General features: G+C 47.8%; 50 protein-coding genes and 5 pseudogenes (2 of these 55 only partly in view). 7 read left to right on the top strand and 48 right to left on the bottom strand.

Features of this window, described 5'->3' with window-relative positions:
- The 7 genes and pseudogenes from AC58P5_RS01510 to AC58P5_RS01540 all read right to left on the bottom strand — a co-directional run.
- Nucleotides 1-3375 carry the 5' portion of an amino acid adenylation domain-containing protein gene (locus AC58P5_RS01510; protein ID WP_497384153.1) on the bottom strand. It extends 8775 nt beyond the left edge of the window, so only the first 3375 of its 12150 coding nucleotides appear in the window; it begins with the start codon at nucleotides 3373-3375; the stop codon falls past the left edge of the window.
- 28 nt (nucleotides 3376-3403) lie between these two features.
- Nucleotides 3404-3787, bottom strand: a complete 384-nt coding sequence (panD, locus tag AC58P5_RS01515) for an aspartate 1-decarboxylase (RefSeq protein WP_103996753.1) — start codon at nucleotides 3785-3787, stop codon at nucleotides 3404-3406.
- A 662-nt stretch (nucleotides 3788-4449) separates the two neighbouring features.
- Nucleotides 4450-5511: a glycosyltransferase family 2 protein gene (locus AC58P5_RS01520; protein ID WP_497384155.1), complete on the bottom strand. Its 1062-nt coding sequence runs from the start codon at nucleotides 5509-5511 to the stop codon at nucleotides 4450-4452.
- 261 nt (nucleotides 5512-5772) lie between these two features.
- Nucleotides 5773-6132: pseudogene (locus tag AC58P5_RS01525) on the bottom strand (ATP-binding cassette domain-containing protein); the annotation flags it as partial.
- A gap of 361 nt (nucleotides 6133-6493) precedes the next feature.
- Nucleotides 6494-6958, bottom strand: a complete 465-nt coding sequence (locus AC58P5_RS01530) for a hypothetical protein (RefSeq protein WP_497384157.1) — start codon at nucleotides 6956-6958, stop codon at nucleotides 6494-6496.
- A gap of 651 nt (nucleotides 6959-7609) precedes the next feature.
- Nucleotides 7610-8116, bottom strand: a complete 507-nt coding sequence (locus AC58P5_RS01535) for a hypothetical protein (protein WP_497384158.1) — start codon at nucleotides 8114-8116, stop codon at nucleotides 7610-7612.
- Nucleotides 8117-8421: 305 nt separating this feature from the next.
- Nucleotides 8422-9102: a TetR/AcrR family transcriptional regulator gene (locus AC58P5_RS01540; RefSeq protein WP_497384160.1), complete on the bottom strand. Its 681-nt coding sequence runs from the start codon at nucleotides 9100-9102 to the stop codon at nucleotides 8422-8424.
- Nucleotides 9103-9243: 141 nt separating this feature from the next.
- On the opposite strand from AC58P5_RS01540, the gene AC58P5_RS01545 reads away from it, so the two are divergent.
- Complete coding sequence (locus tag AC58P5_RS01545) at nucleotides 9244-10596, top strand: MATE family efflux transporter (RefSeq protein ID WP_497384161.1); 1353 nt, start codon at nucleotides 9244-9246, stop codon at nucleotides 10594-10596.
- Between the two features lie 78 nt (nucleotides 10597-10674).
- Here the strand turns inward: AC58P5_RS01545 and AC58P5_RS01550 are convergent, their stop codons facing one another.
- On the bottom strand, nucleotides 10675-11250 hold the full coding sequence (locus AC58P5_RS01550; RefSeq protein WP_497386003.1) for a TetR/AcrR family transcriptional regulator: 576 nt from the start codon (nucleotides 11248-11250) through the stop codon (nucleotides 10675-10677).
- Between the two features lie 206 nt (nucleotides 11251-11456).
- Here AC58P5_RS01550 and AC58P5_RS01555 point away from each other — a divergent pair, with 206 nt between their 5' ends.
- Together AC58P5_RS01555 and AC58P5_RS01560 are read left to right on the top strand one after the other, a co-directional pair.
- A complete protein-coding gene (locus AC58P5_RS01555) occupies nucleotides 11457-11585 on the top strand; it encodes a diadenylate cyclase (RefSeq protein ID WP_497386004.1) in 129 nt (42 codons plus the stop codon).
- Nucleotides 11586-11846: 261 nt separating this feature from the next.
- Nucleotides 11847-12797, top strand: a complete 951-nt coding sequence (locus AC58P5_RS01560) for an ABC transporter substrate-binding protein (protein ID WP_497386005.1) — start codon at nucleotides 11847-11849, stop codon at nucleotides 12795-12797.
- A gap of 195 nt (nucleotides 12798-12992) precedes the next feature.
- On the opposite strand, the gene AC58P5_RS01565 is transcribed toward AC58P5_RS01560, so the two are convergent.
- From AC58P5_RS01565 to AC58P5_RS01625, 13 genes and pseudogenes are all read right to left on the bottom strand, one after another.
- Nucleotides 12993-14036: an NAD(P)/FAD-dependent oxidoreductase gene (locus AC58P5_RS01565; protein WP_497384162.1), complete on the bottom strand. Its 1044-nt coding sequence runs from the start codon at nucleotides 14034-14036 to the stop codon at nucleotides 12993-12995.
- Nucleotides 14037-14446: 410 nt separating this feature from the next.
- Entirely contained in the window at nucleotides 14447-15109 is a 663-nt protein-coding gene (locus AC58P5_RS01570; RefSeq protein ID WP_497384163.1) for a nitroreductase family protein, read from the bottom strand.
- Between the two features lie 363 nt (nucleotides 15110-15472).
- Nucleotides 15473-16150, bottom strand: coding sequence for a GNAT family N-acetyltransferase (locus AC58P5_RS01575; protein ID WP_497384164.1), 678 nt, complete (start codon nucleotides 16148-16150; stop codon nucleotides 15473-15475).
- 460 nt (nucleotides 16151-16610) lie between these two features.
- Nucleotides 16611-16970: pseudogene (locus AC58P5_RS01580) on the bottom strand (IS66 family transposase); the annotation flags it as partial.
- A gap of 105 nt (nucleotides 16971-17075) precedes the next feature.
- Nucleotides 17076-17423, bottom strand: a complete 348-nt coding sequence (locus AC58P5_RS01585; protein WP_497384165.1) for a VOC family protein — start codon at nucleotides 17421-17423, stop codon at nucleotides 17076-17078.
- Nucleotides 17424-17697: 274 nt separating this feature from the next.
- A pseudogene (locus AC58P5_RS01590) lies at nucleotides 17698-17844 on the bottom strand (IS4 family transposase); the annotation flags it as partial.
- 245 nt (nucleotides 17845-18089) lie between these two features.
- Nucleotides 18090-19307: an MFS transporter gene (locus tag AC58P5_RS01595; RefSeq protein ID WP_497384166.1), complete on the bottom strand. Its 1218-nt coding sequence runs from the start codon at nucleotides 19305-19307 to the stop codon at nucleotides 18090-18092.
- A gap of 42 nt (nucleotides 19308-19349) precedes the next feature.
- Nucleotides 19350-20810 (bottom strand): Msr family ABC-F type ribosomal protection protein, encoded by a 1461-nt coding sequence (locus AC58P5_RS01600; protein WP_497384168.1) that lies wholly within the window; start codon nucleotides 20808-20810, stop codon nucleotides 19350-19352.
- Nucleotides 20811-21309: 499 nt separating this feature from the next.
- A pseudogene (locus tag AC58P5_RS01605) lies at nucleotides 21310-22452 on the bottom strand (IS4 family transposase); the annotation flags it as partial.
- A gap of 393 nt (nucleotides 22453-22845) precedes the next feature.
- Nucleotides 22846-23364: a P-loop nucleotide/nucleoside kinase family protein gene (locus AC58P5_RS01610; RefSeq protein ID WP_497384169.1), complete on the bottom strand. Its 519-nt coding sequence runs from the start codon at nucleotides 23362-23364 to the stop codon at nucleotides 22846-22848.
- Between the two features lie 979 nt (nucleotides 23365-24343).
- Nucleotides 24344-25582, bottom strand: a complete 1239-nt coding sequence (locus AC58P5_RS01615; protein ID WP_497384170.1) for a 2,3-bisphosphoglycerate-independent phosphoglycerate mutase — start codon at nucleotides 25580-25582, stop codon at nucleotides 24344-24346.
- 17 nt (nucleotides 25583-25599) lie between these two features.
- Nucleotides 25600-27087, bottom strand: a complete 1488-nt coding sequence (locus AC58P5_RS01620) for an SLC13 family permease (RefSeq protein WP_497384171.1) — start codon at nucleotides 27085-27087, stop codon at nucleotides 25600-25602.
- Nucleotides 27088-27282: 195 nt separating this feature from the next.
- A pseudogene (locus AC58P5_RS01625) lies at nucleotides 27283-27542 on the bottom strand (glyceraldehyde 3-phosphate dehydrogenase NAD-binding domain-containing protein); the annotation flags it as partial.
- A gap of 225 nt (nucleotides 27543-27767) precedes the next feature.
- Between AC58P5_RS01625 and AC58P5_RS01630 the strand changes: the two are divergent.
- Nucleotides 27768-28676 (top strand): LysR family transcriptional regulator, encoded by a 909-nt coding sequence (locus AC58P5_RS01630; RefSeq protein WP_497384172.1) that lies wholly within the window; start codon nucleotides 27768-27770, stop codon nucleotides 28674-28676.
- A gap of 194 nt (nucleotides 28677-28870) precedes the next feature.
- Here the strand turns inward: AC58P5_RS01630 and AC58P5_RS01635 are convergent, their stop codons facing one another.
- The 9 genes from AC58P5_RS01635 to AC58P5_RS01675 all read right to left on the bottom strand — a co-directional run bounded on the left by AC58P5_RS01635 (nucleotide 28871) and on the right by AC58P5_RS01675 (nucleotide 39839).
- Complete coding sequence (locus tag AC58P5_RS01635) at nucleotides 28871-30079, bottom strand: hypothetical protein (RefSeq protein WP_497384173.1); 1209 nt, start codon at nucleotides 30077-30079, stop codon at nucleotides 28871-28873.
- A gap of 94 nt (nucleotides 30080-30173) precedes the next feature.
- Nucleotides 30174-31556 (bottom strand): SMI1/KNR4 family protein, encoded by a 1383-nt coding sequence (locus tag AC58P5_RS01640; protein ID WP_497384174.1) that lies wholly within the window; start codon nucleotides 31554-31556, stop codon nucleotides 30174-30176.
- A gap of 281 nt (nucleotides 31557-31837) precedes the next feature.
- Complete coding sequence (locus tag AC58P5_RS01645) at nucleotides 31838-32101, bottom strand: cupin domain-containing protein (RefSeq protein WP_497386006.1); 264 nt, start codon at nucleotides 32099-32101, stop codon at nucleotides 31838-31840.
- Nucleotides 32102-32222: 121 nt separating this feature from the next.
- The gene (locus AC58P5_RS01650) at nucleotides 32223-35369 is read right to left on the bottom strand and encodes a hybrid sensor histidine kinase/response regulator (protein WP_497384176.1); all 3147 of its coding nucleotides are present in this window, start codon (nucleotides 35367-35369) and stop codon (nucleotides 32223-32225) included.
- A gap of 337 nt (nucleotides 35370-35706) precedes the next feature.
- Entirely contained in the window at nucleotides 35707-36618 is a 912-nt protein-coding gene (locus tag AC58P5_RS01655) for an NAD(P)/FAD-dependent oxidoreductase (protein ID WP_497384177.1), read from the bottom strand.
- A 54-nt stretch (nucleotides 36619-36672) separates the two neighbouring features.
- Complete coding sequence (locus AC58P5_RS01660) at nucleotides 36673-37572, bottom strand: methyltransferase domain-containing protein (protein WP_497384178.1); 900 nt, start codon at nucleotides 37570-37572, stop codon at nucleotides 36673-36675.
- Between the two features lie 404 nt (nucleotides 37573-37976).
- Nucleotides 37977-38447, bottom strand: a complete 471-nt coding sequence (locus AC58P5_RS01665; protein WP_497384179.1) for a DinB family protein — start codon at nucleotides 38445-38447, stop codon at nucleotides 37977-37979.
- 192 nt (nucleotides 38448-38639) lie between these two features.
- Entirely contained in the window at nucleotides 38640-39272 is a 633-nt protein-coding gene (locus tag AC58P5_RS01670) for a ThuA domain-containing protein (RefSeq protein ID WP_497384180.1), read from the bottom strand.
- A gap of 165 nt (nucleotides 39273-39437) precedes the next feature.
- A complete protein-coding gene (locus tag AC58P5_RS01675; RefSeq protein WP_217558613.1) occupies nucleotides 39438-39839 on the bottom strand; it encodes an Rrf2 family transcriptional regulator in 402 nt (133 codons plus the stop codon).
- 220 nt (nucleotides 39840-40059) lie between these two features.
- Between AC58P5_RS01675 and AC58P5_RS01680 the strand changes: the two genes are divergently transcribed.
- Nucleotides 40060-40410: a PadR family transcriptional regulator gene (locus AC58P5_RS01680; RefSeq protein ID WP_497384181.1), complete on the top strand. Its 351-nt coding sequence runs from the start codon at nucleotides 40060-40062 to the stop codon at nucleotides 40408-40410.
- 1 nt (nucleotide 40411) lies between these two features.
- Nucleotides 40412-41449, top strand: coding sequence for an HAAS signaling domain-containing protein (locus tag AC58P5_RS01685; RefSeq protein ID WP_497384182.1), 1038 nt, complete (start codon nucleotides 40412-40414; stop codon nucleotides 41447-41449).
- A gap of 160 nt (nucleotides 41450-41609) precedes the next feature.
- Here the strand turns inward: AC58P5_RS01685 and AC58P5_RS01690 are convergent, their stop codons facing one another.
- The 13 genes from AC58P5_RS01690 to AC58P5_RS01750 all read right to left on the bottom strand — a co-directional run bounded on the left by AC58P5_RS01690 (nucleotide 41610) and on the right by AC58P5_RS01750 (nucleotide 52124).
- Nucleotides 41610-42155 (bottom strand): 50S ribosomal protein L25, encoded by a 546-nt coding sequence (locus AC58P5_RS01690; protein WP_497384183.1) that lies wholly within the window; start codon nucleotides 42153-42155, stop codon nucleotides 41610-41612.
- A 311-nt stretch (nucleotides 42156-42466) separates the two neighbouring features.
- A complete protein-coding gene (locus AC58P5_RS01695) occupies nucleotides 42467-42625 on the bottom strand; it encodes a hypothetical protein (protein ID WP_497384184.1) in 159 nt (52 codons plus the stop codon).
- A 145-nt stretch (nucleotides 42626-42770) separates the two neighbouring features.
- Nucleotides 42771-43169: a hypothetical protein gene (locus tag AC58P5_RS01700; protein ID WP_497384185.1), complete on the bottom strand. Its 399-nt coding sequence runs from the start codon at nucleotides 43167-43169 to the stop codon at nucleotides 42771-42773.
- A gap of 6 nt (nucleotides 43170-43175) precedes the next feature.
- Nucleotides 43176-43553 carry a GntR family transcriptional regulator gene (locus AC58P5_RS01705; protein WP_497384186.1) on the bottom strand — a complete coding sequence of 126 codons (378 nt, stop codon included), beginning with the start codon at nucleotides 43551-43553 and terminating at the stop codon, nucleotides 43176-43178.
- Entirely contained in the window at nucleotides 43550-44206 is a 657-nt protein-coding gene (locus AC58P5_RS01710; protein ID WP_497384187.1) for an ABC-2 transporter permease, read from the bottom strand. Before AC58P5_RS01710 ends, AC58P5_RS01705 begins: the two co-directional genes overlap by 4 nt.
- A complete protein-coding gene (locus AC58P5_RS01715; protein WP_497384188.1) occupies nucleotides 44199-44903 on the bottom strand; it encodes an ATP-binding cassette domain-containing protein in 705 nt (234 codons plus the stop codon). Before AC58P5_RS01715 ends, AC58P5_RS01710 begins: the two co-directional genes overlap by 8 nt.
- A gap of 138 nt (nucleotides 44904-45041) precedes the next feature.
- Nucleotides 45042-46253, bottom strand: coding sequence for a macrolide family glycosyltransferase (locus AC58P5_RS01720; RefSeq protein WP_497384189.1), 1212 nt, complete (start codon nucleotides 46251-46253; stop codon nucleotides 45042-45044).
- 66 nt (nucleotides 46254-46319) lie between these two features.
- Nucleotides 46320-47777, bottom strand: a complete 1458-nt coding sequence (locus AC58P5_RS01725) for an MFS transporter (protein ID WP_497384190.1) — start codon at nucleotides 47775-47777, stop codon at nucleotides 46320-46322.
- 495 nt (nucleotides 47778-48272) lie between these two features.
- A complete protein-coding gene (locus tag AC58P5_RS01730; protein WP_497384191.1) occupies nucleotides 48273-49040 on the bottom strand; it encodes an ABC transporter permease in 768 nt (255 codons plus the stop codon).
- Nucleotides 49041-49811 (bottom strand): ABC transporter ATP-binding protein, encoded by a 771-nt coding sequence (locus AC58P5_RS01735; protein ID WP_497384193.1) that lies wholly within the window; start codon nucleotides 49809-49811, stop codon nucleotides 49041-49043. It abuts the gene before it with no gap.
- 13 nt (nucleotides 49812-49824) lie between these two features.
- Entirely contained in the window at nucleotides 49825-50691 is an 867-nt protein-coding gene (locus AC58P5_RS01740; RefSeq protein ID WP_497384194.1) for a pentapeptide repeat-containing protein, read from the bottom strand.
- A gap of 13 nt (nucleotides 50692-50704) precedes the next feature.
- Nucleotides 50705-51034: a PadR family transcriptional regulator gene (locus AC58P5_RS01745; RefSeq protein WP_009674170.1), complete on the bottom strand. Its 330-nt coding sequence runs from the start codon at nucleotides 51032-51034 to the stop codon at nucleotides 50705-50707.
- Between the two features lie 385 nt (nucleotides 51035-51419).
- Nucleotides 51420-52124, bottom strand: coding sequence for an SDR family oxidoreductase (locus AC58P5_RS01750; RefSeq protein ID WP_497384196.1), 705 nt, complete (start codon nucleotides 52122-52124; stop codon nucleotides 51420-51422).
- Between the two features lie 558 nt (nucleotides 52125-52682).
- On the opposite strand from AC58P5_RS01750, the gene AC58P5_RS01755 reads away from it, so the two are divergent.
- A complete protein-coding gene (locus AC58P5_RS01755) occupies nucleotides 52683-53240 on the top strand; it encodes a TetR/AcrR family transcriptional regulator (RefSeq protein ID WP_497384197.1) in 558 nt (185 codons plus the stop codon).
- Nucleotides 53241-53503: 263 nt separating this feature from the next.
- On the opposite strand, the gene map is transcribed toward AC58P5_RS01755, so the two are convergent.
- The 5 genes from map to AC58P5_RS01780 form a co-directional block, all read right to left on the bottom strand.
- Nucleotides 53504-54250 carry a type I methionyl aminopeptidase gene (gene map, locus AC58P5_RS01760; RefSeq protein WP_497384198.1) on the bottom strand — a complete coding sequence of 249 codons (747 nt, stop codon included), beginning with the start codon at nucleotides 54248-54250 and terminating at the stop codon, nucleotides 53504-53506.
- Between the two features lie 27 nt (nucleotides 54251-54277).
- Nucleotides 54278-54982, bottom strand: a complete 705-nt coding sequence (locus AC58P5_RS01765; RefSeq protein WP_497384200.1) for a TetR/AcrR family transcriptional regulator — start codon at nucleotides 54980-54982, stop codon at nucleotides 54278-54280.
- 282 nt (nucleotides 54983-55264) lie between these two features.
- A complete protein-coding gene (locus AC58P5_RS01770; RefSeq protein WP_497384202.1) occupies nucleotides 55265-55891 on the bottom strand; it encodes an HAD family hydrolase in 627 nt (208 codons plus the stop codon).
- An 80-nt stretch (nucleotides 55892-55971) separates the two neighbouring features.
- Entirely contained in the window at nucleotides 55972-56922 is a 951-nt protein-coding gene (locus AC58P5_RS01775) for a LacI family DNA-binding transcriptional regulator (RefSeq protein ID WP_497384204.1), read from the bottom strand.
- A 176-nt stretch (nucleotides 56923-57098) separates the two neighbouring features.
- Nucleotides 57099-57671, bottom strand: partial view of a LysR family transcriptional regulator gene (locus tag AC58P5_RS01780; RefSeq protein WP_497384205.1) — the 3' portion only. It continues 321 nt past the right edge of the window; the window shows 573 of its 894 coding nt (coding positions 322-894); its start codon lies beyond the right edge, outside the window; it ends in the stop codon at nucleotides 57099-57101.

Below are 57671 nucleotides of genomic sequence, written 5' to 3' on the forward strand. Positions count from 1 at the left end.
ACGGAGCAGCCGTTCCCGCTCCTCTGCATCGACGGGATCAAGCTCGCCAAGCGCCGCATGCGGGTGCGCGGCCACTGCCCGGGCCAGCGCTGTATAATGCCGGGCCAATTGCGCGGCGGCCCGCTCATCGTACAAATCCAGCGCATACTCCAGCGAAAATGCGATGCCTGCTCCGGTATCCTCGCACTCCCAAGTCAGGTCGAACTTGGCCGAGCGGCTGTCCATCGCTTGGGGCGTATAAACGACATCCGTGCTCCGCCATTCGGGCAGCTCCATATTTTGCAGCGTAAACACCGAATCGAACAACGGATTCCGCCCGTATTCCCGTTTCACATCCGCCAGCTCGGCTATCTCTTCATAAGGCACATCCCCGCTGCCGATAGCCGCCAGCACCTCCTCATTGACCTGCTTCACCCATTGATCGAAGCGCAAACCGCTTTGCCCGTGAAGGCGGATCGGAACCATGTTGACGAACATCCCGACTACGCTTTGCAGCTCCGGCCGCACCCGTCTCGCGGCTGCCGTGCCGACAACGATGTCGGATTCGCCCGTATATTTCGCAAGCAGCGCATAATAAATCGAAAGCAGGACGGTGTATAACGTCACGCCCTCGCGTCTAGCCAACGCCCGCAGCGATCCGGCAAGCTCCGGCTCCAGCTCGAAGTGCTCAATGGCCCCGCGATAGCTTGGCGTCTGCGGCCTTGGACGGGGGGCCGGAAGCGCCGGAGACGGCACGCCATCCCGAAAGATTTCTCGCCAATAAAGCTTCTGGCGCTCCAGCCAGCCGCCGCTTCGGCCCGCTTCCTCCCACAGCGCCGTATCCCCGCCATGAATGGACAACGGCTCCGGCGCGTTCCCCTCGTAAAACCACATAAGATCGGACATCAAAATACCCATCGACGTTCCGTCCGTAATGATATGATGCATATCCAGCAGCAGCACGCTTGACTCGTGCTCCAGGAGCACAAGCTCCATGCGCAGCAGCGGCGCTTGCTCCAGACGAAACGGCTGCAGGAAGCTGCGCTGCCGCAGCGCCAGCACAGGCGCCGTCCAGCCGCTTCCGTCAACGACGTCAAGCGGTGGCTCGCCCCCCTTCTCGACGCGCTGCATCACATTGCCTTCTTCCCTATAAAAGGACGTCCGCAGCGCCGGATGCCGCTCTATCAGCGCCCGCCATGCCGCGCGGAAACGTTCGATATCGAGCGGGCCCTTCACCTGGACCGCAAACGGCAGATGGTAGTTAAGCAGTCCCGGATTCAGTTCTTCCAAAATGAACAGCCGCTTTTGCGCCGAGGTCGCCGGATAAACCGTCCGCTCCTCCGCTTTGGCCACCGGCGGCGCAACGACGGCGGCAGTTCCTTCGCCCTCCTGCGCCTTTTGCTCAAGCAAAGCGGCCAGCGAACTCACCGTATCATGCAAAAACAGCTCGGTAAGCGTAAGCTCGACGCCAAACGCCTCTTGCAGCCTGGCGGCGGCATAAGCCGCCTTGAGCGAATTGCCTCCTTGCTCGAGAAAGCCGTCCTTCCGGCCTATGTAATCCTTTTTCAACACCTCGCGCCAGATGGACATGATCCGCACTTCCGTCTCGGTGGCCGGCTCCAAGCCGACATCCCTGCGCAAGGCATCGCCGCCTTCCGCATCGCACCGCTTAAGCGCGGCCGCCGCTTCCAGCTCAGTCAGCTCGGCAATCGCTTCGGCGAACTCGCCTTCGCGCAGCGCTTCCGCCAACACGTAGCGCTGAATTTTGCCGGAGGTCGTTTTCGGAATTCGCCGAACGGGGACAACAAAAGCAACGTCCAGACCGGCCGATCCGTTCAGCAGCTTTTTCACCTCGGACATCAGCGGTACAAATCCGCCGGTCTTGCCGCGATGCTGAATAAAAACAGCGATCGCATCCCGTTTGGTCGTCTCATCCTGAACGGCGGCAATCGCCGTTTTCCCGATTTCGGCCCCTTTCAGGCCGCTGATCAACGCCTCCAGGTCATGCGGATACACATTTTGCCCGTTGACGAAAATGACGTCCTTCATGCGGCCGGTCACATATAAACGACCATCCAGCAAGAAACCCAAATCTCCCGTATTCAGCCAGCCGTCCGGGGAAATCGTTTGCTTGTTTACATCGGGCCGCTTATAGTAGCCGTTTGTAACGTTGCGGCCTCTAATATGAACCAAGCCTATGCTGCCTGCTGCCGAAGGGTTTCCCGCTTCGTCGCAAATGCGCACCTCGCATTCTTGCACGGGGAAACCCAGCTCGACAATCTCGATCGCGGTATGATCCCCGTGGGCGGCCATTCGTACAGGCTGTCCGACAGCGAGCGATTGGCGCTCAAGCTTAACAGTATTGAGGTGATCTTCCGTCCCCGGGAACGTCACGGCCAGACTCGCTTCCGCAAGCCCGTATACCGGAAAAATGCAATTTTCCTTTAACCCGTACGGCTTCATCGCCACCAGAAAATCGCGGCAATGGGCGGCCGATATCGGTTCGGCCCCGTTAAAAATGAGCCTGACGCAAGACAAATCCCATGCCGCCGCTCCTTCGGGCTTCCAATGCTGTAGAAAATGCACATAACCGAAATTCGGCGAAGAGAGGCATGTCACCCGATGCTTATGCGTAAGTTCCAGCCATTTCATCGGATGAAGCACAAACGTCGAGGTCGGCAAGTGCAACTGATTCATGCCGCAAAACAGCGGCGAAAGATGAAAGCCGATGAGCCCCATATCATGCGTCAGCGGCAGCCAGCTTAGCGAAGAATCCCGCTCCGTCGACTGCGCCCCATGGATAATGGCGCGCATGTTCGACAGAAGATTGCCGTGCGTCAGCACGACCCCCTTCGGGTCTCCGGTAGAGCCCGATGTAAACTGGATGAATGCGGTGTCCGATTCGGCTGCGTCATACGGCTCAGCCTCGGGCCGGCCTGCATCCGTAGCCGCCGCAATCACCTCCGCAACCGGCACGCTGCCGGACTCGAGCTGGGCCAGCGCTTCCGCCTCCCCGTGCTTCAAAGCGTAGCCTTGAATTCCCCGCCACAGTTCTTCATCGCAGAGCAATGTAGGCGCTTCCAACTGCTTGAATACCTGGATCAGCTTTTTGCGTCCTTCGTCCGTACGCGCCGCCGTCACAGGTACGGGGACAATGCCGCCCAGCACGCAAGCCCAGAACAGAAGGATAAACCGTTCGTTATCTTCCGTCTGCATGACGGCAAAGTCGCCTGGCCCAAGGCCCTGCTCGCGCAGCAGATGAAGCGCCCTTCCTGCCGATGCAAGTAATTGGCCGTACGACAAGTAACGCTCCCCACCGCTTTCACAGAATAAAATTCCCGCATCGTTTTCCTTGCGCGCCAGCAATACGCCGGACAAATTACGGATGGTTCTCATAATCGGCAGCCCTCCGTTCTGTCTTTTATCACACCGTGGTGGAATGCAGTTCTTGATAATCCTCCGTTACGATGCGATTATGCTCGTCCATAATGACGACATGCGGACGATACGTGCGGGCTACCGATTCCTCCATCATCGCGTAAGAAATAATAATGACGCGGTCACCCGGCTGCACCAGTCTGGCAGCGGCGCCGTTCAAGCAAACCATACCCGAGCCTCTGGGTCCGGTTATGACATACGTCTCCAGCCTGGCTCCGTTATTTATATTGACAACTTGTACTTTTTCGTTCTCCAGGATGTTCGATGCATCCAAAATATCCTGATCGATAGTTATGCTTCCTACGTAATTCAAATTGGCCTCTGTCACGACAGCCCGGTGAATTTTGGACTTATGCATCTCTCTAAACATGAGTACACTCTCCTTATGGAGTAGTTTGTAGTTTGGAAAAATTAAAACGTACTAATTTCTACAACGAACGTTGCTGTCCGGCTATTCTTTTACGGAAATTCAGAGCGCAAACACACTTACACAATTTCTCTGTCATAACGAAAAAGAACCGGCCGGAGCAATTCAGCCGTTATAAAAAAACAAAATCTGCGGCAAATGGGTGCCGATGTGGCTGTCATACGGAGTAAGCAAGCTCATGCTTATGCGTGGAAAAGCTGAATGAGGAACTTCGTTCGATAGCGAGGAGTCATGTTGACCGGCAAGCGGTTCTTCCTATGCGGGATCTTGTTGTTTGCGTACGCCCATGCGTTGGATGAGGTCATGCTAGTTATGCAGGTTACGCGATTGTGAGGGATCTAGATGTTTGAAAATTCAGACAAAAAATAAAACGTGGTTTGTACATCGCAGCTGCCCATGATACAAACAGTGAAAGCTGCGAAGGAGAGGAAAGAAGATGTCATGTAACCGGGTGTAGCGGCAATGGTTTAAAGCATTGAAGTAAAATTTACTTTTTTTTCTTGTAACCTACCCTAATAGTAGGGCTAAATGTTTACTTTCGATAGGGTAATAATCTTCCAATAGAGGGGGAAATTCTTTTATTTATTAACTTATTTTGGTTAATTCTACCAAATATTAAGAGCTCTTTGCAAAAAAACATTTCCACTCTTGCTTGAAAATAACAGCTTAACAAACAAAAACAGATTAAAAATCGTAACTTTGTAATGAAAGGATTGTCGGCAATAACGGAGCGCTTTTTTGCGGTCGTAACGGTTCAAATAGCTGAGCGTATAATATTTGCTTGCGATGCCGATGTCCATGTAAGAGAGCTGTTTCGCTTTATTGCGGACGGAATCGGACTGAGCGACCAAATCCCGGATATGCTCGCGCACCTTGATAGATTTGAAGCTAAGTCCCTCGATTTTTTTATATATTTCCTCGTTGAGATGAATTGTATCGGGATCAAGCTGCCAGCGGTCGCAGAAGAAGTAGAGGCTGTCGGGAGACTCCCGGTAGACGGAATGAGGTTTGGTTTGCAGCGCAATTCTGTAGTTGTCGAAAAAGCGGAGCAGATAGGTCGTATCTTCCCCCAGATAAAAATGCTCGTTGATCAAGCCGACTTCGTCCAGCAGCTCCCGGCGGAATACCATCGTGTTGAGTTGAAAAAAATTGCGCGTATGCGACAAAAACGCCTCGAACAATCCTTCTTCAAATACAATCGTTTCTCCGTCATTCCATGTTTCGAACGTTGTTCGCATCGAATGCAGCCAATCCCGCTCAACCTTATTGTCGAAGTTGTAGGAAGTAATATCCCCGTGCCGTTCCACCCATAGCGCAAAGCTGATATCCGCTTTCGTCTGCGCATGGGTCCTCATGCTGTCGGTCAAATGGCAAGGATACCATTCGTCATCGGAATCAAGAAACGCCAAATATTCGCCTTGCGCCGCCAGCATCCCCGTGTTTCGCGCGCCGCCCGGACCCTTTTCCCGTTCATTGCACACATAGCGGATTCGCACATCTTTGCGCGTCCACTCGCGGATCGCCTCTTCCGTATGATCCGTGCTTCGGTCATCAACGACGATCAGCTCCCAGTTGGCGTAAGACTGCCGCAAGATGGACTCGATCGCGCCGGAAATGATCTGCGCCCGATTATACGTCGGCATCACAATACTTATCAACTGCTCCATTCGCTTCACTCCAATCGTTACAAAATATAGGCCTTAAATCAGCGTCAGTGTAAATGCGTAAGCGGGAAGCTGTCAAGTCCAAAAAGCGTGCGGCGGTTTAAGCACGCCCTGCTTATGAGTTAAAAACGTCCTTGATTCCAATATGGATATGCCAGCTTGCCCGAAACCTTCCGAAACGCAAAAGGCCCTCCGCTTCATTTACGCAAAGCGCCAGGCTGTAGCGCTCATTGCACGCTAACGTATCTTGGTTAAATGCTTGGCCTATTTCCTCGCCCTCGACTCCATTATGAGCGAAAACGTGGACGTATCAGGGCCGTTCGTCGGCTCATCGAGTATCGTTACGTCGGCGTGGCTGGATAACCTGATTATAAACTGAAGCGTAGACTTCATCCCTTTGGACAGTTTGGATACTTTCTTCATGCGGTCCAATCTGAAAGTTTCAACCAGACGGTCGGCCGTAGCTTGATCCCAGTTGGTATTGAAACATCGACCGAAACGAAGCGCGTCCTGCACCGTCCATATCGTGCTGAACGGATGATCCTCCTGCATGTAGCAAACATGCCGAACTGCCGCCGGGTTACCGTAAGGCGCCGAGCCCATAACTTGAACCGTTCCGCCGTGAGGCCGTTGATGACGGGCCTATAATCTCATCAGCGTTGTTTTGCCGGCCCCGTTGTCTGTTGAAAGATTGGTTGGGATTTATCCAATGTCGGTTTCATCAAGGACCTTTTTTCTCTAAGAACGATTGTTACCCCCTTATTACCGCGGTGGACAAGCTACTCATATTGCTTTAAAACATTTATTTTCAATTCAATATTTTCTCATCGAATAAAAAAGGAACGGGAAAATTCCCGCTCCTAGGTACTTGAAATGCCTACTTTGTACGCAGTCCTGTGAAACTTTTGCGCATAAAAAACAATGCAGATACAACTCTTATTGTATCTGCATTGCAAGATCATATCGCTTCTATCGTACCTCTTTTTTATTGCCACTGAGTGTCGGAACTTTTAAGAACAACTTGTCCTTTTGGAAGACCTGATCCACCGTAAATAGTCACTGTATAATTGCCTGCGGGAACAGTCGGACTACTATCATTATTTATAACTTCCACCGATTTACCTGCTTTAACGGTTTGATTAAAAATAACTTTATTCTTAGTGTTGTGCTTTACTTCGACTCTAAAATCTTTTGTTCCTGTATTTTTTGCGTACAGTTTAATATTTGGATATCCGCCTGTCACAGAATAATCGGTGGAAGGGTCCACTATATTACCATTTAAATCCCAAGTTAGTGAATCCTTGATTGCATAAGGAGTAATCCCTATGGAAACGGCACTAGAATCTCCAGTATTAAGTGCGGTAGTAGCGCTTGCAGGTGCAATGGAAATTAATAAAGCAGAAGAAAGGATAGTTGCAGAAGCCGCTAATTTTGAAAAAGTTTTTTTCATTGTGTAAACACTCCTTTTAGGGATTCATAATGAATTTCAGTACGTTTCATAAGTGACCACAACTTTACTGCTCCAATACCAGGATTAAATTTTGTTGTAACACCCGTACTTCAATCACTCCCATTCAATTTAATATTTTCTAAATATTACATTTTTATTATACAATTACCATTATTTGATTTCTAGAGTGGCTATGTATCCTGTCATCGGATTACCATAAAAGGTTATCATATTACCATTTTTCGTATATTCACTAAAATTCGAGGCCACTGACAAAATTATAAACACCTAGGTGTCTAGGTGTTTTTGTTATGCGCTTATCTGATAATGCGGTTTATGACTAATCCATCCTATTTCTCTCTCGGCAAAGCACGTGCGCGACGCGTTCCTCTGCTCCCTGGATGGCGCAAAACCGGCAGCCGATCCGGTATAACAACAGGATTATTGATCAGAATCCTTCTTTTCCATATTTTGCGCATTCGTAAACCTTCCTAGTTGCCTTGATCACAAGTCCGTATTTACTGAAAATCCATGATTTGCTCAAGTCGTGAATCGCATCATGGCTTTTTGCTCCTTCACTGCCTTTCAAAATTCATATTTCTCAAATCGTTCTCTGAGAGTTTCTTCGTGCCGTATCCATTCCGAATCACTTCATAAAGACATTCTTACGAGTTCCGACAGCTTATCTACGGCTTGTGCCGGACTTGTCATGCTAATGAAGCCGTCAAAATCCTCATTACGGATATTCAAAACTTTCCGCAAGTAGTCATCATTAAGACGCTCTTCTTTGAGTTGTTCATATTCATCCCTTGTCCACTGTTCATAAAAGATTCTTTCGGCCCCAATGTCTCCATTCTCGAAAAACGACAACTCGAATATTTCCTCATTCATATATGCGGCGGTCATCACTGGCTCCTCGATAAGCCGGGACAACGTTTTGCCGATCTCCTTCACCGTACCCCATACAAAATAGTCGTGGAGCACGCTGATCCAGCTCTCGTTGCTTTTGCTTACGTACATGACCTCTTTGATCTCTTGAGCCTCATTATTTGGCTTGCCTAATACATTGCCATGCGATTCGCTTAGCTCTCTTAATGCTTCGACAGTCTTCTCCAGGTTTTTCGACTTGATATGCAAATTTGCGAATGATCTTCCCACGAGATGGCCTACCTACATTGCACCTGAGTTTTGGAAATGACCTTTGTAAGGGAAGAGATGTAGCCTTGTCCGTTCAGCACAATCTCCAGCTCCTTCCCTGCGCGCTTCGCTCCCTCATTAAAATAAAAGAGGGTGTCCCTCCGTCATTTTATGACTTTTGGGACACCCTCTGTCGAACTATTCCACATTCCTGCAACCCTCTCCAACTTTCCACAGCAAAATTTTTCGCCGTCACTTATGGTATGGTTCTCCGTGCTTTCCGTACCGGCAAGTTTTAGGACCGCCCTATGAGCGTTTTTAACCCCCTACTTCTCCTGCTCCTTTATCACCTGCTCAATTCCAAGCAGAATCAGCTTCAATCCGAACTCAAACGCTCCGTCGGTCCCCATCAGCTCGAACAGCCCGTTCGTGAACATCCTCCGGAACAGTCCCGCCTCGCTCTCGCTCATGGAGTCCAGAAGGCGAATCATCTCCTCATCCGGAAGTGCTCCCTGGTCCTTAAGGATAGCGGAGACATTGCGCTCATGCTGATAATCGTCCAGAACGAAGTAGTAGACATAGTTTACAAGGGTGAGAACTACTTGCATCTTCTGCTCTTGGTCAAGCGGCGTTGATTCCACACAGAGCAGCATACGGTTGGTGAACCGGATGATATCCGGTTCGTGGGGCAGCGTCATCATCATGAGCTGTGTGGAGCAAGGATACCGGCTGAGTACACTCCGTACCGTTACCGCAAGTCCCGTCAGCTGCTCCTTCCAATCCCCCTCGGAACGGAACTCCTCCAGGATTATTTTCGATACCTGGTTGGCCAGACGCTGGTAAAGATCCTGCTTGCTCTTGAAGTACCAGTACAGAGAGGGAGCCTGAATCCCCAGCCGGTCGGCCAATCGTCTCATGCTGAATTTCTCGATGCCACCTTCCCCTAGAAGTTCCCAGGAGGTTTCCAAAATTTTATCCTCCGAAATCTGAGGCTGCTGCTTTTTCATCGATATCCGCCCTTTTATCTAACAGTGTAAGTTTATGCTTTACAGGTTCATAGGTTCATGATATCATCTAACACTGTAAGGTTCAACCTAACACTGTTAGACTAACGTATTCCAAATTATATAAAGAAAGTAGTGACCCACATGGATGCAGAGAACCTCCATTATTTTGAAAAAGCACCGATCGTCAAAGCCGTAGCTCACTTTGCTGTACCGATGATGCTAGGCACATCAATGAGTGTCATCTATTCCATCTTGAATGCCTATTTCCTTGGTACACTGGGCAACACGGCCATGTTAACCGCACTCGCACTAACCTTACCGTTATTTGCAGCCATTATGGCGCTAGGCAACTTGATTGGCATGGGCAGGGGTACATTCATCTCCCGTTTGCTGGGAGAGAAAAAAATTGAGGATGTAAAGCATGTGTCTTCATTCGCCTTTTACAGCAGTTTAGTTCTGGGTATTATCGTGATGGCCGTCGGCCTCCCGTTGATCGATTCAATCGTTCATGGCCTGGGAGCGACGCCTGACTCCTTCGGTTTCACGAAGGACTATGTCACGATTATGCTTATCGGTTCACCATTTGTCGTTTTATTCTTCACGCTGGAGAATATCGTGCGCTCGGAGGGTGCGGCAATCACATCGATGATCGGTATGCTTCTCAGTGTTGTTGTGAATATTATTCTTGATGCGCTAGTCATTTTCGTCTTCCATTGGGACGTGATTGGCGTTGCGTCTGCTACGGTCATTTCTAACTTGGCTGCGAGTATATTCTACGCCTTTCATATGAGATCTAAGAGCCCATTCTTAACCGTTTCCATAAAATGGTTCAAGGTTACCAAGGACATTTTGAGCAATGTGATTAAAATCGGAGTTCCCGTCTTTATCATGAGTATCTTTTTGGGTGCCATGTCGCTTATCCTTAACCATTTCCTTGTCGAATATGGGGATCAGTCCGTAGCGGCTTACGGAATTTCATCACGTTTATTGCAATTTCCGGAGTTTATTCTGATGGGCTTATGCGAGGGTGTCGTGCCGCTCATTGCCTTCTCTTTTACAGCGAATAAATTACGCATGAAGCATACGATTGGATTTACGATCAAAGTGATTGTGGCGTTAGCCGTCCTGTTCGGCATCATCGTCTATTTGATTTCCGGCCACTTGATCGGTTTATTTACGAATGACCCGCAATTAATCGAAATGGGCAGCTACATTCTGCATGTGACGTTCTTATCCTTGTTCATTACGGGAATGACCACATTGTTTACGGGAATCTTCCAAGCAACAGCGCAAGGAACCGCCGCGTTTATTATGTCAGTAATTCAAGGAATTACTCTCATTCCAGTGCTCTATATCGCCAATCGTATGAACGGCTTCCATGGGGTGGTCTGGTCGCTCGTTATTGCGGATGCCATCGCGTTCCTTGTCGGTGCCATCATGCTGTATGCTTTGCGGAACAAATTGAAGCCGGATTTGGATCATTTAGTACAGTAGTAACATACAACACGCAAGAAGGCAGGATAAGGGCACTCCCCGATCCTGCCTTTCCTAGCGATCAGGACTGCTTCGGCATTATAGGTACGCCCGGATCGAAGCGGTCAAATCGCTAACCACACTTCCGATTTGTTCCGGTGTCAGATGAAAATCGTTCAGAGTCCATTCGATCAGCATCATATGCACGATGGAGGATAGCGATTTACCGGCGTACAGTCCATGTGTATGCATCGCTCCCTCCCTGTTTCCGCCCGGATCACTTCTTCTGCTCGAGAGCAGCTCGTCGAAGTAGTCACAAATGCTTTTATAAATGAGCTGCCTGATCTTGCGGTCTTTGGTCAAAATACTATGGATTAAGGCGGCAGGGGCATTACGCTTCCAATTGCGAAACAGCAGGACGAACATCTCTTCGTCAAACGTGGTCTTCATCCCGATGCCCACATCGTGCCACATCCCTTTCATAAATCCGTCCAAATAGGTTAGCAGGATGACGTCCTTGTCTTGAAAATTGCGATAAACGGTTTGCCGTGCAAGCCCGGCCCTATCCGCGATCTCGGTTATCGATATATGGGAGTACTCTTTTTTTTCCATAAGCTGAAACAAAGCCGTTTGAATCCATTCCTGCGATCGTAGAGCAAGCTTGCCTGACTGCACGTTCAAAGTGTGCCACATCCTCTTATCGTGTAAATTTCGATCTTATCCACCCAACCGGCGCTGCATGAAAAGCTTAAACATAACCGATACAACTATATCATAGGTTACACCTGTACCAGGATTGCTTGCTCAAAAAACCATCGTGCTACGAAAAAGTTTCTAAAGGAAAGCGGTCTTACGCAGATTTGCCGGTAATAAAACTGGGCGTGCGACATCGCGCTACGCTGGGGTTAACCGGGCGGCGCGATGCTCTCGTTCTCGTTGTCTCCGAACAAACGGGCAAATTTTCTGCTGCCTTAAACGGACACTCTCCCCCGTTACGACCCGCGAAGTAACGTAAACATTGAAAGTGTGACACATTCTCTTAAGTGTCTATTTTTAGTCTCATTTCCTCGACAAGCATTGCATCCCAAAAGGTTTTATATTAAGGTAGACAAGGATCACACGTGTGACATCTGTAACGTTTCTGTTTTCATGGAAAGCCGCATCATTCAAATTAAGGGAGTCGTCTGTTAATCTCTATTGAGAATGATAATCATTTTTATAAATGAGGGAAACCGAAAGGGGTATTACTGTTGGGAAGATCAAAAAAATGGATGGCGTTGCTTCTCCTCCTCCTCATCATGTCCTTACTTGTCGCAGCCTGCGCCAAACCGAACGCATCCCAGCCGCCAGAAGTGAAGGACAGCGATGCTCCGGTCCGCACGATTAAACATGCGATGGGCGACACGCCCATTACCGGAACGCCGCAGCGCGTCGTCGTGTTGACGAACCAAGGCACCGAATCTTTATTGGAACTTGGCATTAAACCGGTCGCTGCGGTAAAATCGTGGATTGGCGAGCCCTGGTTTGATCATATCAAAGATAAGATGGACGGCGTCAAAGTTATCGGCGACGAGTCGCAGCCCAATCTGGAGCTTATCGCCAGCCTGAAACCGGATATTATTTTAGGAACCAAGGTCCGCCACGAAAAAATATATCCGCAGCTTTCCGCTATTGCGCCAACCGTCTTTACGGAGAATCTCGGCGATAGCATGATTGAAAACTTCGAGCTGGTTGCGAAGGCGCTAAACAAAGAAGCCGAAGGAAAAGCGGCGCTGGATAACTACAACAAGGCCATTGAGCAAACGAAGGCGGCCCTGGGCGATAAAACGAAAATGCGTGTTTCGCTGGCCCGATTCCAGCCCGGAAAAGTGCGCGTTTACTACAAAAACAATTTCGCCGGCGTCGTCCTTGAACAGCTGGGTTTTGCCCGCCCGGAAGCTCAAAACAAAGATAAGTTCACCGACGATCTTACAATGGAACAAATGAACGTGCTTGATGGCGATGTGTTCTTCTATTTCACTTCCGACCGCAAAGGTGAAACCGATGCCTCCAAGACGGCGGACGAATGGCTGAAAAGCCCTCTCGGACAAAATCTGAACGTTGTAAAAAAACAACGGGCCTTCAATGTCAATGAAGCGGTGTGGAATACATCGGGCGGCATCATAGCGGCCAAGCTGCTGGTTGAGGACATTAAAGTCCGGTTCGAGAAGCTGAGCTTGTAGGCGTCCGTGCTTACAACGTGTAACCGTGAAAACTAAAAAAGCAGCTCGTTCCTCATCCGAGGGCGGGCTGCTTTGCTCTAAGTGTCTACTCTATAAATTCTTGTCCTCCGACATCCGACACTGTGACCACCATAGATGAACTTGATGACTACATTATGGATAACTTCTGTTTCCAGCGCAGCAATATTCAAACGTTTAAAATCTGGATAACCGGCAGCTTTCTAATTCTATCAACCGTACGTTGTCTATTATTTCGCTTGCAGCCAAGCGACTAATAACAGGAGCCAACGTAATGGCTGAATGCATAACGGTTAGATACAGCCCCTCTATCTGATCATAAAAGCCAACAATGGGGTATCCGTCTACAGGCATAGGTCTCATTCCTACCTGGATACTTTCCAATTCCAATTTCTCTCCGCCTTTTAAACCATGACGAAGGCTTTCAAACGTTCGTTTTCCAATTGCCTCCGGCCCATTTTCTCCGGACTCATCCCTATAATCTTCGGCCGCTATTAGCGTATCGTCGGTTAGTTGTCTTGCTTCAAATTGTGAATTCGAGATTAAAGTATGGATTAACTTTTCATTCGATTTCATGCGAATAATAATAGAAGGCGAAGGAGCGACAGGAACATCGAGGCCTAACGGCTTACAGAGTTCTGGTAAAGTTGCTCCGGTTGCTACTACGATAACATCCGATTCGATAAAACCGTTTGAGGTGTGAACGCCAACAACCTTGGCATCCTCTATCCTTATTTTCATCACTTTCGTATCAAAAAGTATTTCCGCTCCATTTTCTTCAGCCTTATCCACCAGAAGTTTTGTTGTCCAAATAGGATCAACAGCGCCTTCTTCGCGCGCGTAAAAAGCTTCTTCCGGATATTCCCTCAAGTTAGGCTCCAGCTCAATGATCTGCTGCCGATTTAATTTTTGTATACGAGACTCCTCCATATTTGCAGGAACTCCCCATGTTAGTGCTCCGTGCCAGTTTATCTTTAACTCAGTCATTTCTTTTTCTAAGGCATGATATTCGTTTAGTGCTGCATCATACAAATGCCGATAATTTTGTGAAACCCGGCCCGATGAATGAATCCAAGCGAAAGATTTTTCGGTTACTTCACAGGCAACCGTTGAATTGCACTCGATTAAAGTGACATCCTGATTCCGCTTTGCCAAGTTGTAAGTCATTGATGCGCCAACAATCCCTGCACCAATCACTACAATTTTTTGTTTCCTGATCATGCACGTTTCCTCCTGACACTAATATGTTATTTTGGATAGCTGGAGGTTCGTAAAAAACAATTAAAGATAGAATGCACTCTCTGTTCGTAGAAAGCGAGCACTAATACTAGTCCCCACAATCATCAATCATCAAACGAGGAATCACACATATCCCGTTGTTTGGAACATCATCCCACATAATAAATCCAATCATGGTCTCTTACTTATAAATCGAACGGTTTCCCACCTTCCTATTCCCCCTCAACCTTACAATAGATATCTAAATATTTCTTCGGAATGTATCGTTATAAATTAATTTTCCTGCCAGAAAGCGCGTTAAAACAAAAAAGCCGCAACCATGCGACGTCGGCTAAGCAAAAAAGACGCCGGGATCCCATTGAATCCTTTGGCGTCTTTTCGTTCTGAAATGTTTATGCCTTAGGCATTTCGTTGTAGAAAGCGACATCCTCAATCGGCAATCTTACCGTCGGATGTCCCGGCTTCGCCGACTTGCCGATGGCGATCAGCATAACAGGAGCGTACCGCTCTGAAATATGGAAGGCTTCAACGAACTTGGCCTCGTCATAGCCGGCCATCGGGACCGTATCGTAGCCTTTGGCACGGGCTACAAGCATGAGCTGCATGGCTACCAATCCACCGTCAATAGAAACAATTCGCCGAATTTTTTCCGCAGGCATGCTTTTGAACATCTCTTCATAGCGCTCCACAAACGATTTAGCCGTCTCTGCAGGCATGTAACCCGCATCAGCCGTCATTCCATAAATTTTTTCGGCTAATTTGTAGCTCTCCATATCTCCTAAGACTGCAATGACGGCCGAAGCCTCGATCACTTGCTGCTGATTATACGCGATCGGAAGCAGCTTTTGCTTCAGCTCCGGCGAGTCGATAACGAGGAACCTCCACGGCTGCAAATTGGCGGCTGAAGGAGCCAGCGTCGTTTGCTGCAAGATTTCGTTCATTTCCTCCCGCGAAATCTTGACATCGGGATCATAGCTTCGGACGGACCGGCGATCCTTAATAATATTGAAAAACTGCTGCTGCTCCACCGATAGAGATGTTTGTAAAATGGACATAGCTCTCTCCTCCTCAATAATTACTGCGCTCCTATCAGGCACAGTATATCTTAAATAAGCGGCCGAACAACATACTGAAACATATTTGATTACAGTATATAACGTTCCGGCTCACATTGCAATCCGGAAATTATACTTGCATCAAATCGGCTAATAGCAGGAATTGGTGGCTTCATTCTTAAACTTCTCGGATTTTCCTCTTGTCGTACGATTCTTGTAACCATTCCCTTGAGCTGTTTGAGGAGATACAGATTTCCGGTGCATATGTCTCATCCTTTTGAGATTTTTCGATCAACCGAATCTCCAACGGCAAGTTTTAAGGCCATCCTTTGCGGGATGGCCTTTCTTTTTAATTTCTAAACCTTAATAGATTGAAATGTCCGTTCCATAAAGGTTAAGACGGAGACGTTTTGCAATAGACTGGGAAGAATAATTGTCCCATGATGTACTGTATAAAGGCATCCTTCGAGACTGTCGTATCGCTTGAGCCCACGAGGAGGTTACGCGCATCGCATATCCTTTACCTCGATAATCTTTCAATGTCTCGACTCCGGCCTCTGCCGCCTTCTCACTACTTCTTGCGCTAAAACAGACAGATACCGCCATGTTGTTTTCCGTTACCATAAAACAAGGCCCACGAAACTTCAGTTCTGGTAATAGAGCAGGAAATCCTGGTTCCAAACAGTATTTATTGTCTTCAGTGACCAATGTAGCGTCTGTGTAATCTTTTACGATTTCTGGAAATGCAAAAGCGGGACCCATCCATATGCCTTTAATTCCTCTGTCCTTTTCCAATACCCGAATAACATTAGCAAGCTGCTCGGTTGAATCCCTCTGACCCATGAATTGCAGGATGTCGTGGACTAAGCGGTCGGATGTGTCGCTGCGGAATCTTACAATGCTGCCAGCCTCGGTCTGTCCCCAAAAAAATCGAGGAGCAGACTGGTTCGTAGGCTCATTAATCGTTGTGATACGTCCAGCATGATCGTGAATATAGAGAACTTCAGCTTGAATGCTCATTAGTTCCAGATGATTGTACAAAGATTTGCCTCCTCTATCGTTATCCTCCACCCTTTCCCCGCACAATTTAATTATCATCAAAGATCACTCGCTCTCACCATAATCTGTGTCAAGGATATCATCTTTCCAAAGCAGCTTAAACGGACTTTTTTACATTTCAACCAAAAAACTTTCCGTTACTTGCAATAAGATTCACCAGGTTAATTTTGAACTATGCTGCCGTTAGCTTAACGCCCCCCAGTCTATGACCTTAATTCAAGCATAGTTGTTTCGGCGTGGTCATTAAATAAGCAGACTTGTATCTCACATAAAACGACATAAGTCTGCTTAATTACAATTTTGTTCATATGTATGTAAAACGATGAAATACCATGCCCTGATACAAAATGTAAATGAAAGCTTCGCCTATAATTTAATCGTGAGCGTCAAATAGGCCCCGCCTAGAAGTCAGATGGAAGCCCGCGTATGATGGATGAGAGTATTAAGGCATGCGACAGGTATCTGGTAATGAAGAGGACCAGGGCATATGCGGTTTAAGCGTTTCCGAAGCTTGGAGATAAGGGAGCTGCGGTAATTGCTCAAATAGGTACTTGAGGTACCGGAACGGATGCAGTCCGTTCTCTTTCGCTGTTTCAATCACGCTGTATACGGCTGCACTAGCTTTTGCGCCCCGAGGTGTATTCGCAAAAAGCCAGTTCTTTCGCCCGATCACAAACGGTTTGATCGACCTCTCACTCCGGTTGTTGTCGATCTCCAGCCTACCGTCTTTCAGAAACGCTGTCAGCCTATCCCATTGGTTTAAGCTATAGGCAATCGCCTGGCCCAGCAGACTTTTAGGCATCTGGACATCGACCAGAACCGTCCCTTTGTAACATTGCAAGCCGTCGAGAGATTACTATTCAACTAACGTTACCCGTTAGCTCAATAGCGAATGAATGACAACTCGTTATTTCTCCCAAAGCTCAATCAGTCGACCTTCAGGATCTTCAATCCAAATAAACTTTCCAAATTCACTAATCTCTTTTTTCTTTGCAAGAGGTACACCGATATGTTCAAGATGCTTAATAGTTTCGTTTAGATTATGTACTTGGAAATTTAACATCACTTGTTGTTCTGTTGGAAAATAACTGTCATTCTCGGTAAAGAATGAAAAGATAGTCTCATTTCCTAATTGGGGTTTTATCACCGCCCCGTTCCAATTTTCTATTTCAATCTGTAACACTTCACTGTACCATTTTTTTATAACTTCAATATTTTTAGTTCTCCAAAATATTCCTCCGAAACCTTTTATCATCGTATCTATCTCCTGTCTGTCATCAAATTTTTAGCTAACCGATTCCATTAAGATATTCGAGATTTAAATTTAAGTTCCTTTTTCAACTATATCTACGCGGAATTGCGTGTGCCGAGCATTGCAGTCGATGCATCTTTCAGGTAAACCAATACATGTGCTTATCCTCAATCGGCAAACGATATATGTTCTTGTCCTTAGTTTTGACAAAAGCATATATCGTTAAAACAAAAAAGCCGCAACTGCGCGATTTTAAAGCATAGTTGTGCTTATCCCAACTTTCGCAGCATGAAACCGGCAAACAAGCATTGATGTAACTGGGCAAACTGGAAATCCAATTCTGTAGTTGACGCTGAATTAGAGCCGAGAGTTTTTGGCCTGCTTTTGTAGCAATTTCGTTAATGAGATCGAGTAGGTGTTGCAGCTGATTTTGCTCTGCGAAATGTCAATACCTTTGCACAACTGCCCCGGTACATCAATACCAGTATGTTGTAGAGCCTCCTTTCCGTCGCGTGCCTTCAACATCATGGCCGCTCAGTGCTTGCCTTATGCTTAACAGCAAATATCCCTCTTAAAAACTGAAGGCAGCCTAGGACCCAAAAATAAAGTCTTAGACTGCCCCTATTCTAGCGCACTAAAGCTGGGACACGGATGAGACGATCTTATCGATTAGTGACCGAGTCTTTGCTCTTTGCCTGTGCTATGAAACTTGAGGAATAGATAAATTCCGATCAAAACCACGACAATCCCCGACCCAAAAAACCACATTTGAACCCCGAAACGTTCGACGACCGGTCCCGCCAGCACCAGTCCGATCGGGGAGGCCAACAGTCCAATGCTCGTGACAAATGAGAGAACGCGCCCTAATTTCTCAGGTTCATATGACTTCTGAATCATCGCCATATAGGGACCATTGAACAAAGGCGCAGCTGCACCCATGATGAAAGACAAGACGGCAAAAGCAAGGAACGCTTCACTTCCGACCACCCCGCTCAGGACGCAGGCGAATCCAATCGCGCCCAAACTAAGGTTCATATACGTGGAATCCCTCCATTTAGAACCAAGAACCGACAACAGTGCGCCGCCAAGTATCATGCCAATACCGAACACCGCCTCAATCAAGCTGGCGCTATACCCTCCGCGGTTGAAGTGCGACAGCGTTATCAGGGGAAAAAGCATGGCAAGAGGCATAAAAACGACGCTAAAGACAGCCATTGCGACCGTAATCGTGACAACAGGCTTCACAGAAAGGAACGCTTTCCAGCCAAGAGTAAATTCCTTTCGAAACGAAGGCGCTGGAACGGCCTCCGGCTTCGGTTGATGAATCTTGACCAGCAGCAGCATAAGGTTGGCCAATAGAGCGCCCGCCACATCCAAGAGCATTACCAATCCTAAGGAAGTTGCCGAGTAAACCGCTATTCCAAGCGCCGGTCCGAGTACGGTGGACGCCGAGAACACCAACTGATGCCAGCCGGCTACCTTGGTTAATTGTTCCTCCGGCGCAATCAATGGAATCGCGGCCTGGAACGACGGAGCATGGAAGGATGTTGCTGCCGATCGAATGAGCAGTATCGCATAGACAACCCACAAACTCGGATCGCCCCAAAAGAACCAGGCGCCTAGAACCAAACTGGATAACGCAATGGCGCTATCCGCAACCATGATCGTAAGCTTACGATTCCATCGATCAAGCCATACACCGATGAACGGACCCAGGAGCGCTTGCGGCAGGAAGCCGGCGAGACCTGCGATCATCAACACGGCAGCCGAACCTGTTGTCTCGGTCAAATGCCAGATAATTGAAAACTGAACCATAGCGGACGTTAAGATTGAAAAGATTTGTCCGCTGAAAATCAATACGAAGGTTTTTTTCCATTGTCTATGCATCAATGATTTCTCCTTTATTCTGCTCATCGCCTAATTTGCTCATTACTTTAATCGAACAAGCCGATCGTTCTTTACTTCGTACACCTGATCGGCAACGCCCTCGATCAGACGCGCATCGTGGGAGATAAATACGATGGTGCCCAGGTAATTCTGCATCATGGTCTCCAGCGCTTCCACGGCGGGAATATCCAGAAAATTGCTCGGTTCGTCCATAAGCAGGATGTTGTAGCGCCCAAGCAGCAATTGGGCTAACTGGAGCTTTATCATTTCTCCGCCGCTTAATACGGCCAGTTCTTTGCGAACATCCTGATGCGTGAATCCCATTGATGCAAGTACCGCCCGAATGTCCGAAACGGGGTATTCGCAAATTTCCTGCATGAAGGCCATGACGTTCTGATTCCGCTTGAACTTGTAGCCGGTTTGGACAAAGCAGCCGATTTCTGCTTTAGGAGATATCGTAATTCCGTTTTCCCGATCTCTGATCATGTTGAACAGCGTGGTTTTTCCGACCCCGTTGGTGCCGGTGATCGCGATCTTGCTGCCGAGCGGGAACTGGAAAGACACGTTGTCGAAAATCACCTTGTCCCCGAACCGTTTGTGGAGATCTTTGCCCACAATCGGAAATGAATTATGCAATTCCAGCGCTTTGCTCTGACGGAATTGCACGCTGCGTATGGCTTCGGGCGCGTCAACTTCTCCCAGCGAATTGATTCTTCTCTCCATATTTTGGGCAGCATTATGGAGCTTCTTCTGCTTGCTGCCCTGGGATTTCTGATGGCCAAGGCGTCCCCCGCTATCCGTGCTGTTTTTTCTGTCGGCCCCTTTTGTCCTTTGATCAAGCTTGCGGGCTTGACTTTTCTTCTCCTCGATCGCCTGTTCCAGCCGCTCCCGTTCCGCTACATATTGCTTGTATTGTGCAGCCTGTCTTTGTCGTTCCTCTTCCTTTTGTGCCAGATAGTCGGTATAGCCACCCCAATATTCAGTGATTCTTCCGTCTTTCAGCTCCCAGATCTTATCGACGACCCGGTCCAGGAAGTGGCGATCATGACTGATGATGAGCAAAGCTCCAGCGTAATGTTTGAGCCGGTTAACGAGAAAGTCGATGCCTTCCCAGTCCAGATGGCATGTCGGCTCGTCGGCAAAAATGCCGTGTGTCTCTTCAGACAGCGCCTGCGCAATCTTTACCCGTGTCACTTCCCCGCCGCTCATGGACTCCGTTTGCACACGGTCGATGCCTAATTTGCCCATAATGGCGTAATCCTGCACATCTTGGACAATCGCCTCTTCCAACTGAGGAATGTAGGTGAACGTCCCTTCCCTCTTGAGCTTACCTTGCTGTAAGGGGATTTGGCCCAGAAGCGCTTTGAGCAATGTGCTTTTTCCAGTTCCGTTCGCGCCCACAAGACCAATTCGATCGTAATCGTACAATTCCAACTGGTCGATATCGAGCACGTCGCGCCCCAAATATTCCACATATATACTTTCCGCTTTTATCAATAACATAAATTTATCCTCCTTCGATACCGAAGCTTCCGATTTCCGTCCGCAGGCTTTCCTACGGATTTGCGAAAAGAGCATCAAATAAAGAAGTACCAGTGTTTGCCTTGCATCCTCATAACTCCATTTCTCTGAATATTAATGAATCTACAATTTGCCAAACATTTTAAACAATAAAAAATGCAGACCCAAGTCCATTTGCGGGCTTGGGTCTGCATAAATTACGCGTCAGAGCACAGCGAAAGAAGGCACAAAAAAAATGCCGTCCGGACCGCGATCAATGTTCTCATACGCAGAAATAAGCAGCTCAAAAAAAGCCCACATATGTGGTGAAATTCGCTTTTTCTTGAGTGCTTATCTTAAGCGCATAGAGTGAACCACATTGATCGCAACCCTCCTGATTATTGTTCAGTGTATATTAACATCGACCACTGAAACTGTCAATTCGTATTCCGTTCGTTCGTATTCCGTTCGTAATGTCGTATGTAGTTGTTCTATGATAACGTCACCCCATAACTATTCCTTTTAACTCACTTTCGCAGCAAGAAATGGGCAGATAAGCCCTGATGTAGCTGGGCAAAGCGGCGATCCATTGTTGGAGTTGACGCTGAATCAGGGCCGAGAGCTTTTTCCCGGATTTGGAGGCGACTTCCTGGATCAGGTCCAGCAGTTGTTGCAAGGCGGCGGCCCAATCCAACTCGCCTACTTCGTCGCAGAGGAGATAGAATAAGCCGCCAAACGACCGGGCGTCGGTACTTTGCCGATGCTGCCAAGTCAGCAGAATGTAGCGGGAAAAGACTATCGTCTTATGACTCACGAGCAGATCATACGAGCGACCCTGGAATTCTTTTTGCAGGCGCAGCAAGGATTTGGTGCACTTGAAGAACACCTCAATGTCCCAGCGCATCCGGTAGATCCGGATGATGTCGGAGGCCTCCGGCGTCAGATCGGTAGAAAGAAGACCCAGCCACTCGTTTTCTTCGAGCGATGACGAACAAAGGCGGGCGTCACCGGAATGCCCGGAGCCAACTCGGTTCGGATGAAACGAAGAATGTGCTGATTCCTTCCCTCCATACGCGGAGCAACATACAGCTCCTTCAAACTCAAGCGCCTGCCGTTTACGAGATAGCGCTTGTTGTCGTTTTTGACCATACCGATGACATGCAGCCCGCGGCGGAGAATCTCACCAATGAGTGGGGCATGCGTAAACCAGCTGTCCATGAGGACATACGAAGCCGAAAGGCCGCCTTGTAGAGCCCGGTCGAGCATGGTCGCAATGAGCCGAACAAAACGCTTCTTTCCGGCGTTTGTAGCCATGCCTGCGTTTGTCGATGCCCTCCATCATCCCATTGATACCGGAGGTAGCGTAACTGAGCAACGTAAAGTCAATTGTGACAAAGGAATGTCCGTCGGACCAGCCCATGGTCAGCATGCGGAAGCCTATGTAGAAGGCACCTGTGGCATGGTCCTTATAGCGGGCCAGCATTTCAACGGATTTACTTCGATTGCGTTCAAACATGGAATCGCCCAAAATGAACGCCTTCTCCCGGTTCATGGAGGTGAGCGACTCCATGCGCGAGATGGTTTCACCGATCAAAGACAGCAGAAATCGCCGCCAGGCGTAGCCACCATGACTCAAAAAGCGGTGTTTTTCTATTATCCGTCAAGCCTATCATTCCAAGTGCTTTTAATCTATGTCGCATTTATCGTTAAGCCCATTTTCGCTCTGCGAAAGTTGAGTTCTTATCCCCCGACATGTAACATTCGATACAAAAAATAGTTCGCAGTATATGTTACGGGCGATGGATTCCAAATATGTTATGCGACACTTTTATTACCGATATGCAGAGTTAAAATTATCGAATCTTGGAATCTTACTAGGTTTCGGAAGCTATCCACTAGCTTGGAAATATTTCCACCCCCCCATTACCTCCGTTGCAACTCCATTGGATACTCATTTGCCAATAACAGAATGGACGACAAATCCAGAGTCTCGCTTCGCAGCTCCTCATAAAAAACGACTTTCGCATTGTCCGTTGGCTCAATCAATTAAACTTTTTCTGCGTTCCCGATCCAACAGTTCATTTAACGTCATCAAGCTTTCGGCCACAGTCTGATGAGCTGTGTCGATGACGATGTGATCTCGGTCCCAAACATCATACTGCCGGTTCATGACCTTCTCCCAAGTAGGTAGAACAAAACCGGGTATATCGGCTGCACGCGTTTCGACTCGATGCCTGTGTTCACGATCGTCAGAGCAGATCACTTCGATTTCCACAAACGGAGTTTCAAGAGATTCCGCCACGTTGCGCCAATCTTGACGCGTTTCATTGATAGGATTGACAGTATCTGCTATCACGTCAAGGCCCAGCCGAAGATTCTGCGATGCAATCGCATAACACACGATGTAACCCGCAGGTCCGTCGTCCCACGTTCCGGCAACCCGCATAGCCTGCTCCACGATATCGACTCGCAGATACGTTGCCTGTAACTCCCTAGCCAGAGCGGATGATAGCGTGGACTTCCCGGTGCCTGGCAACCCACTAAAGATATAGAGCATGAAGCTCTCCTCCTTCACAGCAACATCAGTACATAACTGCTCGTAACGTAAGGTACTCGTTCTCGTTCTTAGTCTAATGTTTTATTCCCCAGTCTACTACTTTATTTTCCTGGCTTACAAGTTTATTTACCAATTCAGCACTTTAGTCGACGCTCCATCGTCACATGATCCCAGAGACTGCTGCTTATTTCCATCCGTTTATCCGTTTCGTCGTAGCGGCACGATGCCCACCGGGCATCGTGCCATTCCCGGATTACACGAGCGGCAGGGTCGTATTCCCAATACCTCGATCATCTCGCTATCGATGTTAACCAGAAGCGTCTCGGCGGTAACTTTAACTCCAATCAGTAAAGCAATTCCAAATTGCCGTAGACGCAGACCAATTGGATTGTACCCTAGTATGGACAACGGCTGCCTAATCGTGAAGCGAAGCAAGAACGATGACAACAGTATAATCACGATAATGCCTAACATAACAAGTCTCCGTCCCCTTATCTATCGATTTATTGTCGTTGACTGTTCTTTTGGAACGCAAGCATTTGCAAGAGACAACTTACTGATGCGGGATGATTTGCTGTGAACTCAGTTGAGTCAAATGCATCTTTCCAACTATTGCCCTAATTATTTTTTGATTTGGATCCGTGCTTTATTTACGCATAAATAAAGGAAAAAGTCTCCATGTTATCTCAAAAGTTTTGATTGGATGCGAATCATTGACACGCTTCTTTCCTAACAAGTACATCAATCGAAATTGCGATCTCTGGATTGTCCAGGATCGTACGCCATTCGAGCTGGTTGCGGGTCCAAATTATTTTCTGTAGTGCAACTCATCCTGCCTGCGTATTACCCCACATCTAATGAAAAAGAGAGACTGGGAAAATTCCCAGCCTCTGTTGGATAACGATTAAGGTTCATTCGAAGTTGATCAAGCTGTGCTTCCAGCATGTTACCTGCAACTGCTTTCATCATTGTGAAATAGCTAATTCCCCAGTTTTTTCACCCGGCCCATAAGACCGTGGAGTGTCCGGACGAATTCAATTCCGGTTAAATGTCCTAGCCCTCCATAAGCACAATCAATTTCATTGTACCGCCAATTCCGGTCCCTTCGGACGCTAGGCCCGTAGATCAGAATCGGAACGGGATCGCCAGTATGTTCTCCTACCTCACAAGGCGTTGAGTGATCGGCAGCCAATGCGAGATATGTGTTTTCAGGCAGTCCCTGAGCGATAAGCCCCACCATTTTATCGAACTGCTCGATCGCTTTTGCTTTTTCAAGCGGTTCGTTATCGTGACCTTTCAGGTCAGGCGCCTTGAAATGTACCAAAACCATGTCACTGCGGGTGATTTCTTCGATCGCCAGTTTAGCTTTCAGCTCAATATTCGTATCCATATTTCCTGTCATACTGCTATCCGTGATGGCTTTAAAGCCGGCCAGCCGTGCAACACCGAGAACCGTACTTTCTCCCGCGATGCAGCTTCCTTTTATATTTAGTTCATCCGTGACCGGCTCAAGACGAGCCATCTTCCCCGCTCCCCTGGTAAGAATAAAATTAGCGGGCAGTTTGCCCTGTTCGATACGTTTTGCATTGACCGGATGATCCGATAAGATGGCGTGAAATTTAGAAAGAAGCTTATTCAGGATCGATGCCGTTCTCTTGGACTCCTCGGAATCGTCCAGCGGCTGTACCTCTTGATACGGGCATCCATCGTTCGGGGCTTTAGGGTCCGAATCGCTTATATGTTCGCTCAATCCGGCTCCCCGCAGGATAAGTACAGCTCGATGTTCCGTTGCCGGTTTAAAATACACTTTTACCCCTTGAAGCTCCAAACCGTCGATCGCATCCGCGATTTCATCCGTTCCCTGCCGTATCCGTCCCGCTCTGCGATCGACAACGATTCCGTTGTCATCCACCGTGGCGAAATTGCACCGAAGTACGACATCTCCTGCCTGAACATTCATTCCGATTCCCAAAGCCTCGATCGGCCCCCGTCCGGGATAATGATGCGGCTGGTAGCCGAATAAAATCATATGCCCCATATCCGTACCCACGGGAATGCCGGAACCGATCAAATCCATCATGCCTGAAATGCCCATCAAAGCTAGCTTGTCCAAATGTGGCGTCTTCGCGAATTCCAACGGCGTTTCATGATTAAGCAATGGGTGGGGGCGGTCTCCTACCCCGTCAGCAATGGCTAAAATAACTTTTTTATGCAGCATGGTATCCTCCTAATGTTCTATATTCCGATTACTTTAAACCAGGTGAATATGGCCAAGCTGATCACGCAAGCACCGATAAAGCATGTAACGACCGCATATTTCACTTGATCCAATACGGTAAAATATCCTGTCCCGAAATAGATGGTATTCACCTTGGAATGCGGCGGAAGCGTGATGGTGTACGTCATGGTCATGGCTGCGGCTAAAGCTAGCGGGACTGGGTCCATTCCGAGCGTTTTGGCCAGTGCGATGAATGCCGGTATTAAGATCGTCACTCGGACGGTTTTGCTTGTAAAGATAAGATGGCTGTACATGCTGAGGAACACCACCACGATATAAACCAGAACATGGTTCATCTGCTCTAATCCCAGAGCGGCTACGACTTTGCTGATGATCCATTCTGCGCCTTTCGATTTATCCAGCGCATTACCGACCGCATAGGCACCTGCCGCGAAAATCATCAGCTCCCATTTGATGTTGGTCTCTTTCCATGTCAGCAAACCGACTCGGGGCAAGAGACACAGGAGCGCAGACAGCACGGCCGTTTGTTCCGTACTGATCTCGAAACCAAACCAAGCCTTGTGATAGTCACCGGTCGCCCATAGAATGACAGTAAAAATAAAGATCGCCACAGCCTTCTTTTCATCCAGGGAAAACGAGCCCAACTTCTTTAACTCATCCCTAAGAGTATCCATAGCATTTGTGAAATTGTTTTCATCCTTGAATGAAAACAGCTTTAATCCGACGAAGAACGTGATGAGCATCGTAACGATCGCAGTGGGCATAGAGGCCAGAAGCCAATCCATGTAGCCGATGTTGCCCCCTGCCTGGTCATTAATGAATCCGACTGCGATGATGTTTCCCGAAGTAGCCGTCATGACACCCGATGTCGCAATCGCGTCTGCTTGAATTCCTTGAAGCATCATCGTTTTTCCAAGGTTGCTTTTACCCGGTATCGCTTTGTAGACTTCCAGCAAAATTAGGCAAATAGGTACCATAAGTGTAGCTCTAGCCGTAGTGGAAGGAACGAAGAAGGCGAGAATAAAATTGATGACAATTAATAAGAACAACGTCGTTTTCGGCGTCTTACCGAACTTGGTGACCATCCATAACGATAACCTTCTGCCCAAATTCGACTTGATCATGGCAGCGGTGAGAATAAACGCGGAGACCATCAGCCAGATGACGTCGTACCCTAAAGTTTCAAACGCGACCGATTGATCCTTAACAGCTCCGACTAAAGGAAGCAGTAAAATCGCAAGGATGGATGTCAAATAAATAGGAATCGGGGTGGTAATCCAAAGAATGAGCGCTCCGGTGAATATGGCGATCGAACTTTGGGCTTGCGCGCTCATGCCTTCAGGCGTCGGCATAAAGAAAAGTAGCAATACGACCGTAATGGCCAGGGGAATCCCCCACTTCTTCATCCTTTCCTCGATCTTGCTCTTTTTCTTGGTCGGCGGCTGTTTGACATCACTTTCTACGCTCTCTTTGACCTCAGACATCTTGTGCCCTCCCCGTCTAGTGATAACGCTTTCATTTTAGGTAATATCTTTCTGCCAATCAATTTGATTTTATTCTTGTAATCATCACATCTTGTTATTGTTCCCGCCCTTCTCTTTCCACTGCTCCCCATTAGGATCATTGAATTTACCGGTCGCATCCACAACGATATCCACTCCGTACTCCCGCCAAGAGATGCGTTCCGGCTCCCTTTCACATCGGACATCCACTCGCCGACCGTCCACGGTAAGTGAATGCCGCTTACAGTAATGTCGGCATCCCACGTTCCATGCACGGAATCATACTTTAATAAGTGAGCGATTGTATCAATTGGATAAGATGAATTGATAGCTCTCAAAGGAATAGAAGGAGTACGATCCGATAAAATTTTACGAATGAATAGTCGCCCAATTCTCCCTGTACCGCTGATTCCAACGCCAATAGTCAAAACGTGCACCTTCCAAATTAAATAATGGACTTATTGAAATTTGCATATCGGCCGCCTGACTTCCGAAAGAATTACAAACATCATTCATTCATTCATTCATTGAATCCCCTTCCTTTTGTTTATTTTTGTTTGCAGTTTTAGTATATTAACGATAGTTGCATCAATCAATTTGATTATCTTTATTAAACAATAACAAATCGTTATAGTACAATTTCCGTGAAAGGTGACCTGTCCATGAACTTCAGCAAACTGCAAACTTTCATCACTCTGTCCGAATGCTTGAACTTTACCGAAGCGGCCGAATTACTCTATTGCTCCCAACCGTCCGTAAGCATGCAAATTCAAAGCATTGAGGCGGAGTTGGGGGTATCACTTTTCGACCGGATCGGCAAAAAGCTTTACCTGACCAAACAAGGCGAGCACTTCAAGCCTTATGCAGAGCAAATGATTAACCTGCTGCATTCAGCTAAAGATCATATCAGGCAGCTGGAGGACTTATCCTATGGAACATTGTCGTTCGGTGCGAGCAATTTTGTGGGCGTCTATCTGCTCCCCATGATCCTGCGCGATTATTCCAAAACTTTTCCAAATATTAAAATCAACATGAGCATTACTTCTTCTAGTCATCTTATTCACATGTTGGAATCTAATAAAGTTGAATTTCTTATTCTGTCTGATCGGGTTTTGATGGATGAATCCCGTTTTGAAAGTAAAACTTTTTACGAGGACGAGCTTGTCCTTATTGTCAATCCTTTGCACCCGCTTGCCGCAAAACCGGATTGTACCCTACAGGACTTGGCCAACGAAACGTTCATTATAAAACCTGATAAATCGGCCACGCGAAGTTACTTGGAAGGAAAGTTTGAGGAATTAAGGTTTACTCCACCCAAATATCTGGAAATCAGCAACTTGGAAGGAATTAAACAAGCGGTCATTCATGAACTTGGCATATCGATTGTTTCTAACTTTGCCATTGAACAAGAAGTTAAAAGCGGATTAATCGTCAAAATACCCGTAAAAGGGGTTACCTTCACCAGGGGGATCTGTTATGTGTATCATCGTCAAAAACATCTTTCACCTGCGGCGAAACAACTTGTTTCGTTATTAGATCATTTCTATGAAATCCGGGACCCCTTAAAATAAGATCCGCCCAAAAAAGTTATTTTATCCGATACTTGGAAAGCCGTTTATGCGGATATCAACGCATAATAAAAGAAGAATGCGGCTGCTATCGGTCCTCATTCTTCTTTTGTTATGGAAATATGTCCATGATATAGAGCGCTGGGACAACTTTCAATTTGCCAATTTCCTAGTGCCCGTTCATTTTCTTATTACATTCAGTATTCGCGCGCTGCATCGAACCAGCGTTGAGCCAACTCCTCTGTTATAGGCCGGCCAATCAAGTGGTCAGACTGGCTGAGCTGCCATACCGCTTCACCAAGGTCTTCTCGTTCGGTGGTTTCAATGCCTTTGAGGGTGTTGAAGCGCACGGTGAAAGCGGTAATGGCTGCCTCTGCATCGGCCATGTTGCGGGCCTCGGCCAAGGTTGCTTTTGCAACATCGTAAGCTTCGTTAGCCTGCTTGGCCAGACGTTTAGGCCAGGACGAGAACGGGCGGCCAAACTCGGTCGTCCACCACTCAGGCTTTCGTAACTGGCTCACTGAAGCATGGTCGGTCCACGGACGGGTTTTAGCGCGTGTTTTCATTTGCTGTTTTAGTCGCTTGCCAGCGATCTCTTCCACATTGTAGGCGATAAATCTGTCAAGCAACGGCCACGCGTTTAATGTCGGCAAGTCCCCCAGATCAGGCATGAAGCGCAGCTCCAGATTCGTTAACCGGGCATGACGAGCCAATAAGTCCACGTCGCAGAAGTTCCCCCACAAACTCAGTGAGTTAAGGTTTGGGAACCGGATTAGACACTCCAACGAGATGGGCTGTCCCAGCGGTGCGTTTTGTAGTGTCAGGCTCGTTACCTGGTGCAACTCACCCATGTCGGGCAGCAAGAAAGGCGTATCATTCTTGCGCCGGCCGGTGCGCGGCGCTAGAGTCAGAGAAGATGGCATATCGCCAGTGGCCGAAAAGCGTGATAGATCGCCGGACACACTCAGGCGGAAGTGCCGCTTCGGAAGCTTCAGGCTCAGAGGCCCCGTTGACTGGTCCAACTTGATATGCAAGCCATGCAAATTGGACTGACTGGCGTCCACCAGCGTATCTGCAGACAGGACCGGAGTCCACGTCATCTCTTCAATGGGACGTTTCTGCGCCCAGTCAAAGAAGCCTGTGTCACTGCCTGTATAATGCAGAAATCGCGGCCAGGGAGAGCCCGCCGGCGTCGCAAAGACATCAAATACGGTCCAATCGATGTGCGCATCAGGCGCGACATGAAGGTCTGCCTTCTTCCCCAATTGCGACGGTCCAATGGATAGACTGCCCACACCGGGCTGAAGGACAAGAGTGTGACTACGAGGACCTGTCAGGTCGATAGGATAACGACCGACTTCTCTAACAGAACCAGCAGAAAGACGAGCTTGGTTATCATTTGGCATGTCTATCATCCTTTCTTCTAAAACATATCAAGTTATTTCGGCAAGTGCAGAAATCGGTTCATGACAGCAAGGAGTCTATGCCGCTAGTTTTGTCCTATTTAGGGTACGGTTCATCCAGCCGTGCAATGACTTCCGAGCGGGCTTGTTCGGTGAAGCGAATTACCCCGTTTTCCTGAACGATCATCCCTTCCCGTATCCGCTCATCCAGCCAGTCGCTTATCCAGCCGGGAGCATACCCACCTTGACTGAACTCACCGCCAAAAACGATAATTTTCTCATATACATCCAGATATTGTTGAAGGCTCGTATTCGGATAAGAGTTCGTGTAAAGCCAGAACTGCACATCGTACATCAGAGTAGAAAGCTCATCTGCATGGAAGGAAAAGTGTCCCTTCTCTTCAACGATTCGGGTACAGACTTTGCGGATCTTCTGCTCAAGCTGGTCCACGTCAGGCACACGGCTGCACAGCTCTTCCAGCAAGGGTGAGAATTTTCCTGCGGCTACTTTGCGCAGATCCTCCTCTTTGTCTTCTTGAGAGGTATCGTATTCCTCCTCACTCACCAGGCCGCGTATAAACGACTCGAAGTCTTGAGCCAGGAACGTAATCTCATAATTGTCTTCCTGATCCACATGAATCACCTCGGGTTCGCCGTCCCTCCCGCAGTTCCGGTAATCCAGCATCACCACATCATGGCCTGCCGAAGGGCAGTCACAAATCACCACGCCGATGTCAGGATAGCCCCACTCCTCAATCATGAACGGGCTGCCAAGATCTCCGCCGAGTGAATAGCTTTTCTCGCGACCAATGCCCATAATGCCCGTAATCGCAATATGATCCTCGGCCCATGAGGTCGCGTCCTGCGTCGGAAAACAAGTATTATAAGGAACTCCCCCATTGTGCTGCTTCATCAGACTGATATAAGAGGAAGGAAGCTTGTAACCGAGCTCTTCCTCTACAGAAGCAATCAGCTCATCCGTGGGCGGGGCAGAAACATATTCTCTTAGCGCATAATCACTATCGTCCCAAAAATCGGACAGATCCATCCCTTCAAAAGGAGCTGAAGCCGTCGCCAAATCATTATGCCGCTCTCTGATTGCCCGTCTGGCCGCAGCGTGTTGTGCTTTGCGCAGCTTGCGCTGGCTGGAGTTCAGTAACATGGCCGTATTCTTATCGTCAGGATCGAGGTCATGGGCGATACCCAGCACTCTCACTGCTTCCTCGTATCGATTCAAATAGTAGTAGGAATACCCCACACGAAAATGCCACAAACGGTCATTTTGCCCCTGTTCCGCAATCATCGCAAACTGTTCAAGCGCTTCTTCATAACGTCCCAGATTGTTATACGCTCTTGCCAGACTGCCGACCACCTCGTAGTCTCTGTCCTCTGGAGGAATCTCCATCAGGGTGTCTACAATCTTCTGGTGTTCATCATCTTCATGCCACTGGGTAAGCTGTACCCTTAGTTCTTTGTCCATCGTCTACCTCCCCAAGCGTATAAGTAAGATACTAGTGTATAGAGAATTATGGTTTTCCCTATTCTACCAGATGGGATGTAGGTATTGGAAATGGGCTTGTCGCTTATGTTAAGGCTCACCCCGCTGTCAGTAACGACAAGTTTTAGGGCCATCCCTTTGCGGGATGGCCCTTTCTCTGAAAAATCGAACAGCTTACCCGTCAGCGTAAACCTCTTCATCAATCACAAGAATCGGCACAAGGAAACATCTTCTCATCCATTAGTTCGTACTAGTAACAAGCACTAGATCCAAGTATCATTGGCTGCTGTTAATTCGGACTCAGTACCGCCAGTGTTTACAACACTTTTAGGCTCCACCAACATGATATGGCATTCTTTTTCGGCGGAAGGCTTCATCTCTACTCCCCTCGGGACGATAAACATCTCACCCTTTGAAATTTTCACTTGGCCATCTCGAAAATCAATGATCATCTCCCCTTCGAGTGCGATAAATACCTTATCGGTATCTTGATGAACGTGCCATACATAATCCCCGGCAATCTTAATAAGCTTAAAGTGTAAAAAACTCTCTTAGAGCGATATTTAAATCCTCAAAATTTCGTTCTATTTATGATACGGTTCAGCTTAACGGGTCTATCGGCGAACATTGCTAAAGGAAGTGCCGAGCTTAATCCTCGCTATTCAACCTGGTACGTGCATGAAAAGTTACCTTTGTCCCTGTATCTACCGTACTTTGGATATCGAGTCCGGTTCCAAAGTGCCGTTTTAATCGCTGATCCGTATTAATCAATCCGACTCCCGAACTGCTGTCTGCTTTTCTTTCCAGTATTCTTTGTAATTGATCTTTGTCCATTCCAATCCCATCGTCTTCAACGGTTATCTCTGCATGCGTGTCATAGACAGAAACCCGAATAACAATCTTGCCTCCGCGGGTGCGCTTCATAACTCCATGTCTTATCGCATTTTCCACGAGAGGCTGGATCGTAAGAAATGGGATTTTTAATTCCGCATAGTCATCTATCTCCCAAATGATCTGCAGCCTTTCTTCGAAACGGATCTTTTCTATATATAAGTAAGAGCGCACTAGACTTAGCTCCTCTTCAATCGGAACAAGTCCATTCGGATTTTCGAATTTAAATTTATTTCTCAAAAAATTGCTGAGCTCATGGAGCAGATGACCCATCTTATCTAAATTAATGTCACTTAAAGCTATTACTGAATTTAATGCATTAAATAAAAAATGGGGCTGAATTTGCGCTTGAAGCCAGGCAGCTTCTAATTGCAATTGTTCACGAACGATTTGTTTAATCGTTGTTAGTGCCTCGATCCGTGATTTTATTTCTAGGGCCTCCACCGGTTTCGTCACATAATCGTTTGCTCCCGCCAAAAATCCACTCTGAATATCTGTCGGTTGACTTCTTGCGGTAAGGAGCAGAATAGGGAGCTCAGTGAGTGTATATCGCTCGCGAATTATCCGTGTCAGCTCATAACCGGACATCTGCGGCATCATAATATCAGAGATGACCAGATCCCATTCCTTGGTATCCAGTACTGCTAACGCTTCTTTACCGCTCGTTACCATCGTCACCTCATATTCTTCCGGCGGTAGAATGGTTTCAAGCACTTGAAGGTTGATAGGATCATCATCAACAATTAACAAGTGCGGACGATTGCGATGCACGTCTAATAGAAGGGTTGGTTTCACAGCCGGCGGGATATCCGCCTTTTCCCCGTTTATCAAGACATTTTCTTGAATCGGCATGGTTCGTAACGGTAATGGTTCAAGTGAACTCGTCCTATCCTTCTCTTCCTCCACCTCCATGCCTGCCAGCTTTAATGAAAATTTAAATGTTGAGCCTTTTCCTACAACAGAGGACACAGCTAACGTACCTTCATGAAGCTCAACCAGTTGCTTGCTTATACTCAAACCTAACCCGAAGCCGCCTTCAATCATGGTCTCACTCGTGCTGGCTTGCTCATACGGACGGAATAGGCGCTTAAGCATGTTTTCATCCATTCCGATCCCGGTATCCGCAATAACGATATAGGCTCGTCCCTCTTTCGCAAAAGCTCGAATCGAAATGACCCCATCATTCGTATATTTCACTGCATTATGAAGTAAATTGAAAATAATTTGAGTAACCCGGTTCTCATCCGCATGTACGGGAGGAAAATCTTCAGGAATTTGATTGGCAATTTGGACAGCCTTCACTTCTGCATTCAATTGCAGCATATCAAGCACTCCGGTCACAATCGGCTGAATAAATAGGACTCTTTTCTTTATACGTGGGTTGCCCTCCCGTAAACTCATCACATCAATCAAATCATTTATTATCAATGTCACTCGACGCCCTACAGATAAAATAGTTTCAAGCTCTTTGATACTCCTTTCCTGCAACAAATGCCTTTCCCGTTTTAAAACGGATTGTGACATATTAAGCATGCTATGAAGCGGATTTTTAAATTCATGTGAAGTATTTGCGAGAAATTGATCTTTATGGTCATTCATCCTTTGCAAGGTTGTCGCAAGCTCTTTCGTGTTCGCATACATGTTAAAATAATCTTTAAACCATACAGCGGCTAAACAGCCCATCGCAATAATCATATCGAACGGATAGTAGACAAGACTCAAACCGCTATCCAGCAAGATTGCCGACCAAAGAAGATGGTTCATCAACGCAAGAAAAGAGAAAAGCAGTAAAAGATTGCTCTTTAAACCTTTGATTACTTTTTTAAACATTGTAATCAACGTGACAACTGCAGCAATACCAAATAATAGATAATAAACTGGAAAGAGCATAATCACTTGAGATGGATCTAAAAACAAAGTGATGCCGGCAGTCCCTAGATTCATTACTTTATAGACAGGGTACATCCTACGCCAATATGGAAGCTCGCGATGATTCGTACACTGGAGCAAAGCATAGGCTGCCATAACGAGAGCAGTGTTCGATATCCGGAAATCCCAAACACTGCCAATATAAAATATTTGGTGGAACAACTTCTCATCAACACTAAATACACTCGTGATCGTTACACATAATGCAAGCAAACTGAAATAAAGCAGCTTCTTTTCCTTATTTCCTAGTAAATACAAAATAAGTGCATAGACAGCATGCATAGTAAATATAATCGCTGCCAAAAACTGCATAGAAACGGAAGCTTTCATCTCTTTGGCAATGGCTTCTTCTGAACCAAATTTAATGGATCGGACAATGCCCCCGCTTCGACTATCCACATAATTTGCCGCCTGAATGACGAGTTCGATTACACCGTTTTCGTCTGCTGTAAAGGTTGTAGAATAAGGTAGGTCCTTCGAAATATATTCATCCTTTGTTGTCGCCACCTGTCCGGATTTAGTAAGCAATCGACCGTTTACATATAATTCTGATGAAGTGCGTACGCTAGGCACGCGAATACTATAATTAAGGTCCTTTTCCGGATTTACATAAAGTCGCAAGCGATAAGAACCAAATCCGTATGGCGTTGACTTCTCAGCATGCAAAGCTTCATTCCATCTTCCCGGAACGTGAATAAGCCTTGGCTCACTCTCGCCAAATCCTTGTTGGTGCCTGCCACCCATCAGCCATTGTGAAGGATAAAACTCCCATTCCCCATCAAGTAAAACAATTTCCCCGTCTTCTGCATTCCAATTGCGTAAATCGAATTGCCCGTTTTTAATTGGCTCATGTTTTTGATCACGAAACATTTCCATCCACAAAATGCGCGAACCGGATAAAATAATCAATAATAATCCTAGCATTACTAGCATATAGCTTTTCTTTATTTGGTATTTTGATGTATGATTTCCCAAGAAATGTACCTCTCCTATTCGTTTGGACTTCTATACCATTTATGTAGACACTAACTCATATTTTACTTCATGCTTGGTGTTTTGACATCTTAGATGATACGACTGCAAACAGGTAGCCTGGTGAAGCGCTTCCTTTTTCTCCACGTACCGTTTTGGAGGATTGATCAGAAGCTTAATGTGTTTTTAGGTGAGTTATTAGAAACAAAAAAAGTAAGTGCCCACTAACAATAGCAGGCACTTACTTTTCTTAATAATAGGGTTGTCAGTGCTGGAAAAAGTAAATAGCCGTCACATGCGCGGCTATTTAGATCGTTTTTTACTTAGCTCCTGGTTTCATTCATTGTGTTTTCTGCCAAGCTTCCTGATTTAATTCTCCATTTATTGCAGCCGCAGCTACAGCCCCTGATGCGGCTGCCGCAATGGATTGATGCATTAGCGAAGACGCGTCACCCGCTGCGTAAACGCCGGGGACACTGGATTTTCCCAATTCGTCGACTACAATCACCCCCGTATCCGATATGCGGCAGCCGAGGGACTGCGGCAAATCCGTTCCCGGAACCAGTTCCGACTTGAAGAAGATTCCCGTGCACGGAATTTCTGTCCCATCCTCAAGCGCGACATGGTTCACCATACCCTCGCTGGATAAAAGGGCACGAATCGGCATATCGAATAGCGGAATTTGATGATCCCGCAATTCATCGCGTTCAGCCTCGCTCAATTCATCGGGGCCATTCGTGCAAACGACAAACCGCTTCGTCCACCCCGACAACAATGGAGCGAAATGCATGAGTGCCGCTCCTCTGCTAATGACAACCAGTGGCTCATCCCTTAATTCCCAACCGTCGCAATACGGGCAAACAAACGCACTCTTTCCGTAGACCTCGGCCAATCCCTTAATCCCGAGCTGGCGATCCTTCATGCCTACGGCAAACAGCAGCTTCTTGCTGGCGATCTTCATCCCTTTGGCCGTCTCCAGCAAGAAGTTTCCGTCCTCACCCGAGATCGACACAACGGTATCTTCCGCCTGGGAAACCGACGGATAGACGCGCAGCTGCTCCTTCGCAATACGTCGGAATTCACTCGGGCTGATTCCGTCCCGCGTCAAAAACCCGTGCGCCTCCCGGGTCACGGCATTGCGGGGACGTCCCTCATCAATGACAATCGTCTGCTTCCTCGCGCGTCCCAGCATAAGTCCGGCACTCAAACCGGCGGGACCTCCCCCGATAATCGCTACATCCACTTTGTTCATGATTGTTTAATCCTCCTCGTTAGTAGGCTATTCGATATTTATGGCGACTGTAGACTAGATACGGTCTTCTCTTTCGTACATATGCTGACTTTGCAGACGAACAAGCACTTTGCCGAACCGGCCGCCTTGCCGGATTTCCACTTGTTCGCCGGGAAAGCGTGTGTCCAAATGACGGGAGACAATATGACGAACCCTCTCGTCCGTCGTGATGCCGTACATGTTCAGCCAATTGATCGTATCATTGAATGCGGTCTCTTTAGAGACTGTCGTTGTTTTCATTTCCCGGGTTACCAACGATTGATAAGAGTATCCCTTTAGCAGCAGTAATTGGGTCAGGTAAACCATCTCCAAATGCTCGGTCTTTCGGGGGCGATCGGTGACAAGCGGCCATATCTCGTCAACCAGGCTGTGCTTCCTGGAACCTACCGACAAGCTCATGTAGCAGAACGCCTTCGCGCAGCTCAGCACCCTCTCTACACTGGCCCAATCGATCAGAACCGGGCACATGGAGACAAAGACGAGATCAAAGGCTCGCTCCCATCCCCTTGCCTTAAGATCAATGTTTTCGAAAGGCTCGTGCACCACCTTGACCGTTCCATTCGCTAAGCCCCAACTATTTTGCTGTAGGAGCTCGACCAACGGAGGAGAAGTTTCTACCGCCGTTACATCCGCTCCCCTCTCCGCGAAAGGTACGGAAAAGCCACCCGACGCCGCACCTATATCCAGGACGGAAGATCCCGAAAATTCGACTCCCTGGTCCTCTAGCCAGTTCATTATCCGTCTGGCCCTTCGCCTGCCTTCTTCGCTGAACACTTCTTTATTGAATGACTTGGCCGATGAATCAAGTGTATGCGCCGGATCGATGCCAGCCCTCTTCATCTTGTTTACTCCCGTATAGGGATCTTCTTTCCAGGCTTTTTCCCATACCGCCGAATCAAACAGTTCATTTCTCATTGTATTTATCACCTTTTTTCGCATAATCTAGGCTTGAAATTGCGTCTATCTCCACTGTGCCGATCACACCCGCCACCTGCTGGACCGTATTCATAATTGCGCTGCTTTCATTCCAACCATGATTGGAATAACTTTATTTCTCCACGGCATTATGCAGTGCTTCCGTCATCACTGCTTGCATATTCTCCACTCTCTCAGTTATACTTCGAGGTTCTGGACTTTAAAGGCCCTAGATATCTTTAATTGTTTTAAAAAAGAAAAGTTACACACCTATATGTAGTCCTCATACAAGATCAGACATTTTCTGATTTCTCAACTGTTCTTCCATCTCCCGGAAAGCAGGAATCGTTACCGTACCCCTCAGAGGTTGACTCAAACTTCCCGAGAGCATCTCCATGAAATCACTAAGGTTTAACGAGGTTCATTTTCGGCGGAATATACCCGAGTTGCCTGCCCATTTTTACAATTTGTCCTCTATGATGAAATTCGTGGGTGATGGTGTGCGTAAAAAGCCATAATTCGGTTAACTCTGCGCTGTCGCTCTTCCAGGATGCTTGAATGGCAGGATCCCATTTGTCTTTAAATTCATTCAGAAATTCATAAACCAGGGCATCCGTTTTCTTAAAAACCTCACGCATTTCCTGTACGTTTCCAACGGATTCCGGTTTTATATTAGGAAGTGATTTACCAAGGGCACGACTGCCCAGCCATACCCTATAACAATCGGCTACATGAGCATGCAGACTGCGAATAGAAACTCCGCCTAAGGTTTCAACTTCTTTAACATAATCTGGGGGGGACAAAGTTTCGCAATAACGAAATAATGTTTCCCTTGTGCGTTGGATCAATTCATACTGGTTTTTAAGTACGTCCATCTTCTCGCTCCCCTTTTGATAATAAGGTGGCTTTTTCAGTCATACTTACTGATTTCAGAAACCTGCGGATAGTACGGATAAGATCTCGCTCTAATTAGTTAACACCGGCCGTTACGGGAAGTACAAGCGTTGCTGTCACCAAGTGCAAACATATAGGTTAAATCGGGAATTTTGCCACCAGGTTAAATTACTCTACGAACCTTGGGCAGCCCACATTCCGCTATTCCGAATCAGCTTACGCACGGATTCTACCTGGAAAGATGGAAGATGATGTCCCGGCATCAGATATACCACGCGGCCAGAGCCATATGTATGTGCCCACGCTGCAGGCCACCGCTGGCCATCATGGACATATTCGGCAAGTATAACCGCCGATTCATGCGGGCTCAGCTCGAACCGGAACGGTTCTTCATCTACCGTAAAATCGCTTAAGTTCTCCACAATAGGATGACTCCCTTGATTATATCGAACTGGCAGTGACGTATATTCCGGATGTCCCGTAACCCTGCCGCCGATTAACTTTTCCAGCTTTTTGCTTAGCTGAAGCGAGATACCGTTGTGAATAACTAGCAGTCCACCGCCGTTTCTCACATAGGAGATGAGCGCTTGTGCCTGATCTTCGGGTATCTCCAGATCCGAAAAGTCCGCGTATGATATGAACAGATCATAGCCCTCCAGCTTATCCTCCTGAAGCACGGCGTAATCATCCGTACATTCAACCTCCATAACAGGTTTAAATATGGTTTGTAATTCGCGATCAATATACGTAAAAGGATGATATTTCGCTCCCTCGTATCGTCCAAGGGCAATGGCTTTCATATTCATAGTTTCCTCTCCTTCCCATTTTTCAGGTCTGTAATATTTACCCAATTTCACTCGAGTCGATAGCTGTCATTCACCCCCATTATCGATTCAACTATGACAGTTATAAATCATTATTATAGATTTAAAAGATACATATTATCTTTAATTGATTTAAAAAAAGAAGGTTTATATGACTATATTCAGTTCCCGCACAAGATCAGACATTTTCTGATTTCTCAACTGCTCTTCCATCTTCTCCTCTGCCGATAATACCACCTTTTGAATCGGGCATCCTGGTCCATGTTCGAAACTGCAATCGAACAAGGAGGCCGAGCCTTCAATCGCATGAATAATATCTAGGAACGAAATATTTTCCCAATTTCGTTTGAGCCGATAGCCGCCATTCACTCCCGTTATCGATTCAATCATGCCCGCCTTCACCAACTTGGTCAATATTTTGGACAAATAGGTCGGGGACACACTTTGCCGCTCCGCCAACTGCTGCACACCTATTGGTTTTTGGGGAGTCGCCGCGGTAAGAAAGAGCATCGTATGGAGGGCATAATCGGTAGCCTTGGAGTACTTCATTCAAAATCACCTCAAACACAGACTTAACAAGTCTATAATAACTATTATGATTCATTGCGTCAAGCGTAAAGCATACCTGCGTATTTCTTAAAAAAATACATCCATATAGATCTCTAAAAACGAAATACTTCAAAGTTCCTCCGTGTTCAGTGATTGCATTATATTGAAATATTTACAATAGTGTGTGATACACAGTATAATACTTCCAGGAGCTGATCATATGGCAGATATAAATGAAACGATCATGGGGTTATCAAGCGAACTGCGGAGAGGCACGATTGTCATTGGCGTGCTCAGTCAATTGTCCGAACCGCGGTATGGCTATTCTCTCGTGCCCTTATTGGAGGAAAAAGGAATCGCCGTCGATCCCGGCACCTTGTACCCCCTACTCCGTAGACTCGAGAAGCAAGGACTGCTGGAGAGCAGATGGGATACGAATGAATCGCGCCCCCGTAAATACTATCTGCTCAGCCAATTCGGGAAGGAAGTTTATGCGGGACTGTGCCGGGAGTGGCGCAAGCTAGTCGCGAGCATGGAAGGCGTTTTGACTGATCTTGGAGGAGGAGAGTAGTATGGAAGTCATTGACCGTTATATTTATGCGGTGACGCAGCGGCTGCCTGAGCAGCAAAGAGAGGACATTAAACGGGAGTTGCAAGGCCTGATTGAAGATATGCTGGAGGAGCGCAATCCAACTGGCCAGGCAACTAAAGAGGATGTCGAAAGCGTGCTCATTGAGCTGGGCCATTCGAATGAGCTGGCCGCGAAGTATCGCGGGCACGAGCGTTTCCTGATCGGTCCCATGCTGATCGACGCTTACTTTAGCACACTAAAGATTGTGTTCACCTTGATCGTCATAGGGCTAACCGCCGGTTTCATCATCGATACATTCCTTTCACATTCTGGAAGGCCGGACCCGGTTATAGGCTACCTGGCCTCTTTAGTTAATGGTGCTGCACAAGGATTCTTTTGGGTCACCGTTGTATTCGCTTGGATGGAGTATAAGCAGCGGGCCGGCAACGGCAGCGGGAAGAAAGCGTGGAGACCCTCCGATTTGCCGCCGATTCCGGACGCAAAGATGAAAATCAATAGGAGAAGGCCCATCTTAGCCATCCTTTTTACCATTGTGGTCATGGCGATTTGTGTCCATTCGACCGATTTTCTCGGGATTTGGAGGAACCACGATGGCGTCTTCACGAACGTTCCGTTCCTGAATATCGATGTATTCCGGCACTATTGGCCGCTTCTGTGGATCGCCGCCTCATTAGCCATTGCTAAGGAAATCGTCCGAATTATTGTGCGCTACAGATCTGGCAAACTGCTTGTTTTCCATATCGTGATGACGGTTATTACAACGATGCTTGTATGCATCATGCTTGCGGACATAGCGCTGTGGAATCCGCATTTCATTCAGGATTTGACCGCCTCGGGACTTCTTCCCGTCGAAGGAAGCGGCTTCAAAAGCCTAGTGTCGACTTGGCCCGAGGTGAACGGATATGTTGTAAAAGCCACCGTGGTGTTTGCCTTGATCGATATTGCTGCCGAGTCCTTTGCCTGGTACCAAGCAAAATCATTGTCCTCTCCATGGACAAAACAAAAGCCGCTTGTATAGCGAGCGGCTCAGGCTGTTGATCTCCTTTCATTTTTCGAGCTTGCGGCTTGATCAAAATGAGCCCGGTACATTACCGGGCTCATTACTATACAATCTTCATAAATACATTTTGTGCCTAATTTCCCAGGTCACTACACAGATGCAGCGGCCATTATGGCCACTACGGTTTCGACACCGATACGAGAATCTTATTGACCCCTGAGACGACCGTCAATTCAGACGGTAAATTGAGGTCTTTCACGAAACGCGTATCTCCGATTTCCATTGCATGGATGTCCAGCTCGACCGAATGCGGCAGGTTTCTCGGCAAAGCCTCCACTTCCACATAGGGGTCTTGGATTTGCACGACTCCTCCCGACTTCGTTCCGGCGGGGGTGCCTATGAGCTTCACCGGGATCTTCGTGCGAATGATCTCCCCCGTCTGGACGAGCTGAAAGTCAACATGCAGAAGTGAGCCGGTTACCGGATCCCGCTGAAGGTCCTCCAGCAGTACCGTCAGCGATGGACCCCCGTCCATCTTCAGCTCAATGAAGCCGGATGCCCCCTGCCTTAGCCATTTTTCAAATTGTTTAGTGGAAATGTGTATGATTTCGTTGTCCGCGTTTTTACCGAATACGACCCCCGGCAAACGCCCCTCTTGACGTAAGTTTCGCAGTCCGGAAGGATTTAACCGCGGACGTCTTTCTGTATGAATGTATGCAGCCATGCTCTACCTCTCCTTTATATGAAGTGATCTTAGCGCTGTAACAGCAGCCGTCGAACCTCCCCTGAGCGGGGATAAATAGAGAAACATAGCATCACAACCTCCATATCTTTCAGTAGTCGGAATACATTAAATGTAAAAAACCCGAAATATAGACGAAGGCACCCCACTCCGAGGAGTGGAATGCCTATGGGTTTCCTCCACCATATCATAGTTTCGTGACCATGTCGATACGCTCCCGCGTGGTCGCTTACTTTCTCGTCCGCCGGCTTCTTTCGTTCCGAGCCTCCTGAAATGTCATTGGAGAAAAATTTTCATTTTGTGCCCCACCCGAACAGGTATGGGATGCCGTCAGGGATATAGGCGCCGTCCATCCGCCGGATGATTTCCAAGCACTTTTCAAGCGTAGCATAAGCACGCTCAACGGTGTCCGCAGCAGCTCCTTTACGCTGTTCCTCATAGATGGTGATCACCGGTCAACACTCCTTTACGAAGCTTTTAAGAGATGTCCATGATATCGGGCGCTGAGGGAATTTGCAGTATTCTATATATGTTGTAAAAGCCACCGTGGTGTTTGCCTTGATCGATTCCGCAGCCGAGTCTTTCGAGAATCGCGCCTTAATTTCGGGTAGCGCTCCTCTTCACCGATGTCAATTGTCGGTCGTACCAAGCACGTCCGAGGAAGAGACCTCCAACGGCAAAAACAACCGACAACCAGATCCCAGCTTGACTTGTAGCTATGTAGGACGGAAACATACGATTTAAGGCGACCTTCACGGCAACAAGCAACATAAGCGTTCCGACGATATAGAATACCCTCTTGCCCGATCCGATCTTGCCTTGCTCTTTCTGATTGATTGCCCATCCTTGAATGAACCCCGCCACAATGCCTATGACGACTCCCGCTAATAACAGTATCCATGCAGTCGTCCCAATACGATTCGTCTCAATAGACCACACGATGCCGGCAATAAGCAGTATCGCTCCAATGAATAATGGATTATCTAACCTTTTCACAAATCCTCATCCCTCTCGTGAATAAACCTTCTTCATAAGCTCAATCACTTCATCAATAGGGAGACCAAACGTTTTGTAATAGGCAGCGTCGATAGCCATCTGCTTCAAGATCATCTCGTTGCGTATTCGCATCATCTCGTCTGACGAGAATTCAGCCACAAAACATCCTTTGCCCGTTATCGTATTGATCAAGCCGCATCGCTCTAGTTCTTCCCACGCCTTCTTGACGGTGATGACGCTAACGCGCAGCTCTTGGGCCGCTTGCCGAATAGGCGGCAGGCAATAGCCGCTTGCCAATTCGCCTTTGAGAATTTGGGCGCTGATCTGTTCGAATAGCTGCTGATAAATCGGTTTTTCCGACGTGCTCGAAATGGCTATGTTCATTGGATCTCCACTTGTCGGAATCGTTTGACCGAAATTCGACAAGCAATCAAAGTGAAGGCAATAAAGATCACGATTCCTGTCACCAAAATGGATGTTTGAACCGCCGTATTGTCGGCACCGGAACCGTTGAAGAGGTCAGACAGATAGGAACTCCGGATTCCCAACCATTGGGCGACAAAGGCAAACGCCATAGCGGCCGCATTAGCTGCAAGCTGCGCCGGGCCATATTTATACGCTGTTTTGTAATACATGGGGAACAAGAAGAGGTTGTAGATCGCCACCATGGCAAAGCATAGTCCCCAGAAACCCAGGTACGGCGCGAAGAAATTGTAGTCCACATTCGGGTATAAGCGGATCGTGAACCATCCATAGATCATGGCAATGACAATATGCATCAACTCCAGGATGACGATTACGGACATCCTTGCTTTTACCATGTCTTGCTTGGTTGCAGGCATCATCGTAGTGAAGAGCAAATCGTTCTGGGTTCTAAATTGAGCGAACATGTTCGGCATCGTTATCCAGAAGAAGTACATCACAACAATAAAATAGATCCAACCCGGAACGAGCATTAAGGCGCCAATCAGAAAAGGCAGTACAAAATTCATCCGATTTATGCCTATTTTCAAATCCTTCATCAGCAGGTTATACATACGCGTCCTCCTTCTTCGCGAAGTAAATCATGATCTCCTCAAGACTCGGCGTGGCTGCCCTGATGCCGGAAGAGGGATCGAAATCTCTGGCGTGAACCAATCCCGTAAAGCCGAACGAATTTGTTTTGTAGGAAATCAGCCGATCCTTCACCTGGTTCAACTGGCTTTCGCTGCCGTTCAGCAGCCGGTACGTTTCCTTAAATTCATCTTTCTCGGCACTATTGATAATTCGTCCGTTTGCAATATAGGTAATATAATCCGCGCACTTCTCCAAGTCAGATGTGATATGAGTGGAGAAAAGAATGCTGATCTCGCCGTCTACGACAAGTTCTTGGAAAATATCCAGCAGATCGTCTCTTGCGGCCGGATCGAGCCCGCTCGTAGGTTCGTCGAGGATAATAAGCTTCGCTCCATGGGACATGGCAAGTGCTAGACTGTACTTGACTTTCATTCCCGTCGACAATTCCACGGTTTTCTTGTTCTCATCCAACTTGAATCTTCTCAGATAGTTGTAATAGGTCTCATCGTTCCAATTGGTATAGAACTTCTTAACGACGTCGGTCAGCGTCTTTATCTTGCTTTGCGTGTAGAAATCGATGCCGCCGAATGCGAATCCGATCTCCTGCTTCAATTCGAGTTCGTGCTCGACCATGTTCTTGCCCAGAATGCGGACCTCCCCGCTATCCAAACGAAGCATGTTCAAGAATTTCTTCTCAACCTATTAGAAAAAGCAAAAAGGGCAGACCAACCGGTCCCCCCTTTTCAATTAGTGCGGTATTCAAAAACCTCTGCCGCGGAGTCCAAAAGACATCTATCCCAGTATGGAATAGGTGGATTAAACCTTCGCAAAATGATTCATAATGGTATCGGCGGCCCGCTTATAACCGCCGGCCTGCCTTAAAGATTCGCCGACGAGGGAAGCCTGCTGTTTATAAAGCGGATTGCTTAGCACTTCCGCTAATGCCTCTCTCAAAACTGTCGGGCTGAGGTTGTGCTTATCCAATGTGATACCTGCTCCCAGCTCCTGTACCCGACTGGCGACAAGGGGCTGGTCCGACGTTAACGGAATCATCACCAACGGAACGTTGTAATAAAGTGCCTCACTGGTACTGTTCATTCCCGCATGCGTAATAAAAACATCCGTATGCTGCAGCATGTCCAACTGCGCTATGTAGGGCTTGACGATAAAATTGTCGGGAATTCGATCCGCCAGCGGCTCCATATCCGTGTATTTTCCTGAAGATAGAACAACATTCACCGGTAAATCCCCAAATGCTTCAAAGCAAAGCCGATAGAAATCCAAGTTTTTATTTAAAATGGTTCCCATCGCAATGTACACGGTTTGCGGGAATCGTTCACGAAGCAGCTCGAACGGGAAGGGCGGAGCATCCTGCCGCGGTAGGATCGAAGGACCGGCGAAAATAAAACTATCGTCCAGCTTTGCCGCCTGCGGCTGAAAATAACGGCTGGTATACACGAGCTTTAACCGTCCTGCATGTGCCGGAATCTCTTCCATGGCCGGAGTACTCACTTGGAACTCCTGCGCTAACTCACGCGTTATTTTCATCGTGGCTTCATACAGTTCCTTCGTATCCGTATCCTCCTCCTTCCAGCCTTGGTCAGCGCCCAATGGCTCCACGAAAGCAAAGGAGGCAATCGAACATACCGCGGGAATGCCCAGCTTCTCTGCAAGAATAGTTCCTCCCCAGCCCATCAGGGAATCAAAGATCAAATAATCGAACCTTTGATTTTCTATCACTCGAAGCACTTCGGGGATCATCGGCCGAATGATGCCGCCTACCATCATATAAATGAACGGATAAGGATGCTTGTACTCCTGCGGTTTCAATACCGGATCATGAGAGAAAGCATCTTGCGGAAAGGGATAGGTAAGCAACTGGGCTCCGGTTTGTTCAATCCGGGAACGGTACTCCTCCGTGCACACATAGACAACTTCCTCGCCATTATTCGTCAACTGAGTGACTAATCCTAACGACGGATTCACATGGCCTTCAGCCGGAGTAATTACAACTAATACACGTGCCATCTTGTCCACCTCCGAAATCTATAAATTCCCCCCGCTCTTCATGATGGACTTGTTGCGACGTATCCGTTACATGGGAAGCTTGTCCTTCGCATGACTCATCGGATGATGTTCTTGATGAACGAGTTCTGTAATTCTTACGGATGCCAGGAAACTTAACAAGACAAAGACTAATTGGAGCGTAAGGACCATCAAAACCCCTGTAGATATACCCCACTGTAAAGTTTGGGCCAAAGCGATTAAAGCGCCGCTGACTCCAATGCTCACACCCATACAGAAGGAATCCACGAATTGGAGAGTCGCGGACACTTCTCCCTCTTTCCCAGGCTCGGCATGCTGTAAAGCGATGGTCCCGGTTGTAGGGTTGGCCAAGCCGACACCGAATCCCGTAATCATTTGCGAGAGCAGGATGAGTATAATTCCGCCGCCTGACAACAAAAGGGACAGGATCACAAGGACAGTTCCGGCGATCATTATCCCGATTCCCAGCATGACTCTCTGCTTTCGGCCACGACCTCGGTCCCGTGCATCAAGCTTGGACTGCAGCCACGCCGCGGCGGACCAGCTCAAAGAGCCTGCGGCTACAAGCAGGCCTGCAAACTGTGCCGAGACCCCCTTCACTTCGGTCAGTGCCAAGACGACAAAACTCTCCGTTGCAAAATAACAAGCGACATACAGTCCTCTGGAAACCAGAGTGGCAGGCAGCCCTTTTTTCACCGAAAAAGTGCCTGCGGGCAGCAGCTTGCGCAATAGCGGGATCATGACGAACAACCCGCCGAAAGTGAGCACAATTCCTTTCCAATCGGTTATCATACCGAGCCCGGTGAGCAGCAGCCCCGTTCCGATGGCAAGCAGAATCGCATGGATAACCTTCGAGCCGGAGGTTTGGGTTGAACCCGTTTGGGATTTGCCAGACAAAGCTTGCCGGTGCTGCAGATCACGGAAAGAGCGGAATGTTAGACTTAAGGCCAATACAAGCAGGGGCAGAACAATCCAGAAAACAAACCGCCACGAGATATAGGAAGCAATAAGCCCTGCCACATAAGGCCCGATTAAGGAAGGCAGGATAAATGCCATGGAGAATGCCGCTAAGATTTGAGTACGAAGTGCATCCGGATAATGTAACGTTACACTGGCATAAACACAGGTGATCAGGGCTCCCGCCCCAAAACCTTGAAGGGCTCTTCCGGCAATAAGCATGTGCATATCGAAAGAAACGGCCGCAACCACGGTACCTAGCACAAAAATGCTGCAAGACACAAGCATGGATGTAAAAACGCCGCGCTTGTCAACCTGCTCTCCCATGACCAAGGTCCCTATAAGCTGAGATAACAAAAACGCGCTGAAGATCCAACCGTATAAATGAATGCCCTGCAAGCTTTGTGCCAGTTTCGGGGCAATTGTCGTAATAGCCAGCCCCTCGAAAGCTACGGTAGTCAGAACCAGCATAATACCAATCGTCAACGCTCTGTTCGGAGTATCGAAAATCCCAGTCTGATTGGAGTTCGTTGTCTTCCTCACCCCCATAAATAAATGACTTTAATGGAAATAACCACCACAATTGACATTTTGAATATACAATAAATACCTTACTTTGTAAAGAAAAAACTTTACTAAGTGCCAATCATAGGAAGCAAGCCGGTTGCTTCAACTGTTTATCGTATCGTTCATTTCCCTTGCCGTTCTAATGAAAGGCTTAACGGCAATCGGAGCATCCTTCAGGGACGGCACAGCCAGGTTGAAATCCTGTATGGCTTAGGGTGGAGGGTACGAACTTGCATGATTAAAACAAAAAAAGTCGCTATCCGGCGACTTCTTAACGATACATTTTCTTGTCCTCCCACATGCGTCCGTGGAATCGTTTTGATGGGCAAGGCTCGCCATGTTCAGGGGTTATATCTACCTCCATAAACCTTCCCCGTCTCTCCTTCTTGTTATACCCTCATGCTTGACGACAATGACATTTTACGACACGTTTCCGGAATGATCAGGACCCGCAAACAAAAGCTGGAATGTCTTTTTTTATACTCGCTTTTTATATACCCTCATCGCAAAGATATAAGCCACGAGCCAAATCCCAACACACCACGTAAGAGCGACCCATATATCATTGCCCACCGGCTGACCGGACAGCAGCGCCCGAATGGCTTCCACGATCGCGGTCACCGGCTGGTTCTCGGCAAAGACGCGAACGGCGGTCGGCATCGACTCGGTCGGCACAAACGCCGAGCTGATAAACGGCAGGAAGATAATCGGGTAGGAAAAGGCGCTTGCGCCATCCACTGATTTGGCAGATAGTCCCGCAATCGCCGCGACCCAAGTTAACGCCAGTGTAAACAGCAGGAGTATGCCGGCTACGGCAAGCCATGGCATGATCCCCGCGGACGAACGAAAGCCCATAATCAACGCTACGAGAATGATAACGATAACCGATATGGCGTTGGATACCAGCGAGGTCAGCACATGCCCCCACAGTAAGGTGGAGCGTGAAATCGGCATGGAATGAAACCGCTCGAATATGCCCCGCTGCACATCGGTAAACAGGCGGAAAGACGTGTAGGATACACCGCTGGCAATCGCAATCAGTAGTATACCGGGCAACAGGTAATTGACATAGTTATCCGTCCCGGATTGAATGGCACCTCCGAACACGTAGACAAATAGCAGCATCATCGCGATCGGCATGATGGTGACGGTGACGATGGTGTCCATACTGCGGGAAATATGGCGCATGGAACGTCCAAGCATAACGCCCAGATCGCTAAAATAATGTTTCTTTACCGCCTCCATTTACTTCCTCTCCTTTTTGCCGACGATTGCGAGGAAGATCTCCTCTAATGTCGGCTGTTTTTCAACATACTCCGTCTTTCCGGATGGGAACAGCTTTTTCAGTTCCGGAAGCGTGCCGTTAGCAATAATTTTGCCCTCGTGCAAAATGGCTATTCGGTCGGCAAGCTGCTCCGCTTCCTCCAAATACTGCGTGGTCAGGAGTATCGTCGTGCCGCCGTCGGCCAGCTCCTTGACGATCTTCCAAACCTCGATGCGCGACTCGGGGTCAAGCCCGGTAGTCGGCTCGTCGAGGAAAATGATTTGCGGACTTCCCACGAGGCTCAAGGCAATGTCGAGCCTGCGGCGCATACCGCCCGAATAAGTAGATGCCTTGCGGTCGGCGGCGTCTGTCAGGCCGAAGCGTTTAAGCATGTTATCCGCCACCTGACGCGGATTTTCGAGGTATCGCAGCTTGGCAATCATGATCAGATTTTCCCGTCCGGTCAATATTTCGTCCACGGCGGCGAATTGCCCGGTCAGACCGATCGCCTGCCGTACATGATCGGGCCTGAACACTGCATCGAACCCGTTTATGGCCGCGGTTCCGCCGTCTGGCTTGAGCAGTGTGGCGAGAATTTTGACAATCGTTGTCTTGCCCGCTCCGTTGGAGCCGAGCAGGGCGAAAATACTGCCCTTTTCCACCTCGAAATCCACGCCTTTCAGCACCTCATGCTGCTTGTAGGATTTTTGCAGTCCTTTTACTTGAATGGCCTTGGTTTGCACGGTTAACATCGGATTCCCTCCCTTAAATGACGGTAACTTTCGACAAATCGGCTTCCATGCCTTTTAGAGCGGCATAGGTCAGTTTATCCATCGTTGCGCCGTCAAAGCAGATGGTTTTGATCATACGATAGTACTTTTTGGTGAAGGTAAACCCGGGCTGGAAAGACACATTTTTAAAGGTAGCTCCCTTGAACGAAACTTCGGTTAATGCCGCTTTTTCAAACTTAACGCCGACAAACGTCTGTCCGTCAAAACACTGCCCGCTCAGATCGGAGTACTTGAAGTCAACCCCGTCAAATAAACAACATTCAAAAATCGTTTTTCTAAGATCGGTCATCATTAACGAAACGTCGGTTAGTCTTACGCCTGTGAATTTGGCTCCGGCAAGGCCCGACTTGCTGAAATTGGTTCGTACAAGGGTCGTCTTATTGAAGCTTGCATTTGCCAGGTCAAGCGCGGACAGGCTGCAGTCCGTCAGATTCGCGCCGTCAAAATTGGCTTCGCGTACATCGCTGCTCTTAAACGAACTGCCGGTCAAATCCGCGCCCGAAAAGTCGGAACCGTGCAACGCGCTGCCATTAAACTGACCTTTATGGGCCTTAACGCCTGCAAAATCGCTTTGCGCCAGGTTACTTGCGCTAAAGTTTGTCACTACTTGCCTTTCCAGCGAGCGGGAGAGGTTGGCGACCTCCAGAATCGTTTGTTCGATGTCACCGATGCTTTCAATCGTCAGCTTAAATGCTGTTTCATCGTCCTTGCCCTCGGCTTTGAGTTCACTATACCGCTCCTGCAAATCGGTGAGCAGGTCGGCCTTTAATTCGGTGACGCTTTTTACCCCGTCGTATGGTGTAAAAACGCTGTTCAAATAGTCGGTCAATTTCCGGTTCATCCCATCAATCTCCTTATAATAAGTTTTCTAACACGCGCTTTGCATACTCCCAATTGCTTTTGTTGCGGGCGTAAGTGTCCTTGCCCTTTTCGGTAATCCTAAAATACTTGCGCCGTCCGCCCTGCGATTCATCGCCCCAATACCACTCGATATCGCCGTCTGCTTCAAGCCGCCGGAAACTGGAGTACATCGTGGCTTCCTTTAATTCATACTCGCCGTCCGAACGCTCGGCAATCAGTTTGACAATCTCGTAACCGTAATGATCAGCTTCGGACAAGAGCCGTAAAATCATCGTATCCGTATGTCCGCGAAGCAGGTCGGATGTGATTTTGTTCTCGCTCATACCATCACCTCCATATCTGCATGATAAGTCATATTACTGTGTCTGTCAAGGTAGTGTTTTAATTATATTACCTTGTCGTGAATAATTCATGTATCCACAGCAAAAAACCGCGCAGGGCGCGGCTTTCTTGGGAGTTATTTACGATGTCATTCAAGTTCAATCCGTTTCGGCAACCCAAACTTACCTTTTTTCCGGAATAACATTCTCCGAATGCACTCGGACTACTTTCTCCATCCAATCTACTGCTTTACTACCATACCGTCCTTGCACCCGGCTCGAATGTCATGCTCGCTCCGGCTGCGCGTGCAGGATCAGGCGCCTCAAACAGAGTTTCTATAGGTCTGCAACTTTCTTTTGGCCGATAAAATACGTACATACCATAGGGTTACCAATCGATTCGTTTCCCATCTCTGAAGAATTCTCCGTTAGGCCCTTCAGGTCCAATCGTCGCTAACCAAAGGATGGACTCAGCAGCCTGCTTAGGGGTTCTTGGTGCAGAGGGTCCGCCCATATCCGAACTTACCCATCCGGGATCGACCGCGTTGATTTTGATATCCCCTTTGATTTCTGCCGCTGCCAAACGCGTCAATCCGTTAAGGGCAAGCTTAGACAACTTATAAGCGCCTGAGCCTTGAGAGGACATCTCGCTTAGCGCCCCGTATTCCGAGGAAATATTAATAATTCTCCCATATCCTTGTCTTTCCATAAGGGTGATAAACGAATGGATCATATTGTAAACGCCAAAAAAGTTAGTGGCCATCGTTTGCTTTAGAATGGAAGGGTCTGAAAACAACCTTTCATGTTCATCCAAATAAACGCCGGCATTATTAATCAGAACGTCTAATCTTCCATAGTGCTCATCTACCGTTATCGCTGCTTGACGAATGCTTTCTGGTCGATCTATATCCATCGGTAAAAATGAAACGTCCAGTGCCGACTCCTTCAGTTTTTGCACAGCTTCCTGACCCTTTCGGGGATCCCGACTAGCCAAAATGACCTTAAACCCATTCAAAGCCAACTGTTTGACCAGCTCATATCCAATCCCTCGATTTCCGCCGGTAACAAGCGCGACTTTTGTATGCATAGACATTCATATCCTCCATTTCTCTGCTGCTTGCTAAGATTGGATGCAGAGTTTCCTCTGCATAAAGAGGCACACCGGCGCAGGCACGCCCTTTCACAATTGCGACCGATCGGGTCTGTATTATCGTCAATCCAATAGGTGCTTCTCGGGGACCCGTGCTGACTGCTTGCCCTCAAAATCCACGCAGCGCCGCTCGGCAACTGCATGGAGCATTCTGTTGCGGTCTTCTTCAGTATGCGAATCCATAAACCATTGGCTGCCGCACGGGATTAGCATACATGCTGATCGTGGCGACGGTCCTGTGAAGCTCGCTCACGCGATGGGGGCAGAGGTTACGGTTTTATCCCAATCCTTGAAGAAGAAAGATGACGGTCTGCAGTCGGGCGCGGCACTGACTAAAACAACCCGAAGCGAATAAACAAATTACATTGTTTAATCAACTTATGTCTATTATTATATAAGTAAGAAATTCATAATCAATGGTTAAAAACCCGAGAATTGTTGATATATCAACACAGCAATCAAAAATGTTCATTATCTTAGAAGGATGGGTGTTTATCTCCTATGACTAAAGTGGATCGCAGAATTCTTAAAACTCAAGAAGCACTTAAAAAAGCTGTCATCGAGTTAATGACTGAAAAAAATTTCGATGACATTACCATTCAGGATATTGCCGACCGGGCAAACATTAACCGGGGAACCATCTACCTTCATTATCAGGACAAATATGATTTATTGGATAAACTCATAGAAACTCACTTAAATGAATTAGGTGAGATGGATAAATGGGCATGCAAGATGGATTGGAGCGATGCTCTTGTACCTTATTTTGAATATTTTGAGAAGCATTATTTATTTTTTTCAACTATGTTAGCGAGTAAAGACGCTAAAGGAGCTCCCTCATCTTTCAGGACGCGGCTTCTCGCTTCTTTTGTGGAAGGATTCCGAGGTGAGATCGACAGAGAGAGCGGCAGAAATACGGAGATAAGTGAAGATATTATGCTGCAGTATGCCGGGACGGCTTATGTAGGTGTAATTGAATGGTGGATAAGAAATAGCATGCCTTATCCGCCTCAAGTTGTGGCCAAACAAGTCGGGGCATTGTTAGAGAGAAGTCTGTAATTTAGTGATTAATAAGAGTGCTCTATCTAGTAGATTGATCCCAAAATAATGCAATTAATTTCCGTTTCCGACGGATTAAGCATTCCAAAGATCCCAGAACGGTTGAGTACGACTGTACCTAAAGTCAATCGCTGCTTCCCTGACCCCAGGCTGGGCCCAACGCTTTTTTGTCGTTCCGGATTACGAACTTTCGTCAGGCCAAGCAGGCCGGGTTGGCGACTTATTTCCTAAAATGATGCCTTCCCGTCCGTTCGCCTCTGTTCTTACTGGGCCGTTAAAATCAGCGGTCCGTCCGGCGTGACTGCGATCGTGTGCTCATATTGCGCCGACAACTTGCCGTCGGCCGTTCTCGCCGTCCACTGATCGTCGTCGATCGTGATACGGAACGTACCTTCGTTGAGCATCGGTTCAATCGTAAACACCATGCCTTCCTTTAACCGAATGCCTTTGCCGGCTGTGCCGATATGCTCATAGCTCGGTTCCTCGTGCAGGCTCCGCCCGATCCCGTGCGCCAGCAGATCGCGTACGACCGAATACCCGTTCGCTTCCGCATGCTGTTGAATCGCGGACGTGATGTCGCCGAGCCGGCCCCCGGGGAGCGCCCGGGCGATCCCCAGATCCAAGCATTCCTTTGTCACCTTCATTAATTTTTGCGCCTCCGGCCGGATATTGCCCACCGGATAGCACCAGCACGAATCACCGAACCATCCGCCATATTCCACGACGATGTCGAGTTTCAGCAAGTCGCCGTCCCTAAGCACCTGGTTCGAAGGAATGCCGTGGGCCACCACATCGTTGACCGAAGTGCAGGTTTCGGCGGGGAAACCGTTGTACCCTTTCGTAAACTGCTTGCCGCCCAGCTTGGTTATGTGTCTGGCAACAAAGTCATTGATTTCCCGGGTGGTGATTCCGGGCTCGATCCGTTTGGACACCTCGCGGTAGCAGTCCGCAATGATTTGGCTCGCCGGCTTCATCTCTTCGATTTCCCTGGGTGATTTTAAAATGATCATCTTTTGTTTATTCGCTCCTTAGCCATTCTATAATTTTAAAAACCGGACGATATCCCCCGCTTCCTCGTGCAGCTTTCCGCGGCGCAGCGAAAGCGAGGCGCAGCCGACCAAGGCGGCAAGCAGCATTTCCGCGCGCTGCAGCCGATACGGCGGCTCCGCCGCGTTTTCGCCGGAAGCGGCAGGCCCGTCCGCCGCACGCCCGGTTTCCAGCAGCGCGGCAAACGGCGCGAGCACCTCCCGGCGAAAGGCGGCCGAGAGCGGGGCCGAGCGCGCTTCAGGCAGCGAGGCAAAGCCCTCACCGGCCAGCTTATGCAGCAGGTACAGGGCGTGGTCCTCCGCCCAAAGCTGCAGCAGCCGGACGCCGGCGGCGGCGGGGCCAAGCTCTGCGGCAGCGGCCGGTTCGCGGCTTCCGCTTCGGGAATCCGCGGCAGCCAAGCCGAAATGCCCGTCCGCCGGCGCCTCCCCCGAAGCCCAAGCGCTCGAGACCTCCAGCGGGGCCTCCAGCCATCCCCCCGCCCGCTCCAACGCGTCCCATAGCAGATCGTGGAGCAAATCGCCCTTATTGCTGTAATAATGGTATACCGTGCCATAGCCGAGTCCCGCCTGCGCGGCCACATCGCGGATTTCCAGTAAAGGCCCTTTATTCAAAAATACATCGGCAGCGGCTTTCCGGATTTGCGCCAGACGCCGCAGCCGGATCTCTTCGTTTTGTTCCTTCGTGCGTGGAGTCATCTCGTCCGTTCACCTCTTTTATCTTTGACCTGCTCTTATGTCAATATAAAACATCAGCTTGCGAATAGCAAGAGATTAGCTGGAAGATTTCCGTTAATCCCCGGGCCGGGGCTTAAGCACGTTATTCCAGGTTCTTTCTACTAGTTAAAAGGAGCCCCTGTTTTCACAGGGGCTCCTTTAACTTTTAATGTCGAAGAGGACCGCACTTCGTCCCCCGCGAAGCTCCCAGCGCGCGGTGCACTGTTGCAGATGAGAAGCACTTTATTGGTGCGCTGTATACCATTATTGTAGATTTAATAAGGAAAGAATCTCTTCAGGACGCTCAAACTTATACTTAGCCGGAATAGCATCCGCTTGCTTGCATCCCCACAGCGCTAATCCAAAGTCAACTCCAGCGTCTCTGGCGCATTCATAATCATAAATAGTGTCGCCGATGTAAATGGAGTCTTTAGCCTCTGCGCCCGAGATCTCAAGAAATTTTAACAAAGGTTCCGGATGGGGCTTATGCTGCTTCGTGTCATCTGCACAAACAACATAGGGAAAGTCGCGAACGAGGCCGAACGGAACAAAGTCATCCAGAAACTCTTGCTTAGTTTTGGACGTCACAACCCCCGTTCGTATCGATTGCTCTCTTATCTCGGTAAGCACTCGCTGAATCCCCTCAAAAACATGAATAGTATCCTGATAATCCCTCATAAAATCATTCCAGCGTTTATTGGCATATTCAAGGTCGTCAATACCGAGTTGACGCAGGGATACAGCCCCCGGAATTCCCAGCACAAAGGCGAGATCTTGCCGGCTTATCTCCCGGTCATAGTTTTTCTTCAGCAGCTTCTGCAAAGATCCCAACACCGCTTGCTCTGTATCGATTAAGGTGCCGTCAATGTCAAAAATAAGGGTCGTATACATGAATACCATCCTCCTTCAGCATCATCGGAGATGAGCTCCTGTTTTAATGCTAAAGTATGAAAACCATTTCAAGTCAATAGCTAAATCGATTGACGCACAATGATGTGATAAGGAATCTCTATCTTAGCTATTGATTTCTCAATTGCAAGATAAAAGGCTTGTTCACCGACCTTCACCAATTGATGATTAACTGTAGATAGACGTAATCCGATTCCAACGGGCTGATTCTCTTGGCCGATGATTGCCAGATCCTCCGGTACAGCCAATTTTATACTTCTTGCATACTCATAAAAACCTGCCGCAACCTCATCGCCGTTCGCATAAACGGCAGTTGGTCTGTCCTCCAAATGAAGCAGGCGTCGTGCCGCTCTTACCCCGTCATCAATGCCGTAACAATCCCTGATATGGTATTCCGGCAGGAAATCACCAAATATTTGCTGATAGGCTTTTATCGTGAGTTGAGTACTAATGCTCTCTTCTCCTCTTGCTGTCGTAAAAGCGACTCGTGAATGTCCTCTATCCTTTAACAGTTGAAACGTCTCTACGTATGATTCATATCGATCTATATAAGCACAGCCAATCTCGGGATGGTCCGTAAACTCACATGCTATGATCGTCCCGTACTTGGTATACGGTATAATGGCATCCCAAGCGTTCGAACGAGAGGCAATTATGATGCCATCCAGTTGTTTTTTCTTCAGCATGTTCAAGCAGTCCAGTTCTTTCACCCTGTCATATTTAGTAGGTAGAACCATTACGGTATAATCTCGTTCAACCGATCCATTAAGTACACCATGAAGAAGTTGATCAAAAGCCTGATTGTTGTTGTACGGCATGATCACGCCGATACTTCTTGTTTCCCTGCGAATTAAATCGACAGCTGAACGGTTTGGCGTATAGTCCAATTCTTCAATGACACGCTGCACTGCTGTCCGCTTCGATTCCGATACATAAGGATTGTGGTTCAACACGCGTGATACTGTGGACACGGATACTCCCGCACGCTTAGCGATATCATGAATATTTGCCATCGTCACCTTCTCCAATACTTTGTGCTTATATTCTAGTCTTGTACCAAATCGATAAGTTAAACATCAATAAGCCTATGGCACCATCTCGAACCAGTTCCAATCCTTTGTTAGGACACGGTTATTGACGGAAGGGAGTTCCTTCTGCATTCACTCATTCGAGATTTGATGAAAACATCTCATGTGCTGCGTTTCAACACACTTCTAGCCAATTCGATAAAGGCCCTAAACGATGGTGAAATCCATTTCTCTTGATGCCATAACATTTGAGTAGTAAATCGTATTTCAGATAAATCCCAGGGCAAAACGATCAGTTCCCCTTGCTCCACTTCTCCCTTGATCACCATTTCAGGCAGCAAGGCAATGCCGAGCCCCGTCATTGCGCATTGTTTAATGGCTTCTGCACTGTTAAACTCCAGCTCGGTCAAGCTATCGGCCCCTTTTTTAAGCAACGTGCGATAGAAATAGGACCGGTAAGAGCAGCCTTTTTCGCTTAATAGAACATGCTCTCCGTGAAAGTCCTCTATGCTTAATGTTGACCGCGAAGCTAACGGATGGTCGGGGGAAACGACCATAAGAAAGGGTTCGTCCAGCAAAAGCTCCGTATGAAGGTCCACAGATACGGAAAGTTCATCCAGCATAAAAACCACATCCGCATTTCCTTCTCGCAGGCTCTGTTTCAAATTGTGACTGGACAAGGGCCGGAACAAAAGACGAACGCTCGGATAGCGCTCGCGAAAAAGCCGGAGCAA

It is taken from the genome of Paenibacillus sp. JT31N7 (genome assembly GCF_059692095.1).

Excerpts from the sequence above, each read along its gene's own strand:
- AC58P5_RS01750 (WP_497384196.1), bottom strand. The coding sequence starts at position 52,124 with ATGTCTATGCATACAAAAGTCGCGCTTGTTACCGGCGGAAATCGAGGG.
- AC58P5_RS01705 (WP_497384186.1), bottom strand. The coding sequence starts at position 43,553 with ATGAACATAGCCATTTCGAGCACGTCGGAAAAACCGATTTATCAGCAG.
- map (WP_497384198.1), bottom strand. The coding sequence starts at position 54,250 with ATGATCATTTTAAAATCACCCAGGGAAATCGAAGAGATGAAGCCGGCG.
- AC58P5_RS01615 (WP_497384170.1), bottom strand. The coding sequence starts at position 25,582 with ATGCTGCATAAAAAAGTTATTTTAGCCATTGCTGACGGGGTAGGAGAC.
- AC58P5_RS01595 (WP_497384166.1), bottom strand. The coding sequence starts at position 19,307 with ATGCATAGACAATGGAAAAAAACCTTCGTATTGATTTTCAGCGGACAA.
- AC58P5_RS01630 (WP_497384172.1), top strand. The coding sequence starts at position 27,768 with ATGAACTTCAGCAAACTGCAAACTTTCATCACTCTGTCCGAATGCTTG.
- AC58P5_RS01745 (WP_009674170.1), bottom strand. The coding sequence starts at position 51,034 with ATGAGCGAGAACAAAATCACATCCGACCTGCTTCGCGGACATACGGAT.
- AC58P5_RS01540 (WP_497384160.1), bottom strand. The coding sequence starts at position 9,102 with ATGAAAAAGCAGCAGCCTCAGATTTCGGAGGATAAAATTTTGGAAACC.
- AC58P5_RS01735 (WP_497384193.1), bottom strand. The coding sequence starts at position 49,811 with ATGTTAACCGTGCAAACCAAGGCCATTCAAGTAAAAGGACTGCAAAAA.
- AC58P5_RS01680 (WP_497384181.1), top strand. The coding sequence starts at position 40,060 with ATGGCAGATATAAATGAAACGATCATGGGGTTATCAAGCGAACTGCGG.
- AC58P5_RS01720 (WP_497384189.1), bottom strand. The coding sequence starts at position 46,253 with ATGGCACGTGTATTAGTTGTAATTACTCCGGCTGAAGGCCATGTGAAT.
- AC58P5_RS01730 (WP_497384191.1), bottom strand. The coding sequence starts at position 49,040 with ATGGAGGCGGTAAAGAAACATTATTTTAGCGATCTGGGCGTTATGCTT.
- AC58P5_RS01570 (WP_497384163.1), bottom strand. The coding sequence starts at position 15,109 with ATGTCCATTTTACAAACATCTCTATCGGTGGAGCAGCAGCAGTTTTTC.
- AC58P5_RS01655 (WP_497384177.1), bottom strand. The coding sequence starts at position 36,618 with ATGAACAAAGTGGATGTAGCGATTATCGGGGGAGGTCCCGCCGGTTTG.
- AC58P5_RS01640 (WP_497384174.1), bottom strand. The coding sequence starts at position 31,556 with ATGGACAAAGAACTAAGGGTACAGCTTACCCAGTGGCATGAAGATGAT.
- AC58P5_RS01635 (WP_497384173.1), bottom strand. The coding sequence starts at position 30,079 with ATGCCAAATGATAACCAAGCTCGTCTTTCTGCTGGTTCTGTTAGAGAA.
- AC58P5_RS01565 (WP_497384162.1), bottom strand. The coding sequence starts at position 14,036 with ATGATCAGGAAACAAAAAATTGTAGTGATTGGTGCAGGGATTGTTGGC.
- AC58P5_RS01660 (WP_497384178.1), bottom strand. The coding sequence starts at position 37,572 with ATGAGAAATGAACTGTTTGATTCGGCGGTATGGGAAAAAGCCTGGAAA.
- AC58P5_RS01600 (WP_497384168.1), bottom strand. The coding sequence starts at position 20,810 with ATGTTATTGATAAAAGCGGAAAGTATATATGTGGAATATTTGGGGCGC.
- panD (WP_103996753.1), bottom strand. The coding sequence starts at position 3,787 with ATGTTTAGAGAGATGCATAAGTCCAAAATTCACCGGGCTGTCGTGACA.
- AC58P5_RS01765 (WP_497384200.1), bottom strand. The coding sequence starts at position 54,982 with ATGACTCCACGCACGAAGGAACAAAACGAAGAGATCCGGCTGCGGCGT.
- AC58P5_RS01620 (WP_497384171.1), bottom strand. The coding sequence starts at position 27,087 with ATGTCTGAGGTCAAAGAGAGCGTAGAAAGTGATGTCAAACAGCCGCCG.
- AC58P5_RS01740 (WP_497384194.1), bottom strand. The coding sequence starts at position 50,691 with ATGAACCGGAAATTGACCGACTATTTGAACAGCGTTTTTACACCATAC.
- AC58P5_RS01665 (WP_497384179.1), bottom strand. The coding sequence starts at position 38,447 with ATGGACGTACTTAAAAACCAGTATGAATTGATCCAACGCACAAGGGAA.
- AC58P5_RS01715 (WP_497384188.1), bottom strand. The coding sequence starts at position 44,903 with ATGCTTCGTTTGGATAGCGGGGAGGTCCGCATTCTGGGCAAGAACATG.
- AC58P5_RS01725 (WP_497384190.1), bottom strand. The coding sequence starts at position 47,777 with ATGGGGGTGAGGAAGACAACGAACTCCAATCAGACTGGGATTTTCGAT.
- AC58P5_RS01560 (WP_497386005.1), top strand. The coding sequence starts at position 11,847 with ATGGCGTTGCTTCTCCTCCTCCTCATCATGTCCTTACTTGTCGCAGCC.
- AC58P5_RS01585 (WP_497384165.1), bottom strand. The coding sequence starts at position 17,423 with ATGATAAAAGGTTTCGGAGGAATATTTTGGAGAACTAAAAATATTGAA.
- AC58P5_RS01775 (WP_497384204.1), bottom strand. The coding sequence starts at position 56,922 with ATGGCAAATATTCATGATATCGCTAAGCGTGCGGGAGTATCCGTGTCC.
- AC58P5_RS01755 (WP_497384197.1), top strand. The coding sequence starts at position 52,683 with ATGACTAAAGTGGATCGCAGAATTCTTAAAACTCAAGAAGCACTTAAA.
- AC58P5_RS01690 (WP_497384183.1), bottom strand. The coding sequence starts at position 42,155 with ATGGCTGCATACATTCATACAGAAAGACGTCCGCGGTTAAATCCTTCC.
- AC58P5_RS01530 (WP_497384157.1), bottom strand. The coding sequence starts at position 6,958 with ATGAAAAAAACTTTTTCAAAATTAGCGGCTTCTGCAACTATCCTTTCT.
- AC58P5_RS01685 (WP_497384182.1), top strand. The coding sequence starts at position 40,412 with ATGGAAGTCATTGACCGTTATATTTATGCGGTGACGCAGCGGCTGCCT.
- AC58P5_RS01670 (WP_497384180.1), bottom strand. The coding sequence starts at position 39,272 with ATGAATATGAAAGCCATTGCCCTTGGACGATACGAGGGAGCGAAATAT.
- AC58P5_RS01610 (WP_497384169.1), bottom strand. The coding sequence starts at position 23,364 with ATGCTCTATATCTTTAGTGGGTTGCCAGGCACCGGGAAGTCCACGCTA.
- AC58P5_RS01675 (WP_217558613.1), bottom strand. The coding sequence starts at position 39,839 with ATGAAGTACTCCAAGGCTACCGATTATGCCCTCCATACGATGCTCTTT.
- AC58P5_RS01710 (WP_497384187.1), bottom strand. The coding sequence starts at position 44,206 with ATGTATAACCTGCTGATGAAGGATTTGAAAATAGGCATAAATCGGATG.
- AC58P5_RS01520 (WP_497384155.1), bottom strand. The coding sequence starts at position 5,511 with ATGGAGCAGTTGATAAGTATTGTGATGCCGACGTATAATCGGGCGCAG.
- AC58P5_RS01545 (WP_497384161.1), top strand. The coding sequence starts at position 9,244 with ATGGATGCAGAGAACCTCCATTATTTTGAAAAAGCACCGATCGTCAAA.
- AC58P5_RS01770 (WP_497384202.1), bottom strand. The coding sequence starts at position 55,891 with ATGTATACGACCCTTATTTTTGACATTGACGGCACCTTAATCGATACA.